At 70.7% G+C, this 56,855-nt stretch carries 51 protein-coding genes and 1 riboswitch (1 of these 52 cut by a window edge); of the genes, 31 read left to right on the forward strand and 20 right to left on the reverse strand.

The genetic code is table 11. The features are described from left to right. Together ABD691_RS19345 and ABD691_RS19350 are read right to left on the reverse strand one after the other, a co-directional pair. The coding region (locus tag ABD691_RS19345; protein WP_344681683.1) for a DEAD/DEAH box helicase at positions 1-3,871 on the reverse strand (3,871 nt) is incomplete at its 3' end. A 103-nt stretch (positions 3,872-3,974) separates the two neighbouring features. After that, the gene (locus ABD691_RS19350) at positions 3,975-4,469 is read right to left on the reverse strand and encodes a DUF3291 domain-containing protein (protein WP_344681685.1); all 495 of its coding nucleotides are present in this window, start codon (positions 4,467-4,469) and stop codon (positions 3,975-3,977) included. 103 nt (positions 4,470-4,572) lie between these two features. Between ABD691_RS19350 and ABD691_RS19355 the strand changes: the two genes are divergently transcribed. Continuing rightward, a complete protein-coding gene (locus ABD691_RS19355) occupies positions 4,573-6,363 on the forward strand; it encodes an Hsp70 family protein (RefSeq protein ID WP_344681687.1) in 1,791 nt (596 codons plus the stop codon). 2 nt (positions 6,364-6,365) lie between these two features. On the opposite strand, the gene ABD691_RS19360 is transcribed toward ABD691_RS19355, so the two are convergent. After that, complete coding sequence (locus ABD691_RS19360; RefSeq protein ID WP_344681689.1) at positions 6,366-6,494, reverse strand: hypothetical protein; 129 nt, start codon at positions 6,492-6,494, stop codon at positions 6,366-6,368. Between the two features lie 36 nt (positions 6,495-6,530). Here ABD691_RS19360 and ABD691_RS19365 point away from each other — a divergent pair, with 36 nt between their 5' ends. Continuing rightward, positions 6,531-6,725, forward strand: coding sequence for a DUF3046 domain-containing protein (locus ABD691_RS19365; protein ID WP_344681691.1), 195 nt, complete (start codon positions 6,531-6,533; stop codon positions 6,723-6,725). Here the strand turns inward: ABD691_RS19365 and ABD691_RS19370 are convergent. Beyond that, positions 6,722-7,447, reverse strand: a complete 726-nt coding sequence (locus ABD691_RS19370) for a DUF4383 domain-containing protein (RefSeq protein WP_344681693.1) — start codon at positions 7,445-7,447, stop codon at positions 6,722-6,724. The genes ABD691_RS19365 and ABD691_RS19370 overlap by 4 nt on opposite strands. Positions 7,448-7,696: 249 nt before the next feature. Between ABD691_RS19370 and recA the strand changes: the two genes are divergently transcribed. The 5 genes from recA (at position 7,697) to ABD691_RS19395 (ending at position 10,915) form a co-directional block, all read left to right on the forward strand. Continuing rightward, positions 7,697-8,737 (forward strand): recombinase RecA, encoded by a 1,041-nt coding sequence (gene recA, locus ABD691_RS19375; protein ID WP_344681695.1) that lies wholly within the window; start codon positions 7,697-7,699, stop codon positions 8,735-8,737. A 2-nt stretch (positions 8,738-8,739) separates the two neighbouring features. Further along, a complete protein-coding gene (locus tag ABD691_RS19380; protein ID WP_425565118.1) occupies positions 8,740-9,345 on the forward strand; it encodes a regulatory protein RecX in 606 nt (201 codons plus the stop codon). Positions 9,346-9,523: 178 nt separating this feature from the next. Then, positions 9,524-9,811 (forward strand): ArsR/SmtB family transcription factor, encoded by a 288-nt coding sequence (locus tag ABD691_RS19385; protein ID WP_344681697.1) that lies wholly within the window; start codon positions 9,524-9,526, stop codon positions 9,809-9,811. Further along, positions 9,808-10,191 carry a VOC family protein gene (locus ABD691_RS19390; RefSeq protein WP_344681699.1) on the forward strand — a complete coding sequence of 128 codons (384 nt, stop codon included), beginning with the start codon at positions 9,808-9,810 and terminating at the stop codon, positions 10,189-10,191. The genes ABD691_RS19385 and ABD691_RS19390 overlap by 4 nt, the downstream gene beginning before the upstream one ends. Positions 10,192-10,255: 64 nt before the next feature. Beyond that, the gene (locus tag ABD691_RS19395; protein ID WP_344681701.1) at positions 10,256-10,915 is read left to right on the forward strand and encodes an HAD family hydrolase; all 660 of its coding nucleotides are present in this window, start codon (positions 10,256-10,258) and stop codon (positions 10,913-10,915) included. A gap of 47 nt (positions 10,916-10,962) precedes the next feature. Here the strand turns inward: ABD691_RS19395 and eda are convergent, their stop codons facing one another. Together eda and edd are read right to left on the reverse strand one after the other, a co-directional pair. Continuing rightward, entirely contained in the window at positions 10,963-11,592 is a 630-nt protein-coding gene (eda, locus tag ABD691_RS19400; RefSeq protein WP_344681703.1) for a bifunctional 4-hydroxy-2-oxoglutarate aldolase/2-dehydro-3-deoxy-phosphogluconate aldolase, read from the reverse strand. Positions 11,593-11,609: 17 nt separating this feature from the next. After that, a complete protein-coding gene (gene edd, locus ABD691_RS19405; protein WP_344681704.1) occupies positions 11,610-13,463 on the reverse strand; it encodes a phosphogluconate dehydratase in 1,854 nt (617 codons plus the stop codon). A 260-nt stretch (positions 13,464-13,723) separates the two neighbouring features. Here edd and ABD691_RS19410 point away from each other — a divergent pair, with 260 nt between their 5' ends. After that, the gene (locus tag ABD691_RS19410; RefSeq protein WP_344681706.1) at positions 13,724-14,326 is read left to right on the forward strand and encodes a transporter substrate-binding domain-containing protein; all 603 of its coding nucleotides are present in this window, start codon (positions 13,724-13,726) and stop codon (positions 14,324-14,326) included. Between the two features lie 232 nt (positions 14,327-14,558). Here the strand turns inward: ABD691_RS19410 and ABD691_RS19415 are convergent, their stop codons facing one another. From ABD691_RS19415 to ABD691_RS19430, 4 genes are read right to left on the reverse strand one after another with little or no spacing between them, the layout of a single operon-like run. Beyond that, positions 14,559-15,425, reverse strand: coding sequence for an amino acid ABC transporter permease (locus tag ABD691_RS19415; RefSeq protein WP_344681708.1), 867 nt, complete (start codon positions 15,423-15,425; stop codon positions 14,559-14,561). Then, a complete protein-coding gene (locus tag ABD691_RS19420; RefSeq protein WP_344682328.1) occupies positions 15,422-16,069 on the reverse strand; it encodes an amino acid ABC transporter permease in 648 nt (215 codons plus the stop codon). Before ABD691_RS19420 ends, ABD691_RS19415 begins: the two co-directional genes overlap by 4 nt. 57 nt (positions 16,070-16,126) lie before the next feature. Further along, positions 16,127-17,026, reverse strand: coding sequence for a glutamate ABC transporter substrate-binding protein (locus ABD691_RS19425; protein ID WP_344681710.1), 900 nt, complete (start codon positions 17,024-17,026; stop codon positions 16,127-16,129). Between the two features lie 18 nt (positions 17,027-17,044). Beyond that, a complete protein-coding gene (locus tag ABD691_RS19430; RefSeq protein WP_344682329.1) occupies positions 17,045-17,773 on the reverse strand; it encodes an amino acid ABC transporter ATP-binding protein in 729 nt (242 codons plus the stop codon). Positions 17,774-18,093: 320 nt separating this feature from the next. Here ABD691_RS19430 and miaB point away from each other — a divergent pair, with 320 nt between their 5' ends. Beyond that, positions 18,094-19,569 (forward strand): tRNA (N6-isopentenyl adenosine(37)-C2)-methylthiotransferase MiaB, encoded by a 1,476-nt coding sequence (gene miaB, locus ABD691_RS19435; protein WP_344681712.1) that lies wholly within the window; start codon positions 18,094-18,096, stop codon positions 19,567-19,569. Then, the gene (locus ABD691_RS19440) at positions 19,557-20,009 is read left to right on the forward strand and encodes an Rv2732c family membrane protein (protein ID WP_425565119.1); all 453 of its coding nucleotides are present in this window, start codon (positions 19,557-19,559) and stop codon (positions 20,007-20,009) included. The genes miaB and ABD691_RS19440 overlap by 13 nt, the downstream gene beginning before the upstream one ends. Positions 20,010-20,058: 49 nt before the next feature. Here the strand turns inward: ABD691_RS19440 and ABD691_RS19445 are convergent, their stop codons facing one another. Then, positions 20,059-21,381, reverse strand: a complete 1,323-nt coding sequence (locus tag ABD691_RS19445) for a DUF349 domain-containing protein (protein WP_344681715.1) — start codon at positions 21,379-21,381, stop codon at positions 20,059-20,061. A gap of 302 nt (positions 21,382-21,683) precedes the next feature. Here ABD691_RS19445 and ABD691_RS19450 point away from each other — a divergent pair, with 302 nt between their 5' ends. The 5 genes from ABD691_RS19450 to ABD691_RS19470 all read left to right on the forward strand — a co-directional run bounded on the left by ABD691_RS19450 (position 21,684) and on the right by ABD691_RS19470 (position 26,861). Then, positions 21,684-22,391, forward strand: coding sequence for a class III extradiol ring-cleavage dioxygenase family protein (locus ABD691_RS19450; RefSeq protein ID WP_344681718.1), 708 nt, complete (start codon positions 21,684-21,686; stop codon positions 22,389-22,391). Positions 22,392-22,473: 82 nt separating this feature from the next. Next, positions 22,474-23,391, forward strand: coding sequence for a tRNA (adenosine(37)-N6)-dimethylallyltransferase MiaA (gene miaA / locus ABD691_RS19455; protein ID WP_425565120.1), 918 nt, complete (start codon positions 22,474-22,476; stop codon positions 23,389-23,391). A gap of 10 nt (positions 23,392-23,401) precedes the next feature. Next, positions 23,402-24,244 (forward strand): diaminopimelate epimerase, encoded by an 843-nt coding sequence (dapF, locus tag ABD691_RS19460; RefSeq protein WP_344681720.1) that lies wholly within the window; start codon positions 23,402-23,404, stop codon positions 24,242-24,244. A gap of 221 nt (positions 24,245-24,465) precedes the next feature. Further along, positions 24,466-25,836 (forward strand): GTPase HflX, encoded by a 1,371-nt coding sequence (gene hflX / locus ABD691_RS19465; protein ID WP_344682332.1) that lies wholly within the window; start codon positions 24,466-24,468, stop codon positions 25,834-25,836. After that, positions 25,833-26,861, forward strand: coding sequence for a hypothetical protein (locus tag ABD691_RS19470; protein WP_344681722.1), 1,029 nt, complete (start codon positions 25,833-25,835; stop codon positions 26,859-26,861). Before hflX ends, ABD691_RS19470 begins: the two co-directional genes overlap by 4 nt. Positions 26,862-27,253: 392 nt before the next feature. Here the strand turns inward: ABD691_RS19470 and lexA are convergent, their stop codons facing one another. Further along, positions 27,254-27,976, reverse strand: a complete 723-nt coding sequence (gene lexA, locus ABD691_RS19475) for a transcriptional repressor LexA (protein WP_425565121.1) — start codon at positions 27,974-27,976, stop codon at positions 27,254-27,256. 221 nt (positions 27,977-28,197) lie between these two features. Here lexA and ABD691_RS19480 point away from each other — a divergent pair, with 221 nt between their 5' ends. The 3 genes from ABD691_RS19480 to ABD691_RS19490 all read left to right on the forward strand — a co-directional run bounded on the left by ABD691_RS19480 (position 28,198) and on the right by ABD691_RS19490 (position 32,336). Next, positions 28,198-28,641 carry a LysM peptidoglycan-binding domain-containing protein gene (locus tag ABD691_RS19480; protein WP_344681724.1) on the forward strand — a complete coding sequence of 148 codons (444 nt, stop codon included), beginning with the start codon at positions 28,198-28,200 and terminating at the stop codon, positions 28,639-28,641. A gap of 217 nt (positions 28,642-28,858) precedes the next feature. After that, the gene (gene nrdR / locus ABD691_RS19485) at positions 28,859-29,359 is read left to right on the forward strand and encodes a transcriptional regulator NrdR (RefSeq protein ID WP_344681726.1); all 501 of its coding nucleotides are present in this window, start codon (positions 28,859-28,861) and stop codon (positions 29,357-29,359) included. A 160-nt stretch (positions 29,360-29,519) separates the two neighbouring features. Continuing rightward, complete coding sequence (locus tag ABD691_RS19490; RefSeq protein WP_344681728.1) at positions 29,520-32,336, forward strand: vitamin B12-dependent ribonucleotide reductase; 2,817 nt, start codon at positions 29,520-29,522, stop codon at positions 32,334-32,336. 93 nt (positions 32,337-32,429) lie between these two features. On the opposite strand, the gene ABD691_RS19495 is transcribed toward ABD691_RS19490, so the two are convergent. Continuing rightward, positions 32,430-33,338: a LysR family transcriptional regulator gene (locus ABD691_RS19495; RefSeq protein WP_344681729.1), complete on the reverse strand. Its 909-nt coding sequence runs from the start codon at positions 33,336-33,338 to the stop codon at positions 32,430-32,432. Between the two features lie 112 nt (positions 33,339-33,450). On the opposite strand from ABD691_RS19495, the gene ABD691_RS19500 reads away from it, so the two are divergent. From ABD691_RS19500 to ABD691_RS19515, 4 genes are all read left to right on the forward strand, one after another. Continuing rightward, positions 33,451-33,582 carry a hypothetical protein gene (locus ABD691_RS19500; RefSeq protein ID WP_344681731.1) on the forward strand — a complete coding sequence of 44 codons (132 nt, stop codon included), beginning with the start codon at positions 33,451-33,453 and terminating at the stop codon, positions 33,580-33,582. A 67-nt stretch (positions 33,583-33,649) separates the two neighbouring features. Then, positions 33,650-33,729, forward strand: a riboswitch (ZMP/ZTP riboswitch). 27 nt (positions 33,730-33,756) lie between these two features. After that, entirely contained in the window at positions 33,757-34,611 is an 855-nt protein-coding gene (locus ABD691_RS19505) for a bifunctional 5,10-methylenetetrahydrofolate dehydrogenase/5,10-methenyltetrahydrofolate cyclohydrolase (RefSeq protein ID WP_344681733.1), read from the forward strand. Between the two features lie 23 nt (positions 34,612-34,634). Continuing rightward, positions 34,635-35,549 (forward strand): RNA polymerase sigma-70 factor, encoded by a 915-nt coding sequence (locus ABD691_RS19510; RefSeq protein ID WP_344681735.1) that lies wholly within the window; start codon positions 34,635-34,637, stop codon positions 35,547-35,549. Between the two features lie 18 nt (positions 35,550-35,567). Beyond that, positions 35,568-36,332 carry an SDR family oxidoreductase gene (locus tag ABD691_RS19515; RefSeq protein ID WP_344681737.1) on the forward strand — a complete coding sequence of 255 codons (765 nt, stop codon included), beginning with the start codon at positions 35,568-35,570 and terminating at the stop codon, positions 36,330-36,332. Here the strand turns inward: ABD691_RS19515 and ABD691_RS19520 are convergent. Next, entirely contained in the window at positions 36,318-36,617 is a 300-nt protein-coding gene (locus tag ABD691_RS19520) for a hypothetical protein (protein WP_344681739.1), read from the reverse strand. The two genes, ABD691_RS19515 and ABD691_RS19520, sit on opposite strands and share 15 nt — an antisense overlap. A gap of 126 nt (positions 36,618-36,743) precedes the next feature. On the opposite strand from ABD691_RS19520, the gene ABD691_RS19525 reads away from it, so the two are divergent. The 3 genes from ABD691_RS19525 (at position 36,744) to ABD691_RS19535 (ending at position 43,118) form a co-directional block, all read left to right on the forward strand. Beyond that, on the forward strand, positions 36,744-38,540 hold the full coding sequence (locus tag ABD691_RS19525; protein WP_344681741.1) for a Xaa-Pro dipeptidyl-peptidase: 1,797 nt from the start codon (positions 36,744-36,746) through the stop codon (positions 38,538-38,540). 102 nt (positions 38,541-38,642) lie between these two features. Next, positions 38,643-41,960 (forward strand): phosphodiester glycosidase family protein, encoded by a 3,318-nt coding sequence (locus tag ABD691_RS19530; RefSeq protein ID WP_344681742.1) that lies wholly within the window; start codon positions 38,643-38,645, stop codon positions 41,958-41,960. A 108-nt stretch (positions 41,961-42,068) separates the two neighbouring features. Next, complete coding sequence (locus ABD691_RS19535; protein ID WP_344681744.1) at positions 42,069-43,118, forward strand: DUF4192 domain-containing protein; 1,050 nt, start codon at positions 42,069-42,071, stop codon at positions 43,116-43,118. 23 nt (positions 43,119-43,141) lie between these two features. On the opposite strand, the gene galE is transcribed toward ABD691_RS19535, so the two are convergent. The 3 genes from galE to ABD691_RS19550 all read right to left on the reverse strand — a co-directional run bounded on the left by galE (position 43,142) and on the right by ABD691_RS19550 (position 46,044). Further along, a complete protein-coding gene (gene galE, locus ABD691_RS19540) occupies positions 43,142-44,104 on the reverse strand; it encodes a UDP-glucose 4-epimerase GalE (protein WP_344681746.1) in 963 nt (320 codons plus the stop codon). A gap of 69 nt (positions 44,105-44,173) precedes the next feature. Continuing rightward, positions 44,174-45,352, reverse strand: coding sequence for a galactokinase (gene galK / locus ABD691_RS19545; protein WP_344681747.1), 1,179 nt, complete (start codon positions 45,350-45,352; stop codon positions 44,174-44,176). Continuing rightward, positions 45,349-46,044, reverse strand: a complete 696-nt coding sequence (locus ABD691_RS19550; protein WP_344681748.1) for an iron-dependent transcriptional repressor DtxR — start codon at positions 46,042-46,044, stop codon at positions 45,349-45,351. The genes galK and ABD691_RS19550 overlap by 4 nt, the downstream gene beginning before the upstream one ends. A 124-nt stretch (positions 46,045-46,168) precedes the next feature. Here ABD691_RS19550 and ABD691_RS19555 point away from each other — a divergent pair, with 124 nt between their 5' ends. From ABD691_RS19555 to ABD691_RS19570, 4 genes are all read left to right on the forward strand, one after another. Next, on the forward strand, positions 46,169-47,017 hold the full coding sequence (locus ABD691_RS19555) for a sulfurtransferase (RefSeq protein WP_344681750.1): 849 nt from the start codon (positions 46,169-46,171) through the stop codon (positions 47,015-47,017). 55 nt (positions 47,018-47,072) lie between these two features. Next, on the forward strand, positions 47,073-48,248 hold the full coding sequence (locus tag ABD691_RS19560; RefSeq protein ID WP_344681751.1) for an acetoin utilization protein AcuC: 1,176 nt from the start codon (positions 47,073-47,075) through the stop codon (positions 48,246-48,248). After that, positions 48,217-50,940, forward strand: a complete 2,724-nt coding sequence (locus ABD691_RS19565) for a bifunctional acetate--CoA ligase family protein/GNAT family N-acetyltransferase (RefSeq protein WP_344681753.1) — start codon at positions 48,217-48,219, stop codon at positions 50,938-50,940. Before ABD691_RS19560 ends, ABD691_RS19565 begins: the two co-directional genes overlap by 32 nt. 119 nt (positions 50,941-51,059) lie before the next feature. Then, positions 51,060-51,953 carry an alpha/beta hydrolase family protein gene (locus ABD691_RS19570; protein ID WP_344681755.1) on the forward strand — a complete coding sequence of 298 codons (894 nt, stop codon included), beginning with the start codon at positions 51,060-51,062 and terminating at the stop codon, positions 51,951-51,953. Here ABD691_RS19570 and ABD691_RS19575 read toward each other — a convergent pair. Next, positions 51,900-53,141, reverse strand: a complete 1,242-nt coding sequence (locus ABD691_RS19575; protein WP_344681757.1) for a YeeE/YedE family protein — start codon at positions 53,139-53,141, stop codon at positions 51,900-51,902. The genes ABD691_RS19570 and ABD691_RS19575 overlap by 54 nt on opposite strands. Positions 53,142-53,275: 134 nt before the next feature. On the opposite strand from ABD691_RS19575, the gene ABD691_RS19580 reads away from it, so the two are divergent. Further along, positions 53,276-53,716, forward strand: coding sequence for a hypothetical protein (locus ABD691_RS19580; protein WP_344681759.1), 441 nt, complete (start codon positions 53,276-53,278; stop codon positions 53,714-53,716). Positions 53,717-53,783: 67 nt separating this feature from the next. Here the strand turns inward: ABD691_RS19580 and ABD691_RS19585 are convergent, their stop codons facing one another. Beyond that, positions 53,784-55,436 carry a fumarate hydratase gene (locus ABD691_RS19585; protein WP_344681761.1) on the reverse strand — a complete coding sequence of 551 codons (1,653 nt, stop codon included), beginning with the start codon at positions 55,434-55,436 and terminating at the stop codon, positions 53,784-53,786. Positions 55,437-55,520: 84 nt separating this feature from the next. After that, positions 55,521-56,363, reverse strand: a complete 843-nt coding sequence (locus tag ABD691_RS19590) for a phosphotransferase family protein (RefSeq protein ID WP_344681763.1) — start codon at positions 56,361-56,363, stop codon at positions 55,521-55,523. A gap of 92 nt (positions 56,364-56,455) precedes the next feature. Here ABD691_RS19590 and ABD691_RS19595 point away from each other — a divergent pair, with 92 nt between their 5' ends. Continuing rightward, a protein-coding gene (locus ABD691_RS19595; protein ID WP_344681764.1) for a tyrosine-protein phosphatase crosses the window boundary here: on the forward strand, positions 56,456-56,855 show its 5' portion. 311 nt of this gene lie beyond the right edge of the window; the window shows 400 of its 711 coding nt (coding positions 1-400); its start codon is at positions 56,456-56,458; its stop codon lies off the right edge, out of view.

Consider the following 56,855-nt stretch of genomic DNA (forward strand, 5'->3'; position numbering starts at 1 on the left):
AGCTCTGCATCGACGGCCGCCCGGCTCGCAGCCGCGCGTACCGGCCCCTCGGCGCGCTGCGCCGCGGTTTGTGCGTCGCGCCGCGCCCGGACACGAGCGCGCGCAGCGGCGCCAGCGTGTCGTTGGTGACCGCGCCCGCCCACACCAGGTCCCAGAGCGCGGTGATCACCGCCTCGTCGTCCGGGGCCGGTTCGCCCTGGTCCAGCAGGACCGCCGCGGCCCGGTCCGCGAGCTGCCGGAAGAACTGCGCTCCTCCGTCCAAAATGGACTCAAGCGCGCGGTGCAGTGCGGAGTCCGGCTGCTCCTCGGTGACGTCCGGCAGCAGCAGGTCGGCGACGTCGCCGGGGGCCAGCGCGATCCACCCGTCACCCCCGGCCAGCGAGCCGGACCCGACCCAGCTGACCTCGCCGGTCGCGGTCAGCTCGTCGAGCAGCGCGGGCGCGTAGCCCGGCAACCGGGCGGGCAGGACCAGCGACTCCAGCGCGCTGGCCGGCACCGGGGCGCCCGCCAGCTGCTCGACGACCGAGAACACGTCGTCGACCGTCGGCGCGCTGCGCAGCCGCGCCCCGATCCCGTGCCACGACGGCAGGAACCGGCCCAGCGCCGCCGGTTCCACCGGCTCCACCTCGGCCCGCAGCCGCGCCAGCGACGCCCGCCGCAGGCGGCGGAGCACCTCGGCGTCGCAGTACTCCAGCGACCGGCCACCGCCCGCCTCCAGCGGGCGCAGCTCGCCCCGGACCAACCTCCCGGCGCCGGTCAGCCGGTCGAGCACGCCGTGCACCACCGCGACGCCGAGCCCGAAGCGGTGCGCGGCGGCATCGGCGGTGAACGGGCCGCGACCGCGCGCGTACCGGATCAGCAGGTCGGCGAGCGGATCCGGGACCGGCTCGGTGAACGCCTCCGGCACCCCGACCGGGAGCGCGACCCCGAGCGCGTCGCGGACCTTGCCCGCGTCCTCGACGGGGATCCAGCGCTGCTCGCCCGCGATGCGCACCTGGAGCACCCGGCGTTGGGCGTGCAGCTCCTCCAGCCACTCCGGCCGCGCGCCCCGCTCCACCGCCTCGTCGGTCGACAGGTCCCCGAGGAAGCTCAGCAGGTCCATCGTGGACTCGACGTCCCGGGCGCGGCGGTCCGGCGCGAGCCGCTGCAGCTGCGACTCGATCTCGGTGACCACCTCGGGATCCAGCAGTTCCCGCAACGCCTCCGAGCCGAGCAGCTCGGCCAGCAGCGTCGAGTCCAGGCTCAACGCCGCCGAGCGGCGCTCGGCCAGCGGCGCGTCGGTCTCGTAGAGGAACATCCCGATGTAGCCGAACAGCAGGCTGCGCGCGAACGGCGACGGAGTCGGCGTCTCGACCTCCACCACCCGCACCTTGCGCGCCGCGACCTGCGACATCAGCTCGGTGAGCCCCGGAACGTCGTAGACGTCCTGGAGGCACTCCCGCATCGCCTCCAGCACGATCGGGAACTGCTCGTACTGCGCGGCCACCGACAGCAGCTGCGCCGCGCGCTGCCGCTGCTGCCACAGCGGCGACCGGCGGCGCGGATCCCGGCGCGGCAGCAGCAGCGCGCGGGCCGCGCACTCGCGGAACCGGGCCGCGAACAGCGCGGAGCCGCCGACCTCGTCGGTCACGACCTGCTGCACCTCCTCCGGCGCGAGCAGGACGTCCTCGGCGGTGGGCAGCACCTCGGAGCCGGAGTCGTCGAGGGCGTCGGCCAGCCGCAGCACGATCCCGTCGTCGGAGGAGGCGACCTGCGCGTCCACGCCTCTGCGCTCCCGCAGGCGGGCCCCGATCGCCAGCGCCCACGGCCCGTTGACCTTGGCGCCGAACGGGGAGTGCACCACCATCCGCCAGTCGCCGAGCTCGTCGCGGAACCGCTCGACCACGATCGTCCGGTCGTCGGGCACGTGCCGGGTCGCCCGGCGCTGTTCGTCCAGGTAGGATAGCAGGTTGTCCTGCGCCCACTCGTCCAGGCCCGCCTGGCCGATCCGCGCCCTGGCCGCGTCGGTGTCTGCCGCGGTCAGCTCCCGGACGAACGCGCCCAGCGCCCGCCCGAGCTCCAGCGGCCTGCCGGGGGAGTCGCCCTTCCAGAACGGCATCCGGGCGGGCTGCCCCGGCGCGGGCACCACGATCACGCGGTCGTGGGTGATGTCCTCGACCCGCCAGGACGAGGTGCCCAGCAGGAAGGTGTCGCCGACCCGGGACTCGTAGACCATCTCCTCGTCGAGCTCGCCGACCCGGACCCCGCCGCGGCCGGCCTCGTCGTCGCCGGGCGTGGTCACGGTGAACAGCCCGCGGTCCGGGATCGTGCCGCCGGAGGTCACCGCCAGCCGCTGCGCCCCCGGCCGCGCGCGCAGCTCGTCCTGCACCCGGTCCCAGACGACGCGGGCGCGCAGCTCGCCGAACTCCTCGCTCGGGTAGCGCCCGGCCAGCATGTCCAGCACCGCGTGCAGGGCGGAGTCGGGCAGCCCGGCGAACGGGGCCGAGCGGCGGACCACGGTGGCCAGCCGCTCCAGCGGCCAGTCGTCCATCGCGACCATCGACACGACGTGCTGGGCAAGCACGTCCAGCGGGTTGCGCGGGAAGGCCAGCGACTCGATGAGCCCGTCGGCCATCCGCTCCGCGGTCACCGCGCAACCGACCAGGTCGCCCCGGAACTTCGGGAACACCACGCCGCGCGACACCGCGCCCACGTGGTGCCCGCCGCGGCCGATGCGCTGCAACCCGGACGCCACGCTCGGCGGGGTCTCCACCTGGACGACCAGGTCCACCGCGCCCATGTCGATGCCCAGCTCCAGCGACGAGGTCGCGACCACGCACGGCAGCCTGCCGGATTTCAGCTCCTCCTCGACGACCGCCCGCTGCTCCTTCGACATCGAGCCGTGGTGGGCCTTCGCGACCGCGGCGGGCGCGCCCTGCGCGACCCCGGACCCGCCGACGGCCTCGGCCGGGAAGCGGTCCGGCGGCGCGGGCTCCTCGGCCGCGAGCTCGTTGATCCCCGCGGTCAGCCGCTCGGCCAGCCGCCGCGAGTTGGTGAACACGATCGTCGACCGGTGCTGCCCGATCAGCTCCAGCACGCGGGCCTGCACCGAGGGCCAGATCGAGGGCAGCTGGTCGTCCTCGCCGCCGCCGAGCTCGGCCAGGTCGGGAACCGGGACCTCGACCCGGACCTCGACCTGCTTGGCGTTGCGCGGCTGCACCGTCCGCACCGGCCGGCCACCGGCCAGGAACGTCCGCACCTCGTCGACCGGGCGCACGGTGGCCGACAGGCCGATCCGCTGCGCGGGCGCGGGAAGCAGCTCGTCGAGCCGTTCCAGCGACAGCGCAAGGTGCGCGCCGCGCTTGGTCCCCGCCACCGCGTGGACCTCGTCGACGATCACCGTCTCCACTCCGCGCAGCGACTCCCGGGCGGCCGAGGTCAGCAGCAGGAACAGCGATTCCGGTGTCGTGACCAGGACGTCCGGCGGGGTGCGGGCGAACGACCGGCGCTCTTCGGCGGGCGTGTCGCCGGTGCGCATCCCGACCCGGATGTCCGGCGGCGCGCCACCGCGGCGCTGCGTTTCCTGCCGGATCCCGGCCAGCGGAGCGCGCAGGTTGCGCTCCACGTCGACGGCCAGGGCCTTCAGCGGCGAGACGTAGAGGACGCGGCACCGCTTCTTCGGCTCGGCGGGCGGACCCTCGGCGGCGAGCCGGTCCAGCGCGGACAGGAAGGCCGCCAGCGTCTTGCCCGAGCCGGTGGGCGCGATGACCAGCGCGTGCTCGCCGTCCGCGATCGCCCGCCACGCGCCGACCTGGGCCTCGGTCGGCGCGTGGAAGGCACCCCGGAACCAGTCCGCGGTCGCGGGGGAGAAGGTCTCCAGCACGTCGGTCATGACTCCATGCTGAACCAGACCTCCGACAACGTCCGAGCTGGTCGCTGAAGGTTTCCTCAGTGTCTGAAGGTCCTCTCAGAGTTGTGGCGCGCTTCCGGTGGCGTCAGGCCGGGCACATCCAGTCGTCGTCCTTGCGGACCTGCGCGCCACCGGGCGCCGGGAACGGCTCGCGGAAGGTGAACGCCTCCGGCGACGGCCCGTGCTCGCGCAGCAGCGACAGGCGCTGCTCGGCCTCGGCGACGGTCGGCCGGTGCCCTGCGGGCACCCACCACAGCACGGTGTGCGCCTCGGCCATCTTCGGGAACCACTCCCGGCGGCGGCGCAGGACCGCCAGGTGGCCGGGGTCGCGGTAGACGTAGTCGGCCAGCGCCTCCACCGACTCCCAGACCGACATGTTCACGATGATCCGGTCGTCGCCGAACCCGCGGACCGCGGTGGCGTCGCCGTCCTCGGTCTGGAGCCGCCACACGAATCCCGGTGCGGCGTCAGCGGCCGCGTTCACCGGGTCGAGGGCTGCGACGAAACCGGCCAGCTCGGCGCTGTCCAACGGGGCGACCGGGAGGGCGATGTTGACCTGGGCGAGGTGGAAAGCAGTCATGTGACGTGAGGCTAATTCAGCCGATTCCGGGGATCACCATCTTCTCGTGACACGGACGTGGGACCATCTCGGCCGGGAACAACAGCAGTAGGAGGAACAACCGGTGCGCGTCCTGTCGGTGGATCTCGGGACCTCCAACACCGTCGCGGTGCTCTCGGCGCACGGTCGGCCACCGAGGGTGGTCGAGGTGGACGGATCGGCGACCATGCCGTCAGCGGTCTTCGCCGCCGAGGACGGCGCGATCATCGTCGGCCGGGAGGCCGAACGCCGCGCTCGGCTCGACCCGTCGCGGTACGAGCCCAACCCCAAACGCCGCGTCGACGAGGGCACCCTGCTGCTCGGTGAGTCGATCATCACCGTCACCGACGCGCTCGCCGCGGTGCTGCACCGGGTCGCCGAGGAGACCACCCGCCAGCTCGGCGGCGCCCAGCCGGACGAGGTGCGCCTGACCCACCCCGCGCAGTGGGGCCCGACCCGGCGCAACGTGCTGCTGTCGGCGGCCAGGCTGGCCGGGTTCGGCAGCAACCTGGTGCTGGTGCCCGAACCGGTCGCCGCCGCCGCGCACTTCGCGTCGTTCCCGGACCGCTCGCTGGCCCCCGGCCAGGCGCTGGCCGTCTACGACCTCGGCGCGGGCACCTTCGACTGCGCGGTCGTCGGCGCCACCCAGAGCGGCTTCGCCGTGCTGGCCGAGGACGGCCTGCCCGACCTCGGCGGGCTCGACGTCGACCAGGCGCTGCTCGAACACGTCGGCCGCCAGGTCTCCAACAAGGACCCGCAGCGCTGGCAGCGGCTGCTGCGCCCGGAGACCACCGCCGACCGGCGCGCCCAGCGCGCGCTGCGCGAGGACGTCAAGGCCGCCAAGGAGGCGCTGTCCCGGCACGTCCAGACCGAGGTCCCGATGCCGGAGCCGTTCGAGGACGTGCTGGTCACCCGGGCCGAGCTGGAAGCGCTGGTGCGGCCGAGCATGCTGCGCAGCGTCGAGATGGTCTCGTCGGTCGTGCGCTCCAACGGCATGGCGCCGGAGAACCTCGCCGGGCTGTACCTGGTCGGCGGCTCCAGCCGGCTGCCGCTGGTGGCGACGCTGATCGGCGAGCAGCTGCGGATCGTGGCCACCAGCCTGGACCAGCCCGAGACCGCGGTCGCCCTCGGCGCCCACCACGTCTCGCGGGACGGCACCGCGCTCAACACCCACGACCTGAGCTCCGGTCTCGCCTCCGCGCAGGCCCCCCGCTACCAGGAACCGGACACCGTCCGCACCGCGCTGCCGGTCCCGCCGCAGCCCGCGCCGCCGCGGAAGCAGGGCCCCGCGGTCTCCCGCAACGTGCTGGTCGGTCTGAGCGCGGTCGCGCTGGTCGCCGTCATCACCGCGGTCGTCGCGATCGTGCTGACCTCCGGCGGCGGCACCCCGACCGCCAGCGCCTCGGAGTGCCAGGACCCGGGCGCGGCCAAGGACGCCAAGGGGTTCAACCCCTGCATGGGCCAGCTCGCCGGGAACCTCCCGGAGACCACGAACTGCGCCCCCGGCTGGCAGCGGATCGTGCCCGGCCTCGGCGAGCTCAGCGGCACCGTCGCGTCCTGCTCGATCGGCAACCCCAACGACGGCACCTCGATCGTCTACACCCACCTGGGCTCGATGGAGGAGGCCAAGCGCCGCGCGGACCTGCTGCTGGAGTTCAACGGGGTCAACAGCGACCAGGTGACCGCGGAGTGGTCCGGCAACGGCCTGTCCGGCGAGTACCGCGCGGTCACCAGCGAGACCTTCGGCACCGTGGTGTTCACCGTCGACGACCGGCCGCTGGTCGGCCTGGTCCTGCAGCCCAACCCGCAGCAGCAGCTGACCCCGGACCGGATGGCCGACCAGTTCGAGCAGACCGTCCAGCCGGGCAAGGGCTGAGCTCAGCGGCGGTTGCGGCGTTCCCAGAGGAACCGGATCGCCAGGATGATCACCACGATCAGCCCGGCAGCGATCACCGCCTGCCCCAGCGGACCGGCCAGCCCGGTCGGATCTCCCTGCGCGAACAGCACACCACCATGCTAAGAGCGCACCGTAGGCTGGGCCCGATGCGTCACACAGTTTTCCGCCGCTGGATGGCGGCCGAGTTCGGAGCGGTCCGGGCCGAAATGCTGGCCCAGGACCACGTGTTCTCCTCGCTGGGCGGGCGCACCGTCGACGAAGCGCTCGAAGCCGGGATGCAGCCCAAGGAAGTCTGGGCCGCCGTCTGCGAGGCGTTCGAGGTGCCCAAGGAACGCCGTTAGGGCTTGGGCGGATTGACCTCGAAGTCGGCCCACAGGTTCTGCGCGCTGATCTCCTGCTCGGGCGTCCGGCCGCTCTCGGCGTAGTGCTCGTAGGCGCGACGCCGTTCTTCCTGGAGATGCCGCCACGCCTCCGCGCGCACCATGCGCTCCTGGCGGGCAGTGGGGTGACCTTCGGCGAAGGCGATCTCGGCTTCGGCGAACGGGTCCTCGGTGGTGCGCGCCTCCTCGGGGCTGGGCTTGCCCGGGAACGCCTCGGCCGGTGGTTCGTGGTGCCGGTACCGGAAGTACGGGTTGTTGTCGGGCAGGTGCCCGGCCACCCTCCCGTAGAACCCGAGGAAGGCCAGCAGCATGCCCGCGACCAGGCTGAACACCACGTTCGACAGCCGGAACGCCAGCAGGTTCCAGGAGGTCTCCAGCACCGCCAGGTTGGCCAGGCCGGACACGAAGAACAGGATCCCGACCACGGCGGTGGTGGTGGAGGCCACCGCGCCGCCCCACACGGCCGCGCCGATCAGCACCAGCCCGACCAGGATCGAGATCACCGACAGCAGGCCGTTGCTGGAGAGTCCGAAGATCACGGCGCCCTCGGTGCTGAGGAAGGGCAGCTGGTTGGCCAGCCCGAGCACGCCGAAGCACAGCAGTCCGGCACCGAAGATCGCCGCCCCGATCCGGTAGATCTTGCTCAGCGGATGCTCCGGCGGCAGGTAGCGGTCCATGCGCATTTCCGCACCTCCTCTGGGCTCCTGCGGCCAGTGTCCGCTCGCGGCGCGACCTTCGCATGTCACACCACCGGGTGACGGAACTGGCGTGTCGGGGACGTGATCGAACATCCGTTCGTCTACTATGGCGGCAGCGGAATCGACCACTGCGCACCGAACCACCGGCCCGCGGGTGGACTGTCGGGCCCAGCCCGTAGCGTCGGTTCCGACAACGGAGACGACGTTTCGACTTTCGACCGAGGTGGACCCCCGATGGCAGCGACACCCGACAAGGGCAAGGCGCTCGAACTGGCCCTCGCCCAGATCGACAAGCAGTACGGCAAGGGATCGGTGATGCGTCTCGGTGACGAGACGCGCGCGCCGATCGAGGTCATCCCGACCGGGTCCATCTCGCTGGACGTGGCGCTGGGCATCGGCGGTCTGCCGCGCGGCCGGATCGTCGAGGTCTACGGGCCGGAGAGCAGCGGTAAGACCTCGGTGGCGCTGCACGCCGTGGCCAACGCTCAGAAGCAGGGCGGCACCGCGGCGTTCATCGACGCCGAGCACGCGCTGGACCCCGAGTACGCCAAGGCGATCGGGGTCGACACCGACTCCCTGCTGGTCTCCCAGCCCGACACCGGTGAGCAGGCGCTTGAGATCGCCGACATGCTGATCCGCTCCGGCGCGCTGGACATCATCGTCATCGACTCGGTGGCCGCGCTGGTGCCGCGCGCCGAGATCGAGGGCGAGATGGGCGACAGCCACGTCGGCCTGCAGGCCCGGCTGATGAGCCAGGCGCTGCGGAAGCTGACCTCGGCGCTCTACAACGCCAAGACCACCGCGATCTTCATCAACCAGCTCCGCGAGAAGGTCGGCGTGATGTTCGGCTCGCCGGAGACCACGACCGGTGGCAAGGCGCTGAAGTTCTACTCGTCGGTGCGGCTGGACGTCCGCCGGATCGAGACCCTCAAGGACGGCTCGGACGCGGTCGGCAACCGCACCCGCGTCAAGGTCGTGAAGAACAAGGTGGCGCCGCCGTTCAAGCAGGCCGAGTTCGACATCATCTACGGCATCGGCATCAGCCGCGAGGGTTCGCTGATCGACATGGGCGTCGAGCAGGGCATCATCCGCAAGTCCGGTGCCTGGTACACCTACGAGGGCGACCAGCTCGGCCAGGGCAAGGAGAACGCCCGCAAGTTCATGCGGGAGAACCCCGACGTCGCCAACGAGATCGAGAAGCGGATCAAGGAGAAGCTCGGCATCGGCGCCCAGGTGGACGCCGAGAACGCCGAAGCGGCTCCGGTCGACTTCTGAGCATGAGCACCGAAGGTCCCCGTCGTCGTGGCCGCCGGAGCGGCTCCGGCGACGGGGGAGCGGATCGCGGCGAAGCCGGGCCCGCGGGCGCTCCGGAGGAGCGGGGTCCGCAGACTCCGGAGCAGCGCGCCCGGGACACGGTGTACCGGATGCTCGCGGCGCGGGCGCGGAGCCGGTCGGAGCTGCGGCAGGCGTTGCTGCGCAAGGAGATCGACGAGGACGTGGCCGACGGCGTGCTCCAGAAGTTCGTCGACGCGGGCCTGGTCGACGACGCCGCCTTCGCCGAGTCCTGGGTCAACGAGCGGCACCGCAACCAGGGTCTGGGGCGCCGGGCGCTGGGATTCGAGCTGCGCCGCAAGGGCGTGGACGAGAGCTCCGTCGAAGCGGCTCTGGCCACTGTGGACGGTGATGCGGAGGTGGAGCGGGCGCGGGAGCTGGTGCGGCGCAAGCTCCGCTCGATGGGCTCGCTCGACAGCACCGCGCGCATGCGCAGGCTGGTCGGCATGCTGGCGCGCAAGGGTTATTCCGAGGGGCTCGCGTTCCGGGTCGTCCGCGAGGAGCTGGAGAACTCCGGCCTCGACGACCCGACGGACGACGAAACCCCCTGATCTCGAAACCGCCTGCCTCGAACCCCCGGTCGCGAAATCCCCTGACTTCGAAACTGCCTGGCTTCGAAACTGCCTGGCTTCAAGAGGAATCCGGCGTGGCTGGGGCGTATCGCCGGGCCGCGCTTGTGGAGCCACCCCGAATTGACAGGCAAGTAAATACTTGCCTATGGTCGTGGCCATGGGCGACGTGTTCAAGGCCCTCGCCGATCCGACCAGGCGTGCCGTGCTCGACGAGTTGCAGGAGCGGGACGACCAGACCCTGTTCGAACTGTGCGGCCGACTCGCGATGAAGCACCAGCTGAGCCTGTCCAGGCAGGCCGTTTCCCAGCACCTCGCCGTCCTCGAGGACGCCGGGCTCATCGCCACCCGCCGCGACGGGCGCTACAAGTACCACTCGCTCGACACCACACCACTGCGCGCCATCGCCGAACGGTGGCCGATCGACACCGGAGAAGAGCCCTCATGAGGATCTACATCACCAGCGTCTTCGTGGACGACCAGGCCAAGGCCCTGCGGTTCTACACCGAGGTCCTGGGTTTCCAGAAGAAGCACGACATCCCGCTCGGGGAGGCCCGCTGGCTCACGGTGGTCTCGCCGCAGGAGCCGGACGGGACCGAACTCCTGCTGGAGCCGGAGGGCCACCCGGCGGCGCGCCCGTACAAGGAGGCGCTGGCCGCGGACGGCATCCCGGTGACCTCCTTCGACGTCGACGACATCGCCGCCGAGCACGAGCGGCTGCGCGGGCTCGGCGTCCGGTTCACCCAGGAGCCGACGAAGATGGGCCCGGTCACCACCGCCGTCCTCGACGACACGTGCGGGAACCTCATCCAGCTCGTCCAGCAGTGACGCCCTTCCCAGATCTGGGACGTGGGTACCGGATTGTCGTGGTCAGCTCATAGAGTCACCGACCATGACGAGTCCTGCCGACACCCCGCGACACATCGTCTGGGACTGGAACGGAACGCTCCTCGATGACAACCACGCCGTCCTCGCTTCGGTGAACGCGGTCTGCTCCGCGTTCGACCGCGAGCACATCGACCTCGACGAGTGGCGGACGGTGTTCAGCCGCCCGCTGTTGCAGTGCTACGAACGCCTCCTGCGCCGCGAGCTCAGCGAGCAGGACTGGGCCCGGATCGACGTGCTCTACCACGAGGTCTACCGGGAACTGCTGCACACCTGCGGCCTGGCCAAGGGCGTCCCGCACGCACTGGAGGAGTGGCGGGGCAGCGGTCGCACCCAGTCGCTGCTGTCGATGTGGTTCCACGACGAGCTCGTGGCCCTGGTGACCGACCTGGGCCTGCACGAGCTGTTCGCCCGCATGGACGGGCTGCGCGCCGAGATCGGCGGCGGTTCCAAGGACGTGCACCTCCAGCGCCACATCGCCGAGATCGGCGTCGACGCCAAGGACGTGGTCCTGATCGGTGACGTCGTCGACGACGCGCACGCCGCCAAGCACGTCGGCACCGACTGCATCCTGGTCACCACCGGCGTGATGGGCCGGGACAAGCTCGAACCCACCGGGTTCCCGGTCGTCGACTCCATCCCGGAGGCGCTGGCCCGCCTGAACTGACCGGTTGCCGGCGCGGATCGAAGACCTCCGATCCGCGCCGGTCCGGGTCAGCCGAGCGCGCTCGCCTGCCGGGCGAGCGCCTCGACCTCACCCCACGCCCCGGCGTCGAGCAGCTTCTTCGGCGCGAGCCACGATCCGCCGACGCACCCGACGTTGGGCAGCGCCAGGTACTTCGGCGCGGTTTCCACGCTGATGCCGCCGGTCGGGCAGAACCGCAGCCCGGGCAACGGTCCGGCGATCGACTTCAGGTACGGCACGCCACCGCTGGGCTCGGCGGGGAAGAACTTCATCGCCGTCACCCCGCGCTCGGCCAGCCGCATCGCCTCCGACACGGTGCTGACCCCCGCCAGGTACGGCACGCCGGAGTCCTCGACGTCGTCGAGGAGCTTCGGCGTGCTCCCGGGCGTCACCAGGTAGCGCGCGCCCGCCTTCACCGCGTCCCCGGCCTGGCCGGGCTCGGTGATGGTCCCGGCGCCGACGACGAGGTCCGGCACCTCGGCGGCGATCCGCTCGATCGCGGGCAGGCCCGCCGGGGTGCGCAGCGTGACCTCGATCGTGCGGATCCCGCCCCGCAGCAGGGCTTCCGCCAGTGGCACGGCGTGCGCGGCGTCGTCGAGCGCCACCACCGGTACCACCGGGCTCAGGGTGAGGACGTCTGCTGCGGTGCTGATGTTCATCTTCGGTTCCTTCGCGGTCATGCGGTGACGTCGCTGGTGGCCTGCTGTGCGGCGGTGAACACGCTAGCGCCCTGGTCGGCGCGCCCCACCATCCGCCGGAACGCCGTGAACAGCTCGCGGCCGGTGCCGAACTGGGCGGACGGAGCGCCGCTCGCGGCCTCGCGGCCCAGCAGCTCGGAATCGGGGACCAGCGCTTCCAGGGTGCCGCGCTCGGCGTCGAGCCGGACCATGTCACCGTCGCGGAGCCGGGCCAGCGGCCCGCCCGCGGTGGCCTCCGGGGTGAGCTGGATGGCCGCCGGGATCTTGCCCGACGCACCGGACATCCGGCCGTCGGTGACCAGCGCGACCTGGTGGCCGCGGTCCATCAGCACGCCCAGCGCCGGGGTGAGGCCGTGCAGCTCGGGCATGCCGTTGGCCTGCGGCCCCTGGTTGCGGATGACCACCACGATGTCGTGGTCGAGCTCCCCGGCCCGGAACGCGGCGGTGAACTCGTGCTGGTCGCCGAAGATCCGCGCGGGCGCGGTGACGACCCGGTTCTCCGGCTTCACCGCCGACACCTTGATCACCGAGCGGCCCAGGTTTCCGTCCAGCACGCGCAGCCCGCCGTCGGGCGCGAACGGGTCGTCGACACCGCGCAGCACGTCCGGGTCGAGGCTCTGCGCCGGGGCGTCGCGCCAGACCAGCTCGCCGTCCTCCAGGAACGGCTGCTGCCGGTAGCGGTCCAGCCCGTCACCGGCGACCGTGCGCACGTCCGGGTGCAGCAGGCCGGCATCGAGCAGCTGGCCGACCAGCGTCTGCACTCCGCCCGCGGCCGCGAAGTGGTTGATGTCGGCGGAACCGTTCGGGTAGACCTTCGCCAGCGACGGCACGACCGCCGACAGCTCGGAGAAGTCGTCCCAGGTCAGCTCGATGCCCGCGGCTGCGGCGATCGCGGGCAGGTGCAGGGTGTGGTTGGTCGAGCCGCCGGTGGCCAGCAGCGCGACGACGCCGTTGACGATCGTCTTCACGTCGATGATCTCGCCGAGCGGCGTGTACTCCTCGCCGCGCGAGATCCGCACTACCCGCCGCGAGGCCTCCTCGGTGAGCGCCTTGCGCAGCGGGGTGCCCGGGGCGACGAAGCTCGACCCCGGCAGGTGCAGGCCCATGACCTCGACGACGAGCTGGTTGGAGTTGGCGGTGCCGTAGAACGTGCAGGTGCCGGGGGAGTGGTACGAGGCGGACTCGGCCTCCAGCAGGTCCTCGCGGGTCGCCTTGCCCTCGGCGAACAGCTGGCGGATCCGGCTCTTCTCGGTGTTGGGCAGCCCGGAGGCCATCGGCCCGGCGGGCACCAGCAGCGTCGGGAGGTGCCCGAAGGCCAGCCCGCCGATGAGCAGTCCGGGAACGATCTTGTCGCAGACGCCCAGCAGCAGCGCGGCGTCGAACATCTCGTGCGACAGCGCGACACCGGTGGCCATCGCGATCACGTCACGGGAGAACAGCGACAGCTCCATGCCGGTGCGGCCCTGGGTGATGCCGTCGCACATCGCGGGCACGCCGCCGGCGAACTGCGCGACCCCGCCTGCCTCCCGCACCGCGTCCTTGATCCACGCCGGGAACTCGGCGTAGGGCTGGTGGGCGGAGAGCATGTCGTTGTACGCCGACACGATGGCCACGCCCGGCTTGGTCGCGCCGCGCACGGCGATCCGGTCGGCGCCGTGGCACGCGGCGAACCCGTGCGCGAGGTTGCTGCAGGGCATCCCGGCGCGGACCGGGCCTTCGGACGCGGCCTGCCGGATGCGGTCGAGGTAGTCGCCGCGGGTGCGCGCGCTGCGTGCCGCGATCCGCTGCGTGACCTGATCAACGACGGGATGGATGGGCGCTTGCGCCGTCATTCGTCGCCTCCTACGCGGTGGTGGTTGTTACGGAGGGGCGACGACGCTGGCGCCTCTGTTAAGCCGTGACTACAGCCACACTAACCGGTGTGACGGAGATTTCAAAAACCGATTCAGAACTGGGCAGTGCGTGAACAAGATCGTTCCTCCTGGTGAATGGGACTGGTGCGCACGGGTGAAGCGGTGGCCGAACGTGCCTCCGGGTGGGCCAGGCATGATCGACGATGGTGGTCCGAACGCCGATGTGGAGGAGTCACGACATGCGGTTGCGGATGCTGCCGGTCGCCCTGGCGGCGGTCGCGGTGCTGTCGGCCTGCGGCAGCGCCGAACAGGCGCAGAACGCCCTGCCCCCGGCGCCGCCGCCCGCGCCGCCGCCGGTCGTGACCGGTGACGGGTCGGTGGACCTGGGCGGCTCGCCGACGATCGAGGAGATCAAGCAGCGCGGCAAGCTGCTGGTCGGGCTGCGCACCGACGACCCGCGGATGGTGCAGCGCGCGGGCGCGGGACAGTACCGCGGATTCGACGTGGAGATCGCCCGGCTGCTCGCGACCGGCATCGGCCTCGATCCGGACACCCAGATCTCCTACCGCTGGCTGCCGCCGGAGGTGCGGACCAACGCGATGACCGCGAGCAGCATCGACGTGCAGCTGGGCGGCTTCGACCCGAACTCGCCGCAGTTCGCCGAGACGGGCCCGTACGCGGTCACCGGGGACGGCACCGAGCACTACGTCGGCTTCAGCCCCGGCGACGACGCCATGGGTGACGAGCTGCGGCGCATCCTCGACGCCGCCGTCGCTGACGGGAGCTGGCAGCGCGCCTACGACAGCACGCTCGGTGCCGCCGGAGTCCCGGCGCACCCGTGACCGCGCGTTCCGGCGCGGGGCGGGTGTCGCGCCGGAACCGGCTGGCTCAGTCGCCCAATGCGCGCTGGACAGGCTCAGCCGCTCGCGCTGGACAGGCTCAGCCACCTGCCCGCGCCGGAAGCCTCAGCCGCGGGCCTCGCGCCGGACAGGCTCGGCCACTCGCCCCCGACAGGCTCAGCCACGGCCCCGCACCGCACCCGGCCAACCGCCACCCCGGCCGGAGCCGGACGGCTCAGTCGCCGGCCACGCCGGTCGCGGCCACCCGCTCCTCGGCGGGCGCGATCTGCCTGGTCTTCTTCCCCAGCCGGTTGCGCCGCTCGACGTAGGTCGCGGCCCAGGTCAGCAGCAGGCACATCGCGATGTACATCGCCGCCACCACGATGCTGACCGGGATGATCGGCCGGTCCAGCGTCGGGATCCCGCCGAGGTAGCGGGCGTAGTACAGCAGCTCCTGATAGGTGATCAGGAAGCCGAGCGCGCTGTCCTTGAGCAGCACCACCAGCTGGCTGATGATCGCGGGCAGCATCGTCCGGACCGCCTGCGGCAGCACCACGAACCGCATGACCTGGTTCTTGCGCATGCCGACCGAGTAGGCCGCCTCGCTCTGGCCCTTCGGCAGCGCGGTCACACCGGCGCGGAACGTCTCGGCCAGCACCGACCCGTTGTAGAGGGTCAGGCCCAGCACCACCGACCAGTACTGGCCGAAGTTCACGCCCAGCGTCGGTGCCGCGTAGTACAGGAAGAAGATCAGGATGACCAGCGGGATCGCGCGGAAGAACTCCACGACCGCCGCGCACGGCACCCGCACCCAGGCGTGGTCGGACAACCTGCCGAGCGCGAACACCGCGCCGAACAGCAGCGCCAGCACGGCACCGGAGGCGAACGCGGCGACCGTGTTGCCCAGGGCGCCCAGCAGCTCCAGCTGGATCTGCTCGTAGAGCAGCCACTCCCACTTGCTCGCGTCGAACTGGCCGGTGCTGTAGAAGCGCAGCACCACATACCCCAGCACGGCCAGCACGGCGACCGTGCTGACGACGCTGATGATCCGGTTGCGCGCGCGGGCGCGCGGCCCGGGGGAGTCGAACAGGACACTGCTCATCGGGCCACGCTCCACCGCTTCTCGAAGCTGCGCTGCACCAGCGTCAGCGGGATGACCAGGACCAGGAAGCCCACGGCGATCCAGACGAAGGCGTTGGTCGTGGGTTCACCGACCTCGTTGAGGAACGGGATGACCGAGCCGACCTCGTCCACGCTGAAGCCGGCCGCGACGGTGGTGTTCTTCAGCAGCGCGATCAGCACGCTGACCAGCGGCGGGACCACCGCGCGGAACGCCTGCGGCAGGATCACGCTGGTCAGCGACTGGGCGAAGCCCAGGCCGATGGACCGCGCGGCCTCGGCCTGGCCGACCGGCACGGTGTTGATGCCCGCGCGCAGCACCTCGCAGACGAACGCCGAGGTGTAGATGGTCAGCGCGATGACCGAGGCGGTGAAGAACGGGAACTGGACCAGCTCCAGCTTCGGGTAGGCGAAGACGAAGAAGAAGAAAACCAGCGTCAGCGGGGTGTTGCGCAGCAGCGTCACGTAACCGGTGCCCACGGCGCGCAGCGCCGGGACCGGGCTGACCCGCAGCGTGGCCAGGATCGTGCCGAGCACCAGCGATCCGGCGGCGGCCAGCAGGAACAGCTCGATCGTGCGCAGGAAACCGGCGGCCAGGACGTGCCCGTACTCCACCAAGATGTCGATCAACGAGAACTCCAGGACGGACCGGGTGCCCGCGCGGGCGGGCACCCGGTGACGGGATCAGTAGCGGTCCACCTTGGGCGGCTCGGAAGCCGTCCCGGACTTGCCGAGGGTCGCGTCGTAGATCCGCTTCCACTCACCGCTGGTGGCGGACTGCTCCAGGGTGTCGTTGATCTTGTTGCGCAGCGCCGTGTCGTCCTTGGCCAGGCCGATGCCGTAGGGCTCCTCGGAGAAGGTCTTGCCGACCAGCTTGAGCTTGTCCGGGTCCTGCGCGGCGAAGCCCTTGAGGATCGCGTCGTCGGTGGTCACCGCGTCGATCTGGCCGTCGAGCAGCTGCTGGACGCACTCGGAGTAGCGCTGGAACTCCACGATGTTCTGCGGCTCGGTGAGCTGCTGCTCCTTGACCCGCTGGATCGGCGTCGAACCGGTCGCCGAGCACACCTTCCTGCCCTTGAGCGACTCCGGACCGGTGATGTCGGTGTTGTCCTTGCGCACCATCAGGTCCTGGCCCGCGACGTAGTACGGACCGGCGAAGCCGACCTGCTCCTTGCGCTTGGCGTTGATCGTGTAGGTGCCGACGTAGTAGTCGACCTCACCGGTGGAGATCGCCTGCTCCCGCGCGGTGCTGGGGATCGGCTTGTACTCGATCGCGGCCGGGTCCAGGCCGAGCTGCGCGGAGACCATGCGGGCGATCTCGACGTCGAAACCGGAGTACTGGTTGGTCACCGGGTCGCGGAACCCGAGCCCCGGCTGGTCCTCCTTCACCCCGACGACCGCCTTGCCGCGCTGCTTCATCCGGTCGAACGTCGGCGACCCCTGCACCTGGACGTCCTTGGCGATGGTCTGCTCCACCGCGGGCTCGCCACCGCCACCGGGGCCGCCCTCGCGTCCGCAGCCGGTGAGCGCCAGCGCCAGCGAGGCCGCCAGCACCGTGGCCAGCCGAATACCTCTGGCTCGCATCTTCGTTTCCCCTCTCGATCAGTGGGTGAGGATCTTGCCGAGGAAGTCCTTGGCGCGGTCGCTCTTGGGTGCGCTGAAGAAGTCCCCCGGGGTGGAGTCCTCGACGACCTCACCGTCGGACATGAACAGCACCCGGTGCGCGGCGCGCCGCGCGAAGCCCATCTCGTGGGTGACCACCAGCATCGTCATGCCTTCGGCGGCCAGGCTGGTCATGACGTCGAGGACCTCGTTGACCATCTCCGGGTCCAGCGCCGAGGTCGGCTCGTCGAACAGCATCACCTTCGGCTTCATCGCCAGGGCGCGGGCGATGGCGGCCCGCTGCTGCTGGCCGCCGGAGAGCTGCGCGGGGTACTTGTCGGCCTGGTCGGCGATGCCGACCCGCTTGAGCAGGGCCTGCGCCTCCTCGTTCGCCTTGGCCTTGGCCAGCCCGCGGACCTTGATCGGCCCGAGCGTGACGTTGTCCAGGATCGTCTTGTGCGCGAAGAGGTTGAATTGCTGGAACACCATGCCGACATCGGCGCGGAGCCCGGCCAGCGCCTTGCCCTCGGCGGGCAGCGGGGTCCCGTCGACCGAGATCGTGCCGGAGTCGATCGGTTCGAGGCGGTTGATGGTCCGGCACAGCGTCGACTTGCCGGACCCGGACGGCCCGAGCACCACCACGACCTGACCGCGCGGTACGTCGAGGGTGATCCCCTTCAGCACGTGCAGCGCTCCGAAGTGCTTGTCGACCGCGGACATCCGGATCATCGGTGCATCCGTCGCGGCTGCGGTCATGCGTTCTCCTGCTCAGGAAGGGATTTCGGACACGATGGCCGAAACCTAAGCTGCGAACGGGTGATAGTCCAGACGGAGCCGGTCAACGCAGATTGCAACTCGGTTACACCGAGTGCGGACCGGCCGCTTTCACCCCGCACGCGCAGCGGCTCTACCCTGGGTAACGGGGCCCGGGAGGACCTGGTGGGCGTGGGCCACCGGCGTTGCGGGGAGCGCGGCCAGCCGTGGTGGTGAACTCGCTGTCACCGGACCTCTTCGACCGTGGAGTCCGGCAGCGTGAGAGAAGGTTGAATGTGACCCGCAGTTACCAGATCCGCACGTACGGTTGCCAGATGAACGTGCACGACTCGGAGCGTCTGGCGGGAATGCTGGAGGACGCCGGGTACGTGCGCGCGGCTACCGACGCCGATCCGGACGTGGTCGTGTTCAACACCTGCGCGGTGCGCGAGAACGCCGACAACCGCCTCTACGGCAACCTCGGCCACCTGCGCCCGGCCAAGGACCGCAACCCGGACATGCAGATCGCGGTCGGCGGCTGCCTCGCGCAGAAGGACCGCGGCGAGATCGTCAAGCGCGCCCCGTGGGTCGACGTCGTCTTCGGCACCCACAACCTCGGCGCGCTGCCCACGCTGCTGGAACGCGCCCGGCACAACGAAGAGGCCGAGGTCGAGATCCTGGAGTCGCTGGACGTCTTCCCGTCCACGCTGCCCGCCCGCCGCGAGTCCGCCTACTCGGGCTGGGTGTCGGTCTCGGTCGGCTGCAACAACACCTGCACCTTCTGCATCGTGCCCGCGCTGCGCGGCAAGGAGAAGGACCGCAGGCCCGGCGACATCCTCGCCGAGGTGCAGGCCCTGGTGTCGGAGGGCGTGCTGGAGGTGACCCTGCTCGGCCAGAACGTCAACGCCTACGGCGTGGAGTTCGGCGACCGGTACGCCTTCGGCAAGCTGCTGCGCTCCTGCGGGGAGATCGAGGGTCTGGAGCGGGTCCGCTTCACCTCGCCGCACCCGCGCGACTTCACCGACGACGTGATCGCGGCGATGGCCGAGACGCCCAACGTCTGCCACCAGCTGCACATGCCGCTGCAGTCCGGCTCGGACCGGGTGCTCAAGGCGATGCGCCGCTCCTACCGCTCGCAGCGCTACCTCGACATCCTGCGCAGGGTGCGGGAGGCGATGCCGGACGCGGCGATCACCACCGACATCATCGTCGGCTTCCCCGGCGAGACCGAGGAGGACTTCGAGGCGACCATGGAGGTCGTCCGGCAGGCCCGGTTCGCCAGCGCCTTCACCTTCCAGTACTCCAAGCGCCCCGGCACCCCGGCCGCCGAGATGGACGGCCAGCTGCCCAAGGAGGTCGTCCAGCAGCGCTACGACCGGCTGGTCGAGCTGCAGAACCAGATCTCCTGGGACAACAACAAGGAACTGGTCGACACCCCGGTCGAGCTGCTGGTCGCCGAGGGCGAGGGCCGCAAGGACACCGAGACCCACCGGCTCACCGGCCGTGCCCGCGACGGCAGGCTGGTGCACTTCACCCCCACCGGTGCGGTCGACGGCAACATCCGCCCCGGCGACCTCGTGCGCACCACGATCACCCGCGCGGCCCCGCACCACCTGGTCGCCGACGCCGAGATCACCGCGCACCGCCGCACCGCCGCGGGCGACAACTGGGAGGAGGGCACCCGCCCGAAGACCTCCGGCGTCAGCCTCGGCCTGCCCTCGTTCGGCGCGCCCGCGCCGCAGCCCGCCGCTCAGCAGGGATGTGCGTGTTGAGCGAGCAGGAGCAGGCGAAGGAAGGGCGGGCGCTGTTCGGCCGCGTGGACCCCGGGGCCCGCGCCGTGGTCATCGCCGGGGTGATCCTGGTCCTGGTGCTCACCTCGGTGCTGCCGTGGGTCGGTGACGCCGCGGGCTGGCAGGTGCTGACCGGTCAGGCCGACCCGGCCCTGCACGTCGGCCTGCTGCCCCGGCTGTTCTCGATCAACTCCACGATCGTCGGGGTCGCGATCGGCGCGCTGGCGCTGGCGACCCGGCGCTGGGCGATCGCCTGGGTCGCCGCCCTGGCCGGGGTCGTGGTGTCCTTCGAAGGTGTGATCGCGATCTGGTCCCGCCAGACCGTGCCCAACGCCGGTCCGGGCATCGGGCTGCTGCTCGCCGTGCTGTGCATGGTCGTGCTCGCGGTCCAGTGGCTCAAGGTCGTCTGGTCCCGCGACTGAACACCGGAGGCGGCTCCACCGACCGGGTGCAGCCGCCTCCGTCCGATCCTCAGCGGTCGGCCAGCGCCTGCTCCGCGGCGGCCAGCCACTCGCGCCACTGCTGCGCCTGCTCGTCGGCCTTCTTCGCGCGGCGCTCGTCGCCGGCGGCGCGCGCCTTGCTCGCCTGCGCCTCGAACTGCTCGACGCGGTCCCGGAACTGGTCGACCCTGGCCTGCGCCTCCGGGTCGGTCCGGCGCCACTGCGCGTCCGACGCCGACCGCACCCGGTCGCCGATCGCGCGCAGCCTGCCCTCCAGCTCCCGCATCCGCTCCCGCGGCACCTTGCCGATCTCGTCCCACCGCTCCTGGATGCGGTGCAGGTGCGCCTGCGCGGCCTTCAGGTCAGAGGAGGGATCGATCTGCTCGGCCTCGGCCAGCAGCTCCTCCTTGAGCCTGGCGTTCTCGGCGAACTCGGCGTCGCGCTCGGAGAACGCCTCGGAGCGGCGGGCGAAGAACTTGTCCTGCGCGGCGCGGAAGCGCTGCCACAGCGCCTCGTCGCTCTCGCGCGGCGCCCGCCCGGCCGCCTTCCAGTCCGCCATCAGCTGCTTGTAGCGGTTGGCCGTCGGACCCCAGTCGGTGGACTCGGTCAGCGACTCGGCCTCCTCCACCAGCTCCTGCTTGCGGTTCTTCGACGCCGCGCGCTGCCGGTCGAGCTCGGCGAAGTGCGAACCGCGCCTGCGGTTGAACGCGTCCCGAGCCTTGGAGAAGCGCCGCCACAGCTGCTCGTCGGTCTTGCGGTCGACCCCGCGGATGGTCTTCCACTCGTCGAGGATCGCCCGCAGCCGGTCACCGGCGTGCTTCCAGTGGGTGGCCTCGGCGCCGATCTGCTCGGCCTCGGCGGCCAGCGCCTCCTTGCGCGCCACCGCGTCCGCCCGCGCCTGCTCCTTCTCGGCCTTGGCGTTCTCGACCGCGTGCTCGGCCCGGGTGATGACGTGGTCCACGCGCTCGGACAGCGCGGCCAGGTCGCCGACCACGGCGGCTTCGGCGAGGCCGTCGCGGATGTGCTTCGCGCTGGTCAGCGCCTGCTTCGGCTCACCGGCGTGGGTGTCGAGGCGGGTCTCCAGCAGCTCGACCTCGGTGAGCATGTCGTCGAACTTGCGCGCGTAGTGGGCCAGCCCTTCGGTGGCGTCACCGGCCTGCCAGGACCCGACGGCGCGCTCGCCGTCGGCGGTCCGCACGTAGACCGTGCCCTGGTCGTCGACCCGGCCCCACTTCGCGGGATCGGCCGACGCGGCCGGCACGGCGGGGGCGGCACTGGCCGACCCGGTGTGGCCGCTGGTCGAATCCGCAGCCTTGCTGGCGACGGTGTCCGGGGTCGTGTCCTGATGCGTCATGGCCGGCTTCCTCCTTGCGTGCCCGCTCCGATGCCCGTGCCGCGCACGGGCGCCCCGCATCGGCGGGGCCCAGCAAGCGTCGACCCGAACCCGTGGGCGGTCCGGCCTCCGCTGGCGCATTCAAACAGGTGCCGCCGCGAACCGGTACTCCGAGGCGGGACCGGGGACGCGGCGCTGCGCGACATCATTGTGATCGTCAGCGCGGCCGGGCGCAGACAGGTGGGGGTGCGGGCCTCTCGCTTCGCCCGTTCGGGAGTCCCTGCTCCGCTCACCGTCGCCCGTGACCTCTACCGTGCACAGGTGTGATCACCCGTGTCGCTGTGGTGCCGTATCCGCCGTTGCTGCTTCCGGAACTGACCGTGCGGGCCGGATCGGAAACCGCGCGACTGCGGGACGCCTGCTTGCGCGCCGTGTCCAGTCTGACCCAATCGTCGGCCGAATGGGTGGCGGTTGGCGCAGATCGTTCTGGCGCGCGCGTCCTGGGGCCGCACGAGCGCGGCACCTACGCGGGCTTCGGCGTGGACGTCCCGGTCGCCCTCAGCGACGAGCCGCGGGGCGAGCCCGACCCGCTGTTCCCGCTGCCCGCGCTCGCGGCGGCCTGGCTGCGCGAGAAGTCCGGGGCGCACCGGGTGGAGGTGCGCCTGCTCGCCGCGGACGCACCGCCGTCGGACTGCCTCGACTGCGGACGCGCGCTCGCCGAAGAGGCGCAGGCGCTGCTGGTGCTGGCCGATGGCACCAACTGCGCGATGCCGAACTCCCCATACCCGCCGGACGACCGGGCCGAGCCGGTCGACGAGCTGATCCGCGGCGCCCTCGCCGACGCCGACGGCGAACGCCTGCTGGAGCTCGACCCGGACCTGACCGCGGAGGTCGGTGTCGAGGGCCGCGCCGCGTTGCAGGTCCTCGGCGGCCTGCCCGGAACCTGGCGCGGAGAGCTGCTGTACTCCGCGGCCCCGTTCGGCGTCGCCTACCACGTCGCGGTCTGGACGCGGACCGACGTGGTGGCCTGACCGAGCTGTTTCAAGGTCGAGGCGTGATTTCAAGGTCGAGGCGTGGTTCCAAGGTCGGTGGCGTGGTTCTAAGGTCGATGGCGTGTCCACTGTGTCCGAACCGCGGCTGATCGCGATCGTCGGCCCGACCGCCACGGGCAAGTCCGACCTGGCAGTCGAGTTGGCCGAGGAGCTCGGCGCCGAGGTCGTCAACGCCGACGCCCTCCAGCTATACCGGGGCATGGACATCGGCACCGCGAAGCTGAGCCCGGAGGAACGGCGCGGCATCCCGCACCACCTGCTCGACGTGCTGGACGTGACCGAGACGGCGTCGGTGGCGGCCTACCAGCGGCACGCGCGCGCAGTCGTCGAAGGGCTGCTCGCACGGGGCAAACCGGCCGTTCTCGTCGGTGGCTCCGGTCTCTACGTCCAGGCCGTGATCGACGACCTGTCGTTCCCCGGCACCGATCCCCGGGTGCGCGAGCGCTGGGAACGGGAACTGCACGAGCGTGGACCCGAGCACCTGCACCGCAGGCTCGGCGAACTCGACCCGCCCGCGGCCGAGGCGATCCTGCCGTCCAACGGCCGCAGGCTGGTGCGCGCCCTGGAGGTCATCGAGATCACCGGCAGGCCGTTCTCGGCGAACCTGCCGGTGCCCGGACCACCCCGCTACGGCGGCGTGCTGGTCGGGCTGGACCGCCCGGTCTCCGATCTCGACGACCGGGTCGACCTGCGCGTGACCAGGATGTTCGACGCCGGGCTGGTCGACGAGGTCCGCAGGCTGGAGCGGCAGGGCCTGCGCCGTGGCCGGACGGCGTCCCGCGCTCTGGGCTACCAGCAGGTGCTCGCCGAGCTCGACGCCGGCGGCGACATGGCCGCGGCGGCGGCCGAGACCGCGAAGCTCACCCGCCGGTTCGTGCGCAGGCAGCGGTCGTGGTTCCGCCGGGACAAGCGGATCCACTGGTTCGACGCCGCCGCCCCGGCGCTGGCGGACGACGTCCGCGCACTTCTGCGCACGTAGACTGGCCGATGTGCGCACCTCGGACGGTCCCCGGTTCCTCAAGGGACACGGCACCCAGAACGACTTCGTCATCCTGCCCGACCCCGACGGCGAGCTGAAGCTCACCGACTCGAGGGTCCAGGCGCTGTGCGACCGCCAGCGCGGCTTGGGCGCCGACGGCGTCCTGCGCGTCGTGCGCGCCGGGGCGTTGGAGGACGCTCCGGAGTCGGTGCCCTCCGACGTCTGGTTCATGGACTACCGCAACGCCGACGGCTCGATCGCGGAGATGTGCGGCAACGGCGTCCGGGTCTTCGCGCACTATCTGGTGCAGTCCGGGCTGGCGGCCCCGGGTGAGATCGCGGTCGGAACCCGAGCGGGCGTCCGCCCGGTGGTGACCCACCCGGACGGCCGGGTCACGGTGGAGATGGGACCGGCCACGCTGTTCGGCGAGTCGGCCACGAAGGTGGGGGAGACCGGTTTCGACGGCGTAGCGGTCGACGTGGGCAACCCGCATCTGGCCTGCGTCACCGACGCCGACCTCGACTCGCTCGACCTGAAGGTGCAGCCGCCGTTCGACGAGACCGTGTTCCCCAACGGCGTGAACGTCGAGTTCGTCCGCCGCACCGGGCCCGAGCGGGTGCGGATGCGCGTGCACGAGCGCGGGGTCGGCGAGACCCGCTCCTGCGGCACGGGAACGGTCGCCGCGACGGTCGCCGCGCTGCGCGCGGACGGGCTGACCACCGGCCGCCGGACCGTCGACGTGCTCGGCGGGACGGTCGAGGTTGAGGTCACCGGCTCGACCTCGACGCTGACCGGTCCGGCCGAGCTGGTGGCCTCGGGCCACCTCGACGCCGAGTGGTGGGCGCATGCCTGAGCCATCTCTCCCACGTCCGAAGGCTGAAAACCGGTCGCAGGCCGTGGGACAATGAACTCGATATGACGAATTCTGCAATCAGGGCCTCCGGTTTCGACCCGGCTGATTTCGATCCGGCCGGCTTCGACCCCGCCGAGCTCAACGCCAACGGCGCCGAGCCGGACGAGGTCGAGTCCGGCGAATACGAACCCATCCTCGCCGAGGAGCCCTCCACGGGTGAGATGGAGCTCGCCGACCGCAACTCGCTGCGGCGGGTCTCCGGTCTGTCCACCGAGCTCGCCGACATCACCGAGGTCGAGTACCGGCGGCTGCGCCTGGAGCGGGTCGTCCTCGTCGGTGTGTGGACCGAGGGCGACGCCGAGCACGCCGAGGCGTCGCTCGCCGAGCTCGGCAGGCTCGCCGAGACTGCGGGCTCGGAGGTGCTGGACGGTCTGGTGCAGCGCCGCGACCGCCCGGACCCGGCCACCTACGTCGGTTCCGGCAAGGTCCGCGAGCTGCGCGAGGTGGTCGTGGCCACCGGCGCCGACACGGTCATCTGCGACGGTGAGCTCTCGCCCGGCCAGCTGCGGCAGCTGGAGGACAAGCTCAAGGTCAAGGTCATCGACCGGACGGCGCTGATCCTCGACATCTTCGCCCAGCACGCCAGCTCGAAGGAGGGCAAGGCCCAGGTCGAACTGGCCCAGCTGCAGTACCTCCTGCCGCGCCTGCGCGGTTGGGGTGAGGCGATGTCCCGGCAGGCCGGTGGCCGCGCGGGCGGTGCCACCGGTGGTGTCGGTACCCGTGGTCCCGGTGAGACGAAGCTGGAGACCGACCGGCGGCGCATCCACAAGCGGATCAGCAAGCTCCGCAAGGAGATCGCCGCGATGCGCACGGTCCGCGGCACCAAGCGCGGGCGCCGGGAGGCCAACGGCGTGTCCGGCGTGGCCATCGCCGGCTACACCAACGCGGGCAAGTCGAGCCTGCTCAACGCCATGACCGGCGCCGGTGTGCTGGTGGAGGACGCGCTGTTCGCCACCCTCGATCCGACGACCCGCCGGTCGAGCACCCCGGACGGGCGGCCCTACACCCTCACCGACACCGTCGGTTTCGTGCGGCACCTGCCGCACCAGCTGGTGGAGGCGTTCCGCTCGACGCTGGAGGAGGTCACCGGAGCCGACCTGCTGGTGCACGTCGTCGACGGTTCCGAGCCCGCGCCGCACGAGCAGGTCGCCGCGGTGCGCGAGGTGCTGTCGGAGATCGCCGAGGAGCACGGCGCCCCGGTGCCGCCGGAGCTGCTGGTCGTCAACAAGATCGACTCGGTGGGCTCCACCCGGATCGCCGAACTGCGCAGGCTGCTGCCGGGAGCGGTGTTCGTCTCCGCGCACAGCGGGGAGGGCATCGAGGCCCTGCGGGAGATCGTCGCGGACCGGCTGCCGCGTCCCGAGGTGTTCGTCGACGCGCTCGTGCCGTACACGCGGGGCGAGCTCGTGGCCCGGGTGCACTCGGAGGGCGAGCTCGTCGACGAGGAGCACACCGCGGAAGGAACCCGGGTGCGCGCCAAGGTGCGGTCCGACCTCGCCAGCGCGCTCGCTCCCTTCGCGGGAACCGGGTGAGGCTGCTGCGCCGCAGCAGCGCGGTGACCGCCGCGCTGCTGCTGGCCACCGCCGGCTTCGCGGCGGCGCAGCCCGCGCCGGCCGAGCGCTGCCGCATCGGTGACGACCGGCTGGACGAGCTGTCGGGCCTGTCGTCGGACGGCGAGTCGTGGTTCGCGGTCAACGACGGCGGTTCCGAGCTGGAGGTCTACGTCCTCGATCCCGCGGACTGCTCGGTGCGCGATGTCCGGACGGCCGACGTCGACCCCTACGACGTGGAAGACCTGGCCATCGCCCAGGACGGCACCGCCTGGCTGGCCGACATCGGCGACAACGGCCACGAGCGCGACGATGTCGTGCTTCATGCGCTGTCGCCGAAAGGCACTTCGAAGCTCTACCGCCTGACGTATCCGAACGGAGCGCACGACGCGGAAGCCCTGCTGCTCGACCGCTCCGGAGTGCCCTACATCGTCACGAAGGAACCGTTCGGCCCGGCGGGCGTCTACCGCCCGGCGGGGGAGTTGGCGCAGGACCGCGCGGTCCCGCTGGAGCGGGTCGCCTCGGTGTCGTTGCGCTCCACCAGAACCCCGGGCGGACCGATGTCCGGAACCCTCGGAAGCGTCCTGGTCACCGGCGGCGCGGTCAGCCATGACGGGATGGTCGCCGCGATCCGGACCTACACGGAGGCGTATCTGTTCGCCGCCCCGGACGGCGATCTCGCGGCAGCGCTGAACCGGGACCCGGTCGCCCAGATCCCGCTGCCGAACGAGCCGCAGGGCGAAGCCCTGGCCTGGGAACCGGACGGGACCTTGCTCTCGGCGACGGAAGGCGTCGGCCAGCCGGTCCGCGCCCTGCCCGCAGCCGCAGCCGCGGCCCACGGCACCGCACCGCCTCCCTCCGACGCCGCCCCGCAGGGCGGCGACACGGCGGAGGCGTCGCCGCAACCGGAAGAAAAGGGCTTCTCGAACACCCAGCTGCTGGTCGTTGGGATCGCGATAGCCGCGCTGGTCGTCTACGTCTCGCGCAGAGCCCGCCGCAGCCGCTAGGCGTGCATTCGCGGCGCAGGTCAGCTCAGCGGAAGACCACGCCGCCTCGTCAACCGGCACCCCGATCCGTCTTGTTTGGGCGTCCCGAACCAGCCTTCGCCGGGCTTCACCGCCCAGCCGGGCTCACCGCCTAGAAGCCTGCCTGGACCCCATGGCCCGGGACCTCCGCGGTCGGGAAAGGCATGCCCGCCTCCGCGGGCCCCAACCCACGGCCAGGAATCCACGGCCAGGAACCCGCGGCCAAGAACCCGCAGCCGCAAACCCACGTCCCGGAAACCGCACAGCCCGGCCACGGTCCCGGAAACCGCACACCCCGGCTCGCGCAGCCTCACGCGCGCAACCCGCCCGCGCAAAGCCCCGCTCCGGCTCCGCGCTGTCCGATCACCGCCCGATCAGAGCCGCCGCAGCACGGCGACCACCTTGCCCAGGATCGTGGCGTCGTCACCGAGGATCGGTTCGTAAGCCTGGTTGTGCGGCACCAGCCAGACGTGCTCCTCGGTCCGCTTGAAGGTCTTGACCGTGGCCTCGCCCTCGATCATGGCCGCGACGACGTCCCCGTTCTCGGCGTCCGGCTGCTGCCGCACCGCGACCCAGTCACCATCGGTGATGGCGAGGTCCACCATCGAGTCACCGACGACCTGGAGCAGGAACAGCGAACCCTCGCCGACGATCTCCTTCGGCAGCGGGAAGACGTCCTCGATCGACTCCTCGGCGAGGATCGGCCCACCGGCGGCGATCCGGCCGACCACCGGCACGTACGCCGGCTTGGTCTGCGAGTCCAGCTCGGGCCCGTTCTGCTCGGCCCCGGCGACGAGCACGCCCACCGTGCGCGGGCGGTGCGGGTCGCGCCGCAGGTAGCCCTTCCGCTCCAGCACCCGCAGCTGGTAGGCGACCGAGGAGGTCGAGGTCAGGCCGACCGCGTCCCCGATCTCCCGGACGCTTGGTGGATAGCCGTGATCTCGCATCCAGTCCCGGATCGCGTCCAGTACCTTCAGCTGCCGTTCGCTGAGCTCTTCGACGCCGCTCGGCTGCTGGGGCAGCGCGTGCACGTCGGCCTGCGCGTTGTCGATCTCCTGAGCGCGGCCCTCGATCGAACCGGTTGCATTCCTGGTCACCACTGCCTCCAGTTCCGGGGATTCGCTGTTGGATTGCGCCTTGGGGGTGGATTGCGCCTTGCTCGTGACGTTTCCACAGTAGACGGGACAAAGGCAGAGATCAAACACCTGTTCGAGTTAATTTTGCCCCGAAAGGCTCGCGTTCGACAGCACTCCTGGTACACAATCGCACGCAGGTTCGATCGAACATCTTTTCGATCTTGGTTCGTGTGGGAGGCGCCATGGCTGTGTTCGTCGATGCGACGGCGCGGGCACGCAGGGACGTGCCCGGGCGGGGATGTGCGCGTCCGGGGGCAGCCGAATCCGGTCGCCTGGCGGAGCGCCGATGGTTCGAGCGCGTGCTCGGGCGCCGGTTCCCGTCCGCGGCTTCGGCGTGTCGGTCCCGCCCCGACGGCGAGTGGTTCTGGTTGGGTTCGGCGGCGGCCTTCGCCTTCCTGATCGTCCTCCTCGTCGGTCTGGTCGGTCCGGCGGGTGGCGGCGACGTGCCCGCGAGCACGGGGGTCGTCCAGGTCCGGTCCGGCGACACGTTGTGGGGCCTGGCCGACCGGTTCGCGCCCGACAGCGATCCGCGGGACGTCGTGCACCGGATCGCCGAGCTCAACGATCTGGACGGTCTGACCGCCGAAGTGGGCCAGTCGCTGGTGGTGCCCATGGGACGTGCGTGACGGGTTGTCGCGCCCCGTCAGGAGGTTCTCGCCCGTCGGTCGGATCAAGGTCCCCCGGTTTGCTTCGCTCTGCACCGCCGATTAGAGTCGACCACAACATCTAGTAGTTACGCGGATGTACTTACTCCACGGGTTGGGATCGAGGAGTGGTCGACCGTCCACGCACGGTGAACATCGCGCGCGTGACGGGTGGTACTGGGGAAGGGGGTGAGCGCCGATGCGGTGCCCGTTCTGCCGAGGTGACGACTCGCGGGTGGTGGACTCGCGCGAGGTCGAGGACGGCCAGGCGATCCGGCGCAGGCGGTCCTGCTCCGGCTGCGGTCGCAGGTTCACGACCATCGAGGAGCTGGTGCTCTCGGTCGTCAAGCGCTCCGGTGTCACCGAACCCTTCAGCCGCGAGAAGGTGGTGCGGGGAGTGGCCAGGGCGTGCCAGGGACGCCCGGTCGAGGAGGACGCGCTGCAGCAGCTCGCGCACCAGGTGGAGGACACCGTCCGCTCCCTGGGCGTGGCCGAACTGCCCAGCCACGAGGTCGGGCTGGCGATCCTGGGGCCGCTGCGCGAACTCGACGAGGTGGCCTACCTCCGGTTCGCGAGCGTGTACCGGGCGTTCTCGTCGGTGGAGGACTTCGAGAAGGAGATCGCGGACCTGCGGGCGCTCAGCGGCGCCGCGCGGTCCGGCGGTCCCGATGGTGTGAAGGCGGACAGCAGCAGTGAGTAAGCCGCGTCGACGATCGTCCCGGCGCGGGGCGGCGAGGGCGCAGCGGCCGCCGGCGTCCCGCTACGGGACGTCGCGCGAAGTTGAGACGCGACCGAACCGGACGGGGAGACCGGACGGGGGCAACGCACGACGAGTGAGCGAGAAGGAAGAGGGTCAGGTCATGACAGAGACCGTCGGTGCTGCGGGGGAGCCGGACACAGGTGCCCTGGACAAGGGCATCCGGGTGCAGCGCGTCTACACCACGGAGGGGGTGCATCCCTATGACGAGGTCACCTGGGAGCGCCGCGACGTGGTGATGACCAACTGGCGGGACGGTTCGGTCAACTTCGAGCAGCGCGGGGTCGAGTTCCCGGACTTCTGGTCGCTGAACGCGGTCAACATCGTCACCAGCAAGTACTTCCGCGGCGCGGTGGGCAGCGACAAGCGCGAGAGCAGCCTCAAGCAGCTCATCGACCGCGTGGTCAAGACCTACGTCCGCAACGGCGTCAAGCACGGCTACTTCGCGACCGACGCCGACGCGGAGATCTTCGAGCACGAGCTGACCTGGATGCTCATGCACCAGGTGTTCAGCTTCAACTCGCCGGTCTGGTTCAACGTGGGCACCAGCTCGCGCCAGCAGGTCTCGGCGTGCTTCATCCTGTCCGTCGACGACACGATGGAGTCGATCCTCAACTGGTACAAGGAAGAGGGCCTGATCTTCAAGGGCGGTTCCGGCGCCGGCCTGAACCTGTCCCGGATCCGCTCCTCGCGCGAGCTGCTGTCCTCGGGCGGCACCGCCTCCGGCCCGGTCTCGTTCATGCGCGGTGCGGACGCCTCCGCGGGCACCATCAAGTCCGGTGGTGCGACCAGGCGCGCGGCGAAGATGGTCGTGCTCGACGTCGACCACCCGGACGTCGAGGAGTTCATCGAGACCAAGGCCAAGGAGGAGCACAAGATCCGCGCGCTGCGGGACGCGGGCTTCGACATGGACCTCGGTGGCGCCGACAGCGCCTCGGTGCAGTACCAGAACGCCAACAACTCGGTCCGCGTCTCCGACGAGTTCATGCGCGCGGTCGAGAGCGACGGCCGGTTCGGCCTGCGTTCGCGCACCGACGGCTCGGTCATCGAGTCGGTCCAGGCGCGGGACCTGTTCCGCAAGATCGCCAAGGCGGCGTGGGAGTGCGCCGACCCGGGCATCCAGTACGACGACACGATCAACGACTGGCACACCTCGCCGGAGACCGGCCGGATCTCGGCGTCCAACCCGTGCTCGGAGTACATGCACCTGGACAACTCCAGCTGCAACCTCGCCTCGCTGAACCTGATGAAGTTCCTGCGCGAGGACCTGACCTTCGACGCCGAGCTGTTCGAGAAGACCGTCGAGTTCGTCATCACCGCGATGGACATCTCGATCAGCTTCGCCGACTTCCCGACCGAGCCGATCGGGGAGACCACCCGCAAGTTCCGCCAGCTGGGCATCGGCTACGCCAACCTCGGCGCGCTGCTGATGGCCACCGGCCACGCCTACGACTCCGACGGCGGACGCGCGCTGGCCGCGGCGATCACCTCGCTGATGACCGGCACCGCCTACAAGCGGTCCGCGGAGCTGGCCGGCGCGGTCGGCCCGTACGAGGGCTACGCCCGCAACGCCGAGGCGCACCAGCGGGTCATGCGCAAGCACGCCGCGGCCAACGACCTGGTCCGCACCTACCACAAGAACGACGTCGCGGTGCACAAGCTGGCGACCCGGGTGTGGCAGGAGGGTCTGGAGATCGGCGCCCGCAACGGCTGGCGCAACGCCCAGGCGTCGGTGCTGGCGCCGACCGGCACCATCGGCCTGATGATGGACTGCGACACCACCGGCATCGAGCCCGACCTGGCGCTGGTCAAGTTCAAGAAGCTGGTCGGCGGCGGTTCGATGCAGATCGTCAACCAGACGGTCCCGCGCGCGCTGAAGGCCCTCGGCTACCAGGAAGAGCAGATCGAGGCGGTCGTCGAGTACATCGCCGAGCACGGCCACGTCGTCGACGCCCCTGGGCTGCGGCCGGAGCACTACGAGGTCTTCGACTGCGCGATGGGCCAGCGTTCGATCGCTCCCATGGGCCACGTCCGGATGATGGCGGCGGTCCAGCCGTTCCTGTCGGGCGCGATCTCCAAGACGGTGAACATGCCGGAGGAGGCCTCCGTCGCCGACGTCGAGGAGATCTACTTCGAGGGCTGGAAGCTGGGCCTGAAGGCGCTGGCGATCTACCGCGACAACTGCAAGGTCGGCCAGCCGCTGTCGGCGGGCAAGGGCGACAAGGGCGAGTCGGAGAAGGCGGTCGAGAAGCAGATCGAGTACCGCCCGGTCCGCAAGCGCCTGCCGAAGAAGCGCCCGAGCCAGACGGTGTCGTTCACCGTCGGCGGTGCCGAGGGCTACCTGCACGCGGGCTCGTACCCGGACGACGGCCTGGGCGAGATCTTCGTCAAGCTGGGCAAGCAGGGTTCGACGCTGGCGGGTGTCATGGACGCCTTCTCGATGTCGATCTCGGTGGGTCTGCAGTACGGCATCCCGCTGGAGTTCTACGTCTCGAAGTTCCAGAACCTGCGCTTCGAGCCCGCGGGCATGACCGACGACCCGGACGTGCGGATGGCCAGCAGCGTGCTGGACTACCTGTTCCGCAGGCTGGCGCTGGACTACCTGCCCTACGAGAAGCGGGCGCAGCTGGGCATCTTCACCGCCGATGAGCGCACCGCCCAGGTCAACGGCTACGACGAGTCCGACTCGGAGTCCGATGGCGAGGTCGACCTCGACACCCTGCGCTCCACTGTGGACTCCACGGCGTCGGAGTCCAGGGACGATGACGACCGCCGGGTCGGCAGCTCGACCGAACTGCTGGAACTCCGCCTCGGCAAGGCCGCCGACGCGCCGCTGTGCATGACCTGCGGCACGAAGATGCGTCCGTCGGGTTCGTGCTACCTGTGCGAGGGCTGCGGTTCGACCTCCGGCTGCAGCTGAGCCGAAGCGCGGTTGACTTGATCGACCGCGAGTAGGAAGAACAGACCAGAGGGTGGTCCGGCGCGCTGCCGGACCACCCTCTGCGCGTTCGCGTCAGACGGTGAGCAGAGCGGGGACCAGGCGCTCCAGTTCGTCGAGCGCGGCGGCGACCGCGGGGTTGGCGCGACCGCCGTGCCGGGTGACGGTGAGGATCTTGCGCCGCGGCTCGCCGGCGCAGGGGAGCCGGACCACGGCAGCGTTCGCCGGCACCTGCGCCAGCCGGGGGACCAACGCCACGCCGAGCCCGTGCGCGACCAGCGCGATGGTGGCGTTCCAGTCCCTCGCGTCGTGCGCGACGTTCGGGGTGAAGCCGGCCGCACCGCACGCGGCCAGGATGTGCGTGCGGCAGGTGCACGCTGTGCTGGGCACGATCCACGGGTCGTCGGCGGTCTCGGTGAGATCAACCAGGCCGCGACCGATGAGCCGGTGGTCGGCGGGGACCACCAGGTCGAACGGCTCGTCCAGCAGCGGTTGCTGGTCGAACCGGGCCGAGTCGCGCGGTGGCTCGTCCGGTTTGGCCTCCACCACGGCCAGTTCGGCGTCCCCGTCGAAGAGCAGATCGAAGCAACTCCCGGCCTCGGCCTCGCTGACCCGCGGGGTGAGCCGTGGATGGCGCGCGACGAGCGCGGCGGCGGCCGGGGCGAGCAGCGTGGTCACGGAGACGGGGAAGCCGGCCAGGCGCAGGAGCCCGGCGGGTTGGTCACCGTCGGAGCGCAGGTCCATCTCGGCCAGCTCCCACCGGGCCTGGATGTCATCCGCGTGCGCCAGAAGTCGTTGCGCCGCAGGGGTGAGCCGCACCCGACGGCCCTGCGGTTCGAGCAGCGCAACCCCGAGTTCCCTGCCGAGCTGGCGGATCTGCTGCGACGCCGCCGATGGAGTGAAGTGCAGAGCCTGCGCCGCCGCGGTCACAGTGCCGTAGTGGTCCACGGCGCGCAGCACGTGAAGCCGACGCAGATCAATCATGTAGCCGATTCTTCACAGTGATGTCAGGAAACACAACCTGGACCTATCCGGATCGCGGCACCAGGCTGGAGGCGAGATCGACTGGACGCAATCGAACCCAGGAGGGACCCCGATGATCACGGTATGGCTGGCGCTGTTCGCCGAAACCGCTGTCCTGCTAGGTATCGCCGCCGCGCTGGCCCGCTGGTCCTCCCGCCGGAGCCACGGTGGTGCGGATTCCAAGAGCGCTGCCGGAGAACCGTGAAGCGCGTCGGATCCACGCACCTGCCGACCCGGGCGACACACCGCCGCTGACAGTGCTGGTTATCCTGGCTGCGGGCCGTGACTGGCGTTCAGGTGGAGCACCACCGGGGAGCGGCCTCGTCGACAGCCGCGCGCCTGGGTGACTCCGAGCAGACCGATCCCCGGGAGCGCCACAATGACCGACACCGGCAACGCCGTCCTGATGTCCGGCACGGACGTCGCTCGCGCTATCACCGACCGCACCGCGCAGCGGGCGGCGCAGTTCGCCGAGAAGACCGGGCGCAAGCCCTGCCTGGCCACCGTGCTCGTCGGCGACGACCCCGCGTCCGAGACCTACGTCCGGATGAAGCGCAACCGCTGCGCGAAGGTGGGCATCGAGTCGAAGCACGTCCCGCTGCCTGCCTCGACCACCACCGCGCAGCTCGTCGAGCTGATCACCGACCTGTCGAACGACCCCGCGGTCAACGGGATCCTGCTCCAGCACCCGGTTCCCGCGCACATCGACGAGCGCGCCGCGTTCGAGGCGATCGCACCGGGCAAGGACGTCGACGGCGTGACCATGCATTCGTTCGCCGACATGGCCTTCGGTGGCAAGGGTTTCGCCTCGTGCACCCCGGCGGGCATCATGCGCATCCTCGACGCCTACGACGTCGACCCGCGCGGCAAGCACGCGGTCGTCATCGGCCGCAGCCCGATCCTGGGCAAGCCGATGGGCATGTTGCTGCTGGCGCGGGACGCCACGGTCACCTACTGCCACTCCAAGACCCAGGACCTGCCGTCGATCGTGCGGACCGCGGACATCGTGGTGGCCGCGGTCGGCAGGCCCGAGTTCGTGCGCGGTGAGTGGATCAAGCCGGGCGCCGTCGTGCTCGACGCCGGTTACAACGAAGGCAACGTCGGTGACGTCGCGTTCGACGAGGCGGCCGTTCGGGCCGGGCTCATCACGCCGGTCCCGGGCGGCGTCGGCCCGACGACCATCGCCGTCCTCCTGGAACAGACCGTGGACGCGGCCTTCGAACAGCGGGCCTGAAGCTCGGGCGCAGAATGACCGGCATGAGCACCGATTCCGCGGTCGAGTTCGAGACGTACCGAAACCGCATGTTCGGCCTCGCCTACCGCATGCTCGGTTCCGCGGAGGATGCCGAGGACATCGTCCAGGACGCCTTCCTGAAGTGGCGCGACGCCGATCGCGCCGCTATCGCCACGCCGTCGGCCTGGTTGTCCAAAGTGGTCACAAACCTCTCGCTCAACCGGCTGACCTCGGCGCGGGTGCGCCGGGAGCAGTACGTCGGGCAGTGGCTGCCGGAACCGGTGCTCACCTCGACCGGCGAGCTCGGTCCGATGGAGACGGCCGAGCAACGCGAGTCGGTGTCGCTGGCCATGCTGGTGCTGCTCGAATCGCTCACCCCGACCGAACGCGCGGTCTTCGTGCTGCGCGAAGCGTTCGGCTACAGCCACCGCGAGATCGCCGAACTCCTCGACGTGACCGAGGTGAACTCGCGCCAGCTCCACCGCAGGGCTCGGGCGAGCCTGCCCACCGGGGAGATGGCCAGGCCGGAGTCGGAGTCGGACCAGCTGCGCGACCTCGTGGCACGGTTCCTGGCCGCTGCGGAGAAGGGCGACCTCGGAGCCCTGGAGGACATGCTCGTGTCCGACGTCACGTCCTGGGCGGACGGTGGCGGCAAGGTCGGCGTCGCGCGCCATCCGATCCTCGGCCGGGACAAGGTCGTGCGGTACCTGGCGGGTGGGTTCACCCGGTTCTACCTGGCCGTGGATTTCACGTTCGAGGAGGTCAACGGCGTACCCGCGGCGTTGGCGTGGGTGGACGGCGTGCTCTTCGCGGCGTTCGTGCCCGGGTTCTCGGACGGCCGGATCAGCGCCGTGCGGATCGTCGTCAATCCGGACAAGCTGCGGTTCCTGGCCCGCCAGGTGTCACGTTCGGAGGAGCTGCCCGGTTCTCACCGGTAGCCCGACGAAGGAGGACCTGTGGCGAACTCGATTCTGGTCACCGGCGGCACCGGCACGCTCGGCCGCGCCGTGGTGCGGCGGCTGCTCGACGAAGGCGCGGACGTGCGCGTCCTGAGCCGGCGCGCCCGCCCGGACGCCGGACCCGGCACCTGGGCGACCGGCGATCTTCGCACCGGAGAAGGTGTCGCCGCCGCCGTCGAGGGCGTGGATGCGATCGTGCACTGCGCCACCACGCTCGGCCGCCGCGACATCGACAGCATGCGCAATCTGACCGCGGCGGCCGAGCGAGCGGGGACACGGCACCTGATCTACGTCTCGATCGTGGGCGTCGACAAGCACCCGCTGCCCTACTACCGGACCAAGCTCGAAACCGAGAAGATCCTGGCCGAATCCGGTGTTCCGTGGACAACCCTGCGCGCGACGCAGTTCCACGACCTGATCGTGAAGATCGCACTCGTGCAGCGGTGGTCGCCGGTGAACTTCACGCTCAGCGGAACCGATTTTCAGCCGATCGACGTGCGGGATGTCGCCGAACGACTGGTCGCGATCACGCTGGGCGAGCCGTCCGGCCTGGTGTCCGACATCGGCGGACCGCAGGTGCGCAGCCACCAGGAGCTCGTCCGGACCTGCCTGGCGGCCAAGCGGATGCGGCGGCTGGTCCTGCCCGTCCGGATGCCCGGTGCGGTGGTCGCCGGATACCGGAAGGGCTACCACCTCGCGCCGGAACACCCGGACGGCCGGATCACCTTCGACGATTTCCTCGCTGAGCTACCGGCGGCGTGAGAGCACTCCGGTCACGGCGGCGACGGCCGCCGTGACCGTGAAAACCGACGGCCAGGCGCCGATCTTCTTGGCCAGCGGGTGCGAGACCGCCAGCGCGGTCGCGTACGTGGTGCCCAACGCCAGCGCGCGCCCGGTTCCGGTGTCGCGGCGGCAGACCTCCATCGCGCCCAGTCCGGCGACCGCCGCCACGGCTCCGCCCCAGTGGCGGTGCCGGGAAGCCCGCGCGACGGCGAACCCGCCGATGAGTCCTGCCGAGGTCAGCGCACCGGCCCGAATGGCGCTCATGATCGACTCCTTCGTTGCTGGCGTAAACCCGCCGTCACCACGACCGCCGATTGACTTTGCCGATGCCGCTGGCAAGGGTTCTCCTGTTGATGTCCGTTCATGACACGTTTCCCGGGAGAGCCTGCGATGCGGCGCGTTCGGCTGAGTCTGGTTGCTGCGGTGTGCGTGATGCCGTTGTCCGTTCTACCCGCTGCGGCGGCCCCGGAGCCACCACAGCAACCGGTGTTCAAGGACGGTGAGGTGCAGCCGGTCTACGACCCAGCCCAGGCCGTGCGCGAGGACCTGTTCGTGACCGCCCCGGTGGACAGCGACCGGGACGGCAAGGACGATCAGGTGCACGTCCAGGTGGTGCGGCCCAAGGACACCGAGCGCGGGCTGAAGGTCCCGGTCGTGTACCAGGCCAGCCCGTACTTCGCCGGTGGCAACGAGGTCGCGAACCACAACGTCGACACCGAGCTCTACGTCCCGGAAGCCCCCGGTCATCGCACTGCGTCCGGCGACGAGCGGGTCCTGATCGCCAACGACCAGAAGATCAGCTGGGAATACGAGCAGTACCTGCTTTCCCGGGGTTACGCGGTGGTCTACGGCGAATCGCTGGGGACCGGCGGTTCGACCGGTTGTCCCACGACCGGGGCGGAGAACGAGACGATCGGTGCCCGTTCGGTCGTCGACTGGCTGAACTCCCGGGCGCAGGCGCACGCGCCGGACGGCGCCGAGGTCCGTGCCGACTGGTCGACCGGCCAGACCGCGATGATGGGCGTGTCCTACAACGGAACCCTGCCGAACGCCGTCGCGAGCACGGGCGTCGAGGGGCTGGAAGCGATCGTCCCGATCGGCGCGATCTCCAACTGGTACGACTACTACCGGACCGACGGTGCCGTGGTGGCGCCCGGCGGATTCCAGGGCGAGGACGCCGACGTGCTGGCCAAGTACGTCCACACCAGGGCCGATCGGGAACCCTGCCGGGCGTCCCTGGATCAGCTGACGGTCGACCAGGACCGCGTGACCGGCGACTACAGCCAGTTCTGGGACGAGCGGAACTACCTCAACGACGTCGGCAACGTGCACGCGGCGGTGTTGTCGGTGCACGGCCTCAACGACTGGAACGTCAAGACCCGCCAGGCCGCGCAGTGGTACGAGGCGCTGCGAGAGCAGGGCGTGCCGCACAAGATCTGGTGGCACCAGAGCGGCCACACCGACCCGCTCAACCTGCGCCGCGACGAGTGGCTGCGAACGATGAACAGGTGGTTCACGAAGTACCTGTTCGACCAGGACAACGGAGTCGACCGCGAACCCAGGGCGACCGTCCAGCGGGAGGACTCCAGCTGGACGGAGGAGGCCGAGTGGCCCGCACCGGGGACCGGTGACGTCGTCGTGCGCCCCACCCCCGGAGGCGGTGAACGGGGTGGCCTGACCACCGGGCAGTCGTACGGCCGTGCGGTGGAAGGGCTGCGGGACGACGCGACGCAGACAGCGGATTCCCTCGCCGCTGCGCCCAGTTCTCCCAATCGGCTCGCCTACTTCGCCGAGCCCGCTGGAAGTCCGGTCCGGGTCAGCGGAACCGTCCGCGCGAACCTGGCGCTGACCTTCGACCGTCCCGCCGCGAACGTGACCGCGTTGCTGGTCGACCAGGCTCCCGACGGCACGACGTCCATCGTGACCAGGGGATGGGCCGACCCGCAGAACAGGGAAGCGCTCGACCGCACGACCCCCATCGAACCTGGCAAGACCTACGACATCGAGGTGGCCATGCAGCCCGATGACTACGTGCTGCCCGCCGGGCATCGGCTCGGAGTCGTTCTGCTGTCGAGCGACCACGACTTCACGCTTCGCCCCAAGCCGGGCGTCGGCATCGAGCTGAACCTCGAACGCACCCGGATCAGCATTCCGGTGGTCGGCGGCGTGGCCGCCTGGCGATCCTAGGTTCCCGCGAAAGTTGGCCGTGCGTTTCTTTTGGTGTGGGCCAACGGCCGTAGGACGGTGATCTGCTTCGTAGCGAGGACTCCTGGCTGAGTGGAGGTTCCGTTGGCGCACCGCAGAACCGCGATCACCCTGTCCGCCGCAGTCGTGCTGGGGCTGGTGGCGGCCCCGACCGCCGGAAGTGCTCCGCTCGGGCCGCCACCGGTCGAAGACGCACCGAACGGGTCTTCGGCGCCGGTGTCGGCGGTTAGTGCGCTCCGCGCCGGCACGGCGGACGGCATCGAAACGGACAGCGTGACCAAGCCGGTCGCGCCGGGTCTGGAGCTCACCGAGTTCGACCGATTCGGCCCTGCCGGCTGGATTCGCGGTGACGTCCTGACTGCCGATCTCGCCGAATCCCGCCTCGAACCGCGGTACCTCAACCCCGGCTCTGCTTCGGGGCCGAAGCCGCTGTCCGAGCAGGCGGCACGTGCGGGCGCGGTCGCCGGGGTCAACGGGGACTTCTTCGACATCGGCGTCACGGGTGCCCCGGTCGGCGTCGGAATGGGTGACGGGCAGCTGCTCAACGCCCCGGCAGGCGGGCACAACCAGGTCGCGGCGGTCGGCGATCGGCTCGGCGGCCTCATGGAGATCTTCCTCGAAGCCGAGATGACCAGGGCGGACGGGACGAAGACCCGGATCACCGACCTGAACGCGCCCAAGGTCTCACCCGAAGGGATCGCCCTCTACACGCCGTACTGGGGCGATGCCTCGCGCAGGAGCGCCGTCGACGGCGCGTCGAAGGTGACCGAAGTCGAGGTGACGGACGGGGTTGTCAGCCGTGTTGGTGACACACCAGTTGATGGTCCGATTCCGCAGGGTGCGGTCCGGCTTCTCGGTGTTGGCGCAGGCGCGGATCTTCTCGCATCGGTGCGCCAGGGCGAACCCGTTGACGTCCGGTACGCACCCCGCACCGATGGCGCCTTGCCTCAGGTCGCAGTAGGCGGGAACAAGGTTCTTCTGCGCGACGGCGTCGTACAGCAGGTCGACGACACTGCACTGCATCCCCGCACTGCGGCGGGATTCTCCGCTGACGGCAAGCGGATGTGGTTGGTGACCGTCGACGGACGGCAGGCGGACAGCCGGGGCATGACCGAGCGCGAGCTGGGCGAACACCTGAAGTCGCTGGGCGCCGACGACGCGATCAACCTCGACGGAGGCGGGTCTTCGACGCTGCTGGCGCGGGAAGAAGGCGAAAACGCGGCTGGCGTTCACAACTCGCCGTCGGACGGGCACGAACGGCTCGTGCCCAACGGGATCGGCTTCTCTGTCTCCCCGGGCAGCGGGCGGCTCACCGGATTCCGTGTGAGTGCGGGCGACGACCGCGCCCTGTCCGGTCTGTCCCGGCGGATGGAAGCCTTCGGCCACGACGAGACGGGTGCACCGGTTGTCGCCACCCCGGAATGGAATGTCTCGCCGGGTGGCAGCGGGCGGGTGAGCGACGGTGTCTTCCACGCCGGCCAGCCGGGAGAAGCCCAGATCACCGCGAGACTCGCTGAGGCCAAGGGAGAAGCGAAGATCTCCGTGCTCGGGCCACCGGTGCGGCTCGGCACAAGCACCGAACAGGTGCGCCTCGCGGGCAACGGTGCACAAGGCCGGTTCCAGATCCTCGGTTACGACGCCGAAGGTTTCGGCACCTGGATCGACCCCGCGGACGTGCGGCTGGAGTACGACGCCAACCAGGTCCGGATCAGCCCGGATGGTGACGGTTTCCTGGTCACCGCGTTGGTTCCGCTGGCTTCTTCAGTGATCACCGCCCACGTCGGCGACCAGGTCACCAGGCTCGGGGTCACCGTCGGTTCGGAGGCCAAGCCGCTGTCGCCACTGGACACGGTGGATGGCTGGAAGGCCAGCGTGTATCCGCAGCCGGTCACCGCGTCGCTGAGCCAGGTCGAGGGACGTGAGGGAACTCCGGCGGTGGGGCTGGACTACTCGCTGACCGGTACGACCGCCACCCGCGCGGCTTACGTCAACGCCGACCCGATGCTGGATCTTCCTGCGGGAACGCAGAAACTCGGAGTTTGGGTCAACGGAGACGGCCTAGGAGGCTGGCTCCGGTTCACGCTCACCGACAGCGCGGGAGTGGCCACCACCGTCGACCTCGCCCGGCACGTGGACTGGCAGGGCTGGCGTTACGTGGAAGCCCCGATTCCCAGCGGTGTCACCGGGTCCGCCAAGCTGCAGCGGATCTACGTCGTCGAGACCGATGGAGCCCGGCAGTACGAAGGGCGGCTGGCGTTCGACGATCTCACGGTGTCGGTCGCGCCTCCGGTCGACGTTCCGGAGGACACCGTCCCGGATGACCCGACGGTGGTGCAGAACGCGGCATTGCCGCCCGGCGGCAACCGCATCGCCGTGGTCAGCGACGCCCAGTTCACGGCGGACGACCCGGTCGGCCCACTGGTCCAGCAGGCCAGGCGGAGCCTTCGGGACGCCGTGGCCGCGGCTCCGGACCTGGTGGTCATCAACGGCGACTTCGTCGACCGCGGAACGGCCGCGGACTTCGACCTCGCACGCAGGATCATCGACGAGGAGCTGGGCGACCGGGTGCCCTGGTTCTACGTCCCGGGCAACCACGAGTCCTACGGGCCGGGAGACCTCAGCGAGTTCAGCGCGGAGTTCGGCCCGGCGTACCGGGTGGCCGATTCGAGGGGAACGAGGGTCATCACCCTGGACTCCTCCCGCGGAACGCTCCGGGAAGGCGGATTCGAGCAGGTCAGGATGCTTCGGTCCGCGCTGGATTCCGCCGTTGCTGATCCCGGAGTCCGGTCGGTGGCGGTGTTCCTGCACCACCCGATCGACGATCCGGCCCCGGCCGACGCCTCCGAGCTCAGCGACCAGAAGGAAGCCGATCTGCTGACCCGCTGGCTCACCGACTTCGAGCGGCGGAGCGGAAAGCCGGCCGTTGCCGTGACCGCGCACGCCGGAGCCTTCCACGCATCCACTGTGGACGGAGTTCCCTACGAGGTGAACGGGAACGCAGGCAAGGCGCCCGCTCTGGCGCCGGAGGACGGCGGCTTCACCGGCACCAGCCTGCTGCGGATCGACGCGCGCGAACAGGAACCGATCCGCTGGGAGACCCGTCCGCACGTGGACGAGCTGAGGCTTGACGCTCCTGCGGAGCTGGCTGCCGGGAAGTCAGCTGGTGTGCGGTCGGAACTCGTGCAGGCGGGTCGCGTGATCCCGGTCGGATACCCGGTGAGCGCCCGCTGGGAGGGCTCGCCCGAGGTGCACATCGGCCCGCGCGAAGACGCCGGACGGGACCACGTCATGAACTTCGATCCCACGACCGGCGAGGTGACCGGACTTCGCCCAGGGAGCGGGGAACTGGCCGTGATCGTCAACGGGGTGAAGCGCAGCACTCGGGTCGTGGTCACTCCATAGTGGATTTTGCGGTGGTTTCCGGTTGAGTTATCCACAGGGGAGGGGTTAGTCCACAGGTTCGGAAACTGACCCTGTCGAAGGCGGCGCGGTGCTGTCGATCCTGTGTGCATGACCGGATTGCTTCGCACCACAGTTGGAATTTCCGAGCCCGGTGAAGTCCTGGCAGCTGTCCCGCATCTGCTCGGCTTCACCCCAGAAGACTCCCTGGTGCTGATCACGCTCAGATCAGCACCGAACGCGGCCCGCTTCGGCGTCACGTTGCGGATCGACCTGCCCGGACCGGGCCAGGAACAGGACATCGCCCATCACCTGATCCTCGGCCCGATGCGAAGTCACCGGGTGGATTCGGTGATCCTGGTGGTCGTCGGTGAAAGCTGCGGCGATCCGCCGGACCTCCCCGGCGGAAGTCCACCCCACGGCGAACTGATCGACTCCCTGCGGGAAGTCCTTGCGGCGACCGGGATTCCGGTGACTCTGGCGTTGTGGACGCCGGAGATCGCCGCCGGCAAGCCGTGGTCCTGCTACGGCAGCGGAGTCCGAGGTGTGCTGCCCGATCCGAAGATCTCGCCGGTCGGAACGGTGACCGCGGCAGCCGGGTCGGTCACCTTCGAGAGCCGCAAGCAACTGGAAGACCTCGTCACCCCGGAGCCTGCCGAGCACATCGCACGCCGGGCCGCACGGTTGGACGTCCTGACCGAGGAGCGCGAAGAACACCCGACCTCCGCGAGACAGGACCTGGAACTCGTGCGCGGCGCGGTGCGGCGGACGGCCGAAGGTTCCGCGCTGACCGAAGACGACCACCTCCAGGTGCTGCTTGCGGTCTCCGACAGCCGCGTGCGCGACCTCGCCTTGGGCCTGGCCCTCGGCGACACCGCCCACGCGGCCGAACAGCTCTGGCTCACCCTCGTCCGCAAAGCTCCCGCCCCGGAGATCGCGGACGTGGCAGCCCTGCTTGCCTTCTCCGCCTACCTCCGGGGTGACGGGCCGCTCGCGGGCATAGCCCTGGACCGGGCGGAGTCGGCCCGGCCCGAACACAGCCTGACCCGCCTGCTTCGGCAGGCACTCGACATCGGTTTCCCGGTGGAAAAGCTGGTCACCGTGGCCAGGGAAGCCGCCGAGGACGCAGAAATCCTGATCAAAGAGGACGGTGCGTGGTGATTGCGACGACTAGGACGGCGACCTCAGGACTGGTGACGCGCGCGAGTGAACTCCCACGCGTCACGCACGATCACCTCAAGGTCCGCGTGCTTCGGTTGCCACGAGAGCGCGCTGCGAGCGCGCTCGCTCGACGCCACCAGCGTCGCGGGGTCGCCGGCGCGGCGCGGTGCGACAAGTGCGGGAATCGGGTGCCCGGTCACCTTCCGGCAGGTGTCGATCACCTGCTCGACGGAGAAACCGGTCCCGTTGCCCAGGTTGTAGATCCGGTGCTCGCCGGGCGTGGCGTGCTCCAGTGCGAGCAGGTGCGCGTCGGCGAGGTCGGTGACGTGGATGTAGTCGCGGACGCAGGTCCCGTCCTCGGTGGGCCAGTCGTCGCCGAAGATCTGGACCTGTTCCCGCTGGCCCAGCGCGACCTGGAGCACGATCGGGATCAGGTGGGTCTCGACGGTGTGCCGCTCCCCGAAGCCCTGGTGGGCGCCCGCGACGTTGAAGTACCGCAGGCTCGTCGCGGCCAGGCCGTGGGCGGAGGCGTAGGAGCTGATCGCGTGGTCGATGGCGAGCTTGCTGGCGCCGTAGGTGTTGGTCGGCCGGGTGGCCGCGGTCTCGGGGATCGGCACCACGTCGGGCTCGCCGTAGGTCGCGGCCGTCGACGAGAACACCAGTCGTGGCGTGCCGTGCTCCCGCACCGCCTCCAGCAGGCGCAGCGACGTGACCACGTTGCCCTGCCAGTACTTGAAGGGATCCTGCATCGACTCACCGACCAGCGACTTCGCCGCGAAGTGCAGCACGCCGTCGAAGGACTCCGCGAGCAGATCGCCCGCGGCCTCGGCGATATCCGCCTCGACGAACTTGCAGCCATTCGGAACCGCGTCGGCGTGGCCGGTCGACAGGTCGTCGACCACGACGACCTCGTGCCCGGCTTCCAGCAGGCGTGCCGCGCACACGCTGCCGACGTATCCGGCGCCGCCTGTCACGAGGAGCTTCAACTGCGTACTGCCTTCCCTTGGTGGTCGGGTGCGGCCGTCGGCCGACGGCCGCTCAGGGTACTGCGCCGGTCACCGGTCCCTGCCCGCGCCTGCGGCGGGGACCGCGGTGAACAGCCGGGGGGTGGTCAGGGCACGTGCGGCGAAGGCGTCGAGCACCTGCCGCTCGACGCGCTCCCGGTCCTCGGTCCGGACCAGCGCGATGGCCGAACCGCCGAAGCCGCCGCCGGTCATGCGCGCACCGACCGCCCCGGCCGCCAGCGCGCTGTCCACCGCCAGATCGAGCTCTGGGCACGAGATCTTGTAGTCGTCGCGCATGCTCGCGTGCGACTCGTTCAGCAGCGGCCCGATCGCGGCGATCGCGCCCGCGCGGAGTCGGTCGACAGTGGCCAGGACGCGTTCGTTCTCGGTGACGATGTGCCGGACAAGAGGACGCAGTTCGCCGGGGAGTTTGGCGAAGGCATTATCGAGGTCTTCCACCGACAGATCCCTAAGCGCCTTGATTTCCAGCAACTCCGCCGCGCGCTCGCATCCCCGGCGGCGTTCTCCATAGCCGGATTCGCCATGCGAATGCTTCACTCGCGTGTCGATCACGAGAACTTCGAGTCCGCTTGCGGATGCGTCGAAAGGAATCTGCTCGGTTTCTCCGGAGCGCACGTCGAAGAACAGAGCGTGTGCGGCGGTGCACGCCAACGATGCGGTCTGGTCCAGCAGACCGGTCGGCGCGCCGGAGAAGTCGTTCTCCGCGTGCTGCACCAGCAGCGCGATCTCGGCAAGGCTCGGCGCGCCCTCCGAACCAGGGGCGCGGTCCGCCGTGTGCAGCAGTGCGAGGGCCACGGCGCATTCGAGCGCGTGGGACGACGACAGCCCGGCCCCGGTCGGGACATCCCCGACGATGATCAGGTCGGCGCCGGGAAGCGCGATGCCCGCGTCGCGAAGCGCCCACGCGACACCGGCGGGGTAGGTGGCCCAGCCACCGGGCTGGCCAGGGGACAGCCCGGTGATGGACAGCAGCGGGGCGCGGTGCAGCTCGCCGTCGCTGCCCAGCGTGGCGATCGACAGCTGTCCGTCCGTGCGCGGCGCCACCGCCACCGCGGTCCGGTGCGGGAGCGCGAAGGGGAGCACGAACCCGTCGTTGTAGTCGGTGTGCTCACCGATGAGGTTGACCCGGCCGGGAGCCGACCAGACCGCGCCCGGGGCACGGCCGTGCTCTCCGGTGAAGGTGCTTGCCGCCCTGTCCGTCAGGCTCACTTGACGCGCACCATCACCGCGTGCGCGATGCTCGGCTGGAGCAGCGTGCTGCCCTCGGCGCCCTGGACCTCGATCGGCTTGCTGACACCGACGACGGAGACGACGTCGATCTCGTTGCCGGGTACGACGCCGACCTGCTTGAGCTCGCTCATGAGGTCGGGGTCGAGCTGGACGTGCTCGGCGATCCGGCAGACCAGGGCGCGGCCGCCACCGCTGCGGGCGACCTCGTCCACTCGCTGGAGGTCGGTGTCCACGGCCTCCGCGGACTCACCGACGCCCAGCTCGTCGAGCCCGGGGATCGGGTTGCCGTACGGCGAGGTCGTGGGGTTGCCGAGGAGCTTGACGAGCTTGCGCTCGACGGCCTCGCTCATCACGTGCTCCCAGCGGCACGCCTCCAGGTGCACCTGCTCCCACTCGAGCCCGATGACGTCGACCAGCAGCCGTTCGGCCAGGCGGTGCTTGCGCATGACGCTGATGGCGCGGGAGCGGCCGATCTTGGTGAGTTCGAGATGCCGGTCCTCCGCGACGGTCAGCAGGCCGTCACGCTCCATGCGGGCGACCGTCTGGCTCACGGTCGGGCCGCTCTGCTCCAGCCGTTCGGCGATCCGGGCGCGGAGCGGAACCACACCTTCCTCTTCGAGGTCGTAAATGGTGCGGAGGTACATCTCGGTGGTATCGATGAGATCGTTCACGTCGGCTCCCCATTCAGTCCCAACCACGATGCTAGTCCCAACGGGCGACAGGCGGTCAGTGGTTGGGGAGTTGACTTGCCGGTCATTTCCGACAGACCTCGTCGCCGGGGTACGAAAGGCTGTCATGAACCCTTTGACTAGTACTGATGATCTCATGGCGCGCCTCCGTGACGAGCCACCGGTCCTGCTCGATGTGCGCTGGTCGCTGCTCGGGCCGCCGGGCAAGCAGGACTACGAGCGGGGTCACCTTCCGGGGGCGGTGTTCGTCGATCTGGACACCGAACTGGCGTCCCCTCCGGGCGCCGGTGGGCGGCACCCGTTGCCCGACCCGGCGGCCCTCGAACGGACCCTGCGCCGATGCGGAGTCAGCCGGGACCGCGCCGTCGTCGTCTACGACGCCGACAACGGCTCGGTCGCGGCCCGCGCGTGGTGGTTGCTGCGCTGGGCCGGGCATCCCGACGTTCGGGTGCTCGACGGCGGCTACGCGGCGTGGGTGGCCGAGGGGCGTCCGGTGACGACGGATCCGGTGGTTCCGGCCGAGGGTGATTTCGAGGTGCGGCCCGGGTCCATGCCCGTGGTGGACGCCGACGCTGCAGCCTCCCTCGCTCGCGAAGGTGCCCTGCTCGACGCTCGCGCGCCCGAGCGGTACCGCGGGGACACCGAGCCGCTCGACGCTCGGGCGGGCCACATTCCCGGTGCCGTGAACGCTCCGTTCGCCGAGCACGTCGACAGCAGCGGGAAGTGGCGTCCGGCGCAGGAACTCGCTGAGCGGTTCGCGCAGCTCGGCGTGGAGACCTCGTCGCCTGTCGGTGCCTACTGCGGTTCGGGTGTCACGGCGTGCTCGGTTCTCCTGGCGCTGGAGCATGCGGGTCTGAGCACCGCTGAGCGCCCGGCGGTTCTGTACGCGGGTTCGTGGTCGGAGTGGTCGGCCGATCCGTCGCGGCCGGTGGCCACCGGACAGGAGGCAGGCTGAGGAGGTGTGTTCATGAACACTGTGTCGGCCGACACAGGAGAGGTAGCTTCCCCCTATGGCTAAGCAGTGCGCGGTGGTGTGGGACGAGTCCGTTCTCGGTTACGACCTGGGCGGGAGTCACCCGCTGCATCCGGTCAGGCTCGACCTGACGATGCGGCTGGCCCGTGCACTCGGTGTGCTGGACGGCGTGGAAGTGCTCAAACCGGAGCCGGCCGACGACGTGGATCTCGAACGGGTCCACCGCCCCGAGTACCTCGCGGCGGTTCGGTCCGCTCCCACTGCGGGCTGGGAGGTCGGGCACGGTCTGGGGACCGACGACAACCCGATCTTCGACCGCATGCACGAAGCCTCCGCGCTCGTCGCGGGTGCGTCGATCCTGGCCGCCGAGCAGATCGTGACCGGTCGCGTCGACCGGGCCGTGAACCTCGCGGGCGGGCTGCACCACGCGATGGCCGATCACGCGGCGGGGTTCTGCGTGTACAACGACTGCTCGGTGGCGATCGCGTGGATGCTCGCCAACGGCGTGGAGCGGGTCGCCTACATCGATGTCGACGTGCATCACGGGGACGGGGTGCAGGCGGCGTTCTACGACGATCCGCGCGTGCTGACCGTGTCGCTGCACCAGCATCCGTTCACGCTCTGGCCCGGGACCGGGTTCGCCACCGAGACCGGTTCCGGACAGGCGGACGGCTCGGCGGTCAACATCCCGTTGCCGCCGGGCACCAGCGACGCCGAGTGGCAGCGGGCGTTCCACGCCGTGGTGCCGTCGGTGCTGGAGTCGTTCCGGCCGCAGGTGCTGGTCACGCAGTGCGGGGCGGACGCACACCGGGAGGACCCGCTGGCGGACCTGTCGATGTCGGTGGACGGGCAGCGCGCGAGCTACCAGGCGCTGCGCGACCTGGCCGAGCGCTTCGCGGGCGGCAAGTGGCTGGTGCTCGGCGGTGGCGGTTACTCGCTGTACCGGGTCGTGCCCAGGACGTGGACGCACCTGCTGGCCACGGTCCTGGACCGCGACCTCGATCCGCTGACGACGATCCCGGAAGCCTGGATGTCGCACGCGGTCCGGGTGGCCGGGAACGTGCCGCTGCCGACGTCGATGACCGATGGAGCCGATCCCGCGTTCACGCCGTGGTCCGGGATCACCGACCACCCGGTGGACACCGCGATTCGCGACGCGCGGCACGCGGTGCTTCCGCTGCATGGTCTCGATCCGCTCGACAGCCGTGACTGAGGAGTCCGAAGTGGATGGAGTAGCGCAGGAGCAGGTGGATGCCCAGGCGGCCGGCTACCCGCGGCAGTGGGAGGCCGACGTCGTGCTCTCCGACGGCGGCACCGTCCACCTTCGGCCGATCAGACCGGACGACGCCGACATGCTGGTGTCCTTCCACGGCAGGCTCAGTGAACGCACCCGGTACTTCCGGTACTTCGGCCCGTACCCGCGGATGCCGAAGCGCGACGTCGAGCGGTTCAGCCGCGTCGACTACCTCAACCGGGTCGCGCTGATCGCGATGCTCGGCGACGACATAGTGGCCGTCGGCCGGTTCGACCGGCTCGGCGAGCAGGACTCCGCCGAGGTCGCCTTTGTGGTGCAGGACGAGCACCAGGGGCGGGGGCTGGGCTCGATCCTGCTCGAACACCTCGCCGCAGCCGCTCGGGAACGCGGCCTGCGGCGGTTCGTGGCCGAGGTGCTGGCCGAGAACTCCCAGATGGTGCGGATCTTCCAGGACGCCGGGTACCAGATCCGGCGCGCCATGGAAGAAGGCGTGGTGCACCTGGAGTTCGACATCGACCCGACCGAGGACTCCGTCGCCGTCGCCCGGGCCCGCGAGCAGGCGGCCGAGGCCCGCAGCGTGCACAACCTCCTGCATCCGCGGTCGATCGCGGTCATCGGTGCCTCCACCGATCACGCGAAGATCGGTCACGCGGTGCTGACCAACCTGCTGACCGCGGACTTCGCCGGTCCGGTCTACCCGGTCAACCCCGAGCACCGGTCGGTGCGCGGGGTGCGCTCCTACCCGTCGGTGCTCGACATCCCCGACGACGTCGACCTCGCCGTGGTCGCCATCCCCGCCGCGGGAGTCGACGAAGTGCTCGACGCCTGCCTGGCGAAGGGGGTGAAGGCCCTCGTCATCGTCAGTTCCGGGTTCAGCGAGTCCGGGCCGGACGGCAAGGAGATCGAGCGCCGGATGGTCCGCGCGGCCCGGGTGCACGGCATGCGGGTGGTGGGCCCGAACGCCCTGGGCGTGGTCAACACCGATCCGGGGTTCCGGGTCAACGCGACGCTGGCGCCTCGGCTGCCCGGACGGGGGCGGGCGGGTTTCTTCTGCCAGTCCGGTGCGCTGGGCGTGGCGATCCTGGCGACGGCGGCCGAGCGCGGGCTGGGCCTGTCGACCTTCGTGTCCGCGGGCAACCGCGCCGACGTGTCCGGCAACGACCTCCTCCAGTACTGGCAGACCGATCCGGGGACCGACGTGGTCCTGCTGTACCTGGAGTCGTTCGGCAACCCGCGCAAGTTCGCGCGGCTGGCCAGGAGGCTGGCGCGGACCAAGCCGATCGTGGCCGTGAAGTCCGGCCGCAACGCGGTCCGCCCCGGGCTGGCCGCCACGTCCGTGCAGGTCGACGAGACCAGCGTGCAGGCGTTGTTCGACCAGTCGGGCGTGATCCGGGTCGAGTCGGTGGCCGAGATGTTCGACGCGGCGCTCCTGTTGGCGCACCAGCCGCTGCCCGCGGGGGAGCGGGTTTCCATCGTGGGGAACTCCTCGGCGCTGGGGATGCTGGCCGCCGATGCCGCGCAGGCCCAGGGGCTGCTGCTGGCGGGCGAGCCGGTGGACGTGGGTGCCGGCGCGAGGCCGGAGGCGTTCGCGGCGGCCGTGCGGGCCGAGGCACTGCGCGAGGACGTCGATGCTCTGGTCACGGTGTTCGTGCCGCCCGTGGCCGTGCCGGGCAGCGCCTACGCCCGCGCGTTGCGGGAAGCGCTGCACGAGGCTGACGTCGCCGAGCGCAAGCCGGTGGTGACGACCTTCCTCGCTGCGGAAGGCGTGCCCGACGAACTCGCTGTTCCCGGTGCTGGTGGTGCGCCCGGGCGGGGTTCGGTGCCGTCCTACCCGAGCCCTGAGCGCGCGGTGCTGGCGCTGGCGCGCGCGACCCGATACGCGCGGTGGCGGGCCGCTCCCAAGGGGCACCTCGTGCGGCCTTCCGGGATCGACGAGGACCGGGCCCGCAGGCTGCTGGAGGAGTGGCTGACCGATGGGTTGCAGCAGCTCAGCGATGAGCGGAGCGTCGAGCTGTTGCGGTGCTACGGCATCGAGGTCGTGCCGTTCCGCCGGGCAGGCAGCGCCGACGCCGTCGTCGCGGCGGCGGCCGAACTGGGGTATCCGATCGCGCTGAAGTCGGTGAACGACCAGCTCCGGCACCGCAGCGACCTGGTGGGGGTCCGGCTGGACCTGAGCGGCGAGGAGTCGGTGCGCGCCGCGTACGCGGATCTCCAGCGGGTGTCCGGCCAGGACGAGATGTACGTGCAGACCATGGCGGCGCGCGGGACCTCCTGCGTGATCAGCCTGGTCGACGACCCGTCGTTCGGCACCCTCGTGTCGTTCGGGCTCGCCGGGGTGGCCAGCGAACTCCTCGGTGACACGGCTTATCGGGCCGTTCCGCTGTCCGATGTGGACGTTGCTGCGCTGGTGCGGGCGCCGCGGGCCGCGCCGCTGCTGGCGGGCTATCGCGGCGACGAACCCGCGGATCTCGGTGCGCTCGAAGACCTGGTGCTGCGGGTCGCGACCTTGGCCGAGGACCTGCCGGAGGTCCGGGAGCTGACCTTGCAGCCGGTGCTCGCCTCGTCGACCGGCGTCGCGGTGACCGGTGCCCGGCTGAGCGTGGGGCGGTCGTCGGTGGTGCCCGACACCGGGCCCCGGCGCCTTCGCTGAGCTCGCTCCGGTCTCCTCCCGCCTCGGCGCCGAGACCGCCCGGACGAAGTGATCGTTTCCGGGCGAAATGCGACTGGGACAACATAGGCGGAACGTGGTCGTTTCGTTAATCTGTGGTAGTGGATGAACCGACCATGCTCGGCGTGATCGACGCCGGTGTGCACCAGTTCCCGGTCCGTGCCACCGAGCAGGCCGACCCGACCAGTCCGGTCGTGATCCTGCTGCCCGCCATGGGCGTGCGCGCGAGCTACTACCGCCCGTTCATCGAGAACCTCAGCAGGCAGGGCCTGACCGTGGTGGGCTTCGACTTCCGCGGCCACGGTGAGAACCGGCCGCGAGCGGCGCGCGGGGTCCGGTTCGGGTACCAGGACCTCGTCGACGATGTCGCGGACGTGGTCGACCTGGTCTCGAAGCACTATCCCGACGCGCCGAGGTTCCTCGTCGGCCACAGCCTCGGCGGGCAGATCACCATGCTCTACACCGCCTCCCACCCCGGCCGGGTCCAGGGCGCTGCCGTGCTCGCCTCCGGTTCGGTGTGGTGGCGGACCTTCCCCGGCGCGCAGGGCGTCAAGAACCTGGTCGGAACGCAGCTCATCGCCGCGATGTCCACCCTGCTCGGCTACTGGCCCGGCTGGGTCTTCGGCGGCAGGCAGGCGACCGGGCTGATGTGCGACTGGGCCCGGCAGGGCAGGACCGGTCGCTGGGCGCTGGACGGCTCCACGACCGACTACGAGAAGGCGCTGGGCGCGCTGCGACTGCCGCTGCTGACCGTCAGCGTCGACGGCGACGAGTTCGCGCCCCCGTCCTCGATGGACCACCTGGCGGGCAAGGCGCGCCAGGCGACGCGGACCCGGCGCCACTACGGGCTTTCCGACGCGGGCGCGGACAAGCTCGGCCACTTCGGCTGGGTGCACCGCAGCGCCGAGCTCTCCCGGTGGATCGGTGACTGGCTCGCCTCGTCAGCAGACGGAGTCGGTCGGCTTGGGCACGTCGAGCCCGAACCACGGGCGTAGCTTCAGCCCGATCCACGTCCCGGCCAGCGCGAGCAGGCCCCAGGCCCAGCCGTGCAGGGAGAACGACGCGATCCCGGAGAAGTAGGCACCGATGTTGCAGCCGTAGGCCAGCCGGGCGCCGTACCCCATCAGCAGGCCGCCGACGACCGCCGCCAGCAGCACCTTCGCGGGCAGCTTCCTGGCCAGCACGAACGCCCCGGACGCGGCGGAGGCCACCAGCGCGCCGATCATGATGCCGAAGTCGAGCACCGACGTGCCGTCGGCCAGCACCGACTGGGTCAGCGACGCCGCCTTCTCGCCCTGCCAGTAGGGCCAGGCCGCCACGTCGACACCCACCGCCTGGAGCGCCTTCGAACCCCACAGCACGAATGCGGACGTGATGCCCCACGGGCTGCCGCGGGTCAGCAGCACGGCCGCGTTCAGCCCCGCGAGCACGAGCGCGCCGACCCACAGCGGCCAGGAACCGCGCACGATCCGCCAGACCCCGCGCGCTGTCGGCGGACGGCCCGCGGGCGGCGCGTTGCGGCGGCGGGCCCAGCGGGTCGCGGCGAAGGCGATGGCGCCGAGCACGGCGAGTTGGAGGATCAGCGCTCCGCTGTAACCCAGTCCGGTGTCCTCGGCGAGCGAGAACGAACCGAGCGTGATGGCGTCGGAAGTCCACATCGGAAGGTGCAGCGCGCCGATCACCGAACCGACGATGAAGAAGAACAGTGTCACCACGAGCAGCGTGTTTCCGCCGCCCACCGCGAACAGGGTGCCCGAGGCGCAGGCGCCGCCGAGCTGCATGCCGATTCCGAACAGGACCGCGCCGACCACGAGTCCCAGGCCGAGCGGTTCGACATTGCCCTCCGGCGTCTTGCCGAAGAACGTCACACCGGCCGCCAGGATCGGCGCGAACAGCACCGACGCCGCCGCGAGCATCAGCAGGTGCGCTCGTACTCCGGAGGTCTGCCCGACCGAGACGAGCTGCCGCCAGGCCGAGGTGAAGCCGAACCGGGAGTGGAACAGCGTCAGCCCCAGCGCCAGTCCGAGCGCGGCGAGAACCGCGAGCTTCGCGCCCGCGACCGCGGCGGTCGCCGCGACCAGCGCCGCTGCCGCCGCGACGCCGAGCAGCAGCGGCAGCCACTGCGGCCTGGACTGGGTTTCTTCTGGGGTGGTGACCGCAGGGGAAGCGGTTTCGGTGGACATGTCTTTCTCCCACGTGAGCTCAGGGCCTCGACCGAAGCACGCGGGAAGTCCGCCTGACCAGCCTTTCCAGCATCCGGGAAATTCGGGAAGACCGGACGCGCAACCGCCCGGCGCCCGGGCTCCGTCCTTGGGGCATGAGACACATACACACCGCAGTAAGCGCAGGGGTGCTGTTCTTCGCGGTCGCCGCCTGCGGTCAACCGTCGGACGATGTCGGATTCGGTGGCCAGCCGCCCGCGCCGCCGCCCGCACCTGTGCAGCCCAAGCCGGTGGACCAGCGCACTCCGGTGCCGCCGCAGCAGCTGTCTCAGGGTGCGCCGAAGGTCTGGACCCAGGACGGCGGTTCGGTCGTCGTGGCCACCGGGTCCGAGGGCGGATGCAGCAAGGTGCACGCCGAACTGGTCGAGCAGAACGCCCAGCAGGTCAAGATCCGCCTGGTGGACGAGATCCCCGAGCCGTCCGGGATCTGCACCATGGACCTGCGCTACCCGCCGCTGGCCGTCCAGCTGGACGCCCCGCTGGAGCAGCGCCAGGTCATCGTCGAGCAGATCGATGTGAAGGTGCCGAAGAAGTAATGGGTCCCCAAGGGACCGGACTTCTCCCGCAGGAGGTGGGGCTCCTGCGGGAGAAGTGTGCGCGGGGTCAGCGGGCGAACGAGATCTGAAGCGTCGGCTGGGTGGACTCGGCGAAGAAGTCGTTGCCCTTGTCGTCGACCACCACGAACGCCGGGAAGTCCTCCACCTCGATCCGCCACACCGCTTCCATGCCCAGCTCGGGGTACTCCAGCACCTCGACCTTGCGGATGCAGTCCTGCGCCAGCCGCGCCGCCGGGCCGCCGATCGAACCCAGGTAGAATCCGCCGTGCTGCCGGCACGACGCGGTGACCTTGCCCGACCGGTTGCCCTTGGCCAGCATCACCAGCGAACCGCCCGCCGCCTGGAACTGCTCGACGTAGGCGTCCATCCGGCCGGCCGTGGTCGGTCCGAACGACCCGGAGGCGTAGCCGTCGGGCGTCTTGGCCGGACCCGCGTAGTAGACCGGGTGGTCGCGCAGGTACTGCGGGATCGGCTCTCCCGCGTCCAGCCGCTCGGCGATCTTGGCGTGCGCGATGTCGCGGGCCACCACCAGCGGCCCGGTCAGCGACACCCGGGTCTTGACCGGCAGCTTCGACAGCTCCGCGCGGATCTCCGGCATCGGCCTGCTGAGGTCGATGCGCACCACCTCGTCGGAGAGCTGCTCGTCGGCGACCTCGGGCAGGTAGCGGGCGGGGTCGCGCTCCAGCTGCTCCAGGAACACGCCCTCCGGGGTGATCTTGGCTTTCGCCTGCCGGTCCGCCGAACACGACACCGCCACCCCGACCGGGCAGGACGCGCCGTGCCTGGGCAGCCGGACGACCCGCACGTCGTGGCAGAAGTACTTGCCGCCGAACTGCGCGCCGATGCCGAACTGCTGGGTCATCTCCAGGACCTGCGCCTCCAGCTCGACGTCGCGCATCGCGTGGCCCGAGGGCGAGCCCTCGCGCGGCAGCCCGTCGAGGTAGCGGGCGGAGGCCAGCTTGGCGACCTTGAGGTTGTACTCCGCCGACATGCCGCCGACGACGATCGCCAGGTGGTAGGGCGGGCAGGCCGCGGTGCCCAGCGAGCGCAGCTTCTCCTCCAGGAAGCGGGCGAGCCTGGTCGGGTTCAGCAGCGCCTTGGTCTCCTGGTAGAGGAAGGTCTTGTTGGCGCTGCCGCCGCCCTTGGCCATGAACAGGAACTCGTAGCTGGGGTCGGTGCCCGGCTTGGAGTACAACTCGATCTGGGCGGGCAGGTTGCTGGCGGTGTTGCGCTCCTCCCAGAAGTTCAGCGGCGCCATCTGCGAGTACCGCAGGTTGAGGTCCTGGTAGGCGTCGAAGATGCCGCGGGAGAGCAGCCGCTCGTCGTCACCGCCGGTCAGCACCGTCTCGGTGCGCTTGCCGATGACGATCGCGGTACCGGTGTCCTGGCACATCGGCAGTACCCCGCCCGCGGACACGCAGGCGTTGCGCAGCAGGTCGGTGGCCACGAACCGGTCGTTCGCGCTGGCCTCGGGGTCGTCGACGATCGCCTTGAGCTGGGCCAGGTGGGACGGCCGCAGCAGGTGCTGGATGTCCTTGATGGCCTCGGCGGCCAGCTTGCTCAGGGTGTCCGGCTCGACTTCGAGGAACCGCCGCCCGGCCGCCTCGACGACCCGGGTGCCCTCGGTGGTCAGCAGGCGGTACTCGGTCTGGTCGGGACCGAGGGGAAGCACCTCGGTGAAATCGAACGTGGTGGTCACGTCGCGGGCTCCTTTGCGCGCGTTCGGGTACGGCGTGACGTTAACGCACCACAGGACCCGCGCCGCATCGTCTGATCCGCAATGTCAGGTTGCCCACTCCGAGGTCAGCAGCCGTGCGGCGCGGGGGTGCAGCCAGGCCGTGAATCGCTCGTCCGGGGAGTGCTCGCGAAGCTCGCCGAGCGCGATGTGGATCAGGTAGCAGCGGAGGGCGTCGGTGGCCTCAGGCCGCAGGTGCGCTGCCTGGACGTCCATGCAGTCCAGCCACGTCGCCCAGAACAGGATGTTCGCCACGTCGTAGAGCGGGTCGCCGAACATCGCGCAGTCCCAGTCGAGCACGCCGGTGATGCGGGTGCCGTCGGTAAGCACGTTGTTGGAGCCGAAGTCGCCGTGCACGAGCTGCCGGACCTCGGGGCAGGACGGCACGAGCCGCAGCAGCTCGGCGTGCAACCGCCGTCCGAGGTCGGAGTCCGGGGGAGGGGTTGATGCGAGGAAGTCCCGCCAGCTGCGGTGCTCGCCAACCCCGTCGGCGTCGAAGCGCCCGAAGCCTCGGGTACCGCTGAGGTCGGCGATGGCCGACATCGTCGCCTCGACCAGCGGGGCCACACCGCTCAGCTCGGCGCGCTCGAGGTCCTGCAACGACCGCCCAGGCAGGCGCGTGCTCACGCAGACCGCGTGCCCGGTGCTCAGTTCGCCGATGGTGACGACCCGCGGAACCGGCAGCGCCGGTCCGTCGAAGCGGTGGGCGAAGGCGTCCTTGGCGAAGCCCGCGCGGTCGCCGTTGATCCGCACCACCCGCTCGCCGTCGGCGCAGCGGACGCCGAACGCCTGCGACTCCTCTCCTTCGACGAGCCGGTGCAGCCCGCTCACCGGGCCGAGGTTGTAGGCCAGCCAGGCGCGTACCAGATCGACGGGAACTGCCGGTTTCACCACAGCAAGACCTTAATGCGGGCTGGCGGTCGCGTGCGGGCACTTGCGAGGCTGTACGGCCTGAGCACGACACGGAGGAGGACGCCTTGCCGATGACGGAAGCCGATGGCCTGGACGGACTGGTCAACCTGCGCGACCTGGGCGGCATACCCCTCGCCGGCGGCGAGACGACCTCGACCGGTGTGGTGCTGCGCAGCGACGCCCCGTACCACGGGGACCGGGATCCGGAGCTGACCTGGCCGCCGAAGACCGTCGTCGACCTGCGGGATCCCGCCGAGCTGAACGGGCGCGGCCACCCGCTGGCTGCCGTCGCGGAGGTGCGCAGCGTTCCGCTGCTGGAAGACGTCGGGGACGGCGATCCCGACGACACCCGGCACGCGCTGACGCACCTGTACGAGCACATCGTCGACCGGGCGCCGCACCGGCTGGTGGAGGTCTTCCGCATCGCGGTCGAGGCGGACGGGCCGGTGCTGATCCACTGCGCCGCCGGGA

Origin of the sequence: Saccharopolyspora taberi (genome assembly GCF_039534165.1) — a bacterium.
Lineage (GTDB): Bacteria > Actinomycetota > Actinomycetes > Mycobacteriales > Pseudonocardiaceae > Saccharopolyspora_D > Saccharopolyspora_D taberi.

What these genes read in the sequence shown, in the direction of transcription:
- ABD691_RS19415 (WP_344681708.1), bottom strand. Translation starts at nt 15,425, where the DNA reads ATGAGCAGTGTCCTGTTCGACTCCCCCGGGCCGCGCGCCCGCGCGCGC.
- ABD691_RS19525 (WP_344681741.1), top strand. Translation starts at nt 36,744, where the DNA reads ATGCGGCGCGTTCGGCTGAGTCTGGTTGCTGCGGTGTGCGTGATGCCG.
- ABD691_RS19555 (WP_344681750.1), top strand. Translation starts at nt 46,169, where the DNA reads ATGAACCCTTTGACTAGTACTGATGATCTCATGGCGCGCCTCCGTGAC.
- ABD691_RS19565 (WP_344681753.1), top strand. Translation starts at nt 48,217, where the DNA reads ATGGTCTCGATCCGCTCGACAGCCGTGACTGAGGAGTCCGAAGTGGAT.
- ABD691_RS19480 (WP_344681724.1), top strand. Translation starts at nt 28,198, where the DNA reads ATGGCTGTGTTCGTCGATGCGACGGCGCGGGCACGCAGGGACGTGCCC.
- ABD691_RS19395 (WP_344681701.1), top strand. Translation starts at nt 10,256, where the DNA reads ATGACGAGTCCTGCCGACACCCCGCGACACATCGTCTGGGACTGGAAC.
- ABD691_RS19505 (WP_344681733.1), top strand. Translation starts at nt 33,757, where the DNA reads ATGACCGACACCGGCAACGCCGTCCTGATGTCCGGCACGGACGTCGCT.
- eda (WP_344681703.1), bottom strand. Translation starts at nt 11,592, where the DNA reads ATGAACATCAGCACCGCAGCAGACGTCCTCACCCTGAGCCCGGTGGTA.
- hflX (WP_344682332.1), top strand. Translation starts at nt 24,466, where the DNA reads ATGGAGCTCGCCGACCGCAACTCGCTGCGGCGGGTCTCCGGTCTGTCC.
- ABD691_RS19430 (WP_344682329.1), bottom strand. Translation starts at nt 17,773, where the DNA reads ATGATCCGGATGTCCGCGGTCGACAAGCACTTCGGAGCGCTGCACGTG.
- ABD691_RS19510 (WP_344681735.1), top strand. Translation starts at nt 34,635, where the DNA reads ATGAGCACCGATTCCGCGGTCGAGTTCGAGACGTACCGAAACCGCATG.
- ABD691_RS19490 (WP_344681728.1), top strand. Translation starts at nt 29,520, where the DNA reads ATGACAGAGACCGTCGGTGCTGCGGGGGAGCCGGACACAGGTGCCCTG.
- ABD691_RS19500 (WP_344681731.1), top strand. Translation starts at nt 33,451, where the DNA reads ATGATCACGGTATGGCTGGCGCTGTTCGCCGAAACCGCTGTCCTGCTA.
- ABD691_RS19520 (WP_344681739.1), bottom strand. Translation starts at nt 36,617, where the DNA reads ATGAGCGCCATTCGGGCCGGTGCGCTGACCTCGGCAGGACTCATCGGC.
- edd (WP_344681704.1), bottom strand. Translation starts at nt 13,463, where the DNA reads ATGACGGCGCAAGCGCCCATCCATCCCGTCGTTGATCAGGTCACGCAG.
- nrdR (WP_344681726.1), top strand. Translation starts at nt 28,859, where the DNA reads ATGCGGTGCCCGTTCTGCCGAGGTGACGACTCGCGGGTGGTGGACTCG.
- ABD691_RS19560 (WP_344681751.1), top strand. Translation starts at nt 47,073, where the DNA reads ATGGCTAAGCAGTGCGCGGTGGTGTGGGACGAGTCCGTTCTCGGTTAC.
- ABD691_RS19425 (WP_344681710.1), bottom strand. Translation starts at nt 17,026, where the DNA reads ATGCGAGCCAGAGGTATTCGGCTGGCCACGGTGCTGGCGGCCTCGCTG.
- ABD691_RS19580 (WP_344681759.1), top strand. Translation starts at nt 53,276, where the DNA reads ATGAGACACATACACACCGCAGTAAGCGCAGGGGTGCTGTTCTTCGCG.
- ABD691_RS19370 (WP_344681693.1), bottom strand. Translation starts at nt 7,447, where the DNA reads ATGCGCATGGACCGCTACCTGCCGCCGGAGCATCCGCTGAGCAAGATC.
- ABD691_RS19445 (WP_344681715.1), bottom strand. Translation starts at nt 21,381, where the DNA reads ATGACGCATCAGGACACGACCCCGGACACCGTCGCCAGCAAGGCTGCG.
- ABD691_RS19575 (WP_344681757.1), bottom strand. Translation starts at nt 53,141, where the DNA reads ATGTCCACCGAAACCGCTTCCCCTGCGGTCACCACCCCAGAAGAAACC.
- ABD691_RS19365 (WP_344681691.1), top strand. Translation starts at nt 6,531, where the DNA reads ATGCGTCACACAGTTTTCCGCCGCTGGATGGCGGCCGAGTTCGGAGCG.
- ABD691_RS19350 (WP_344681685.1), bottom strand. Translation starts at nt 4,469, where the DNA reads ATGACTGCTTTCCACCTCGCCCAGGTCAACATCGCCCTCCCGGTCGCC.
- ABD691_RS19385 (WP_344681697.1), top strand. Translation starts at nt 9,524, where the DNA reads ATGGGCGACGTGTTCAAGGCCCTCGCCGATCCGACCAGGCGTGCCGTG.
- ABD691_RS19380 (WP_425565118.1), top strand. Translation starts at nt 8,740, where the DNA reads ATGAGCACCGAAGGTCCCCGTCGTCGTGGCCGCCGGAGCGGCTCCGGC.
- ABD691_RS19410 (WP_344681706.1), top strand. Translation starts at nt 13,724, where the DNA reads ATGCGGTTGCGGATGCTGCCGGTCGCCCTGGCGGCGGTCGCGGTGCTG.
- ABD691_RS19495 (WP_344681729.1), bottom strand. Translation starts at nt 33,338, where the DNA reads ATGATTGATCTGCGTCGGCTTCACGTGCTGCGCGCCGTGGACCACTAC.
- ABD691_RS19535 (WP_344681744.1), top strand. Translation starts at nt 42,069, where the DNA reads ATGACCGGATTGCTTCGCACCACAGTTGGAATTTCCGAGCCCGGTGAA.
- ABD691_RS19390 (WP_344681699.1), top strand. Translation starts at nt 9,808, where the DNA reads ATGAGGATCTACATCACCAGCGTCTTCGTGGACGACCAGGCCAAGGCC.
- recA (WP_344681695.1), top strand. Translation starts at nt 7,697, where the DNA reads ATGGCAGCGACACCCGACAAGGGCAAGGCGCTCGAACTGGCCCTCGCC.
- ABD691_RS19440 (WP_425565119.1), top strand. Translation starts at nt 19,557, where the DNA reads ATGTGCGTGTTGAGCGAGCAGGAGCAGGCGAAGGAAGGGCGGGCGCTG.